General features: G+C 67.1%; 51 protein-coding genes and 1 pseudogene (1 of these 52 running past the window's edge). 21 read left to right on the forward strand and 31 right to left on the reverse strand.

All coding sequences use genetic code 11. From position 1 onward, the window contains the following. Positions 1-301: 301 nt before the first annotated feature. From ABZW18_RS20220 to thyX, 3 genes are all read right to left on the reverse strand, one after another. Positions 302-1,987 (reverse strand): ribonuclease J, encoded by a 1,686-nt coding sequence (locus ABZW18_RS20220; RefSeq protein ID WP_356189205.1) that lies wholly within the window; start codon positions 1,985-1,987, stop codon positions 302-304. A gap of 111 nt (positions 1,988-2,098) precedes the next feature. Continuing rightward, the gene (dapA, locus tag ABZW18_RS20225) at positions 2,099-2,998 is read right to left on the reverse strand and encodes a 4-hydroxy-tetrahydrodipicolinate synthase (RefSeq protein ID WP_356189207.1); all 900 of its coding nucleotides are present in this window, start codon (positions 2,996-2,998) and stop codon (positions 2,099-2,101) included. Positions 2,999-3,174: 176 nt separating this feature from the next. Then, positions 3,175-3,915, reverse strand: coding sequence for an FAD-dependent thymidylate synthase (thyX, locus tag ABZW18_RS20230; protein ID WP_356189209.1), 741 nt, complete (start codon positions 3,913-3,915; stop codon positions 3,175-3,177). Positions 3,916-4,091: 176 nt separating this feature from the next. Between thyX and ABZW18_RS20235 the strand changes: the two genes are divergently transcribed. Together ABZW18_RS20235 and ABZW18_RS20240 are read left to right on the forward strand one after the other, a co-directional pair. Beyond that, the gene (locus tag ABZW18_RS20235; protein WP_356189211.1) at positions 4,092-4,331 is read left to right on the forward strand and encodes a hypothetical protein; all 240 of its coding nucleotides are present in this window, start codon (positions 4,092-4,094) and stop codon (positions 4,329-4,331) included. Positions 4,332-4,443: 112 nt separating this feature from the next. After that, entirely contained in the window at positions 4,444-5,001 is a 558-nt protein-coding gene (locus ABZW18_RS20240; RefSeq protein ID WP_356189213.1) for a PH domain-containing protein, read from the forward strand. A gap of 4 nt (positions 5,002-5,005) precedes the next feature. On the opposite strand, the gene ABZW18_RS20245 is transcribed toward ABZW18_RS20240, so the two are convergent. From ABZW18_RS20245 to eccD, 6 genes are all read right to left on the reverse strand, one after another. After that, positions 5,006-5,470 (reverse strand): hypothetical protein, encoded by a 465-nt coding sequence (locus ABZW18_RS20245; protein ID WP_356189215.1) that lies wholly within the window; start codon positions 5,468-5,470, stop codon positions 5,006-5,008. A gap of 2 nt (positions 5,471-5,472) precedes the next feature. Beyond that, the gene (dapB, locus tag ABZW18_RS20250) at positions 5,473-6,237 is read right to left on the reverse strand and encodes a 4-hydroxy-tetrahydrodipicolinate reductase (protein WP_356189217.1); all 765 of its coding nucleotides are present in this window, start codon (positions 6,235-6,237) and stop codon (positions 5,473-5,475) included. A gap of 34 nt (positions 6,238-6,271) precedes the next feature. Beyond that, positions 6,272-7,648 (reverse strand): pitrilysin family protein, encoded by a 1,377-nt coding sequence (locus ABZW18_RS20255; RefSeq protein ID WP_356189298.1) that lies wholly within the window; start codon positions 7,646-7,648, stop codon positions 6,272-6,274. Positions 7,649-7,662: 14 nt separating this feature from the next. Next, positions 7,663-9,909 (reverse strand): polyribonucleotide nucleotidyltransferase, encoded by a 2,247-nt coding sequence (locus tag ABZW18_RS20260; protein WP_356189300.1) that lies wholly within the window; start codon positions 9,907-9,909, stop codon positions 7,663-7,665. Between the two features lie 381 nt (positions 9,910-10,290). Then, positions 10,291-10,578 (reverse strand): 30S ribosomal protein S15, encoded by a 288-nt coding sequence (gene rpsO / locus ABZW18_RS20265; protein WP_356189219.1) that lies wholly within the window; start codon positions 10,576-10,578, stop codon positions 10,291-10,293. Positions 10,579-10,768: 190 nt separating this feature from the next. After that, positions 10,769-12,241 (reverse strand): type VII secretion integral membrane protein EccD, encoded by a 1,473-nt coding sequence (gene eccD, locus ABZW18_RS20270; protein ID WP_356189221.1) that lies wholly within the window; start codon positions 12,239-12,241, stop codon positions 10,769-10,771. Positions 12,242-12,473: 232 nt separating this feature from the next. Between eccD and eccCa the strand changes: the two genes are divergently transcribed. Then, entirely contained in the window at positions 12,474-16,418 is a 3,945-nt protein-coding gene (gene eccCa / locus ABZW18_RS20275; protein ID WP_356189223.1) for a type VII secretion protein EccCa, read from the forward strand. A gap of 433 nt (positions 16,419-16,851) precedes the next feature. On the opposite strand, the gene ABZW18_RS20280 is transcribed toward eccCa, so the two are convergent. Next, positions 16,852-17,757, reverse strand: a complete 906-nt coding sequence (locus ABZW18_RS20280; RefSeq protein WP_356189225.1) for a WXG100 family type VII secretion target — start codon at positions 17,755-17,757, stop codon at positions 16,852-16,854. After that, entirely contained in the window at positions 17,754-18,065 is a 312-nt protein-coding gene (locus ABZW18_RS20285; RefSeq protein ID WP_356189227.1) for a hypothetical protein, read from the reverse strand. Before ABZW18_RS20285 ends, ABZW18_RS20280 begins: the two co-directional genes overlap by 4 nt. Positions 18,066-18,432: 367 nt before the next feature. On the opposite strand from ABZW18_RS20285, the gene ABZW18_RS20290 reads away from it, so the two are divergent. The 6 genes from ABZW18_RS20290 (at position 18,433) to ABZW18_RS20315 (ending at position 30,211) form a co-directional block, all read left to right on the forward strand. Next, positions 18,433-18,831 carry a hypothetical protein gene (locus ABZW18_RS20290; protein ID WP_356189229.1) on the forward strand — a complete coding sequence of 133 codons (399 nt, stop codon included), beginning with the start codon at positions 18,433-18,435 and terminating at the stop codon, positions 18,829-18,831. Between the two features lie 135 nt (positions 18,832-18,966). Continuing rightward, complete coding sequence (locus ABZW18_RS20295) at positions 18,967-19,446, forward strand: hypothetical protein (RefSeq protein WP_356189231.1); 480 nt, start codon at positions 18,967-18,969, stop codon at positions 19,444-19,446. Positions 19,447-19,566: 120 nt separating this feature from the next. Further along, the gene (locus ABZW18_RS20300) at positions 19,567-26,967 is read left to right on the forward strand and encodes a toxin glutamine deamidase domain-containing protein (protein ID WP_356189301.1); all 7,401 of its coding nucleotides are present in this window, start codon (positions 19,567-19,569) and stop codon (positions 26,965-26,967) included. A 2-nt stretch (positions 26,968-26,969) separates the two neighbouring features. After that, complete coding sequence (locus tag ABZW18_RS20305) at positions 26,970-27,254, forward strand: DUF6406 domain-containing protein (protein ID WP_356189233.1); 285 nt, start codon at positions 26,970-26,972, stop codon at positions 27,252-27,254. A gap of 245 nt (positions 27,255-27,499) precedes the next feature. Beyond that, on the forward strand, positions 27,500-29,497 hold the full coding sequence (locus ABZW18_RS20310; protein WP_356189235.1) for an SUKH-4 family immunity protein: 1,998 nt from the start codon (positions 27,500-27,502) through the stop codon (positions 29,495-29,497). Between the two features lie 369 nt (positions 29,498-29,866). Further along, a complete protein-coding gene (locus ABZW18_RS20315; protein WP_356189237.1) occupies positions 29,867-30,211 on the forward strand; it encodes a hypothetical protein in 345 nt (114 codons plus the stop codon). A 28-nt stretch (positions 30,212-30,239) separates the two neighbouring features. Here the strand turns inward: ABZW18_RS20315 and ABZW18_RS20320 are convergent, their stop codons facing one another. Continuing rightward, positions 30,240-30,806 (reverse strand): hypothetical protein, encoded by a 567-nt coding sequence (locus tag ABZW18_RS20320; protein ID WP_356189239.1) that lies wholly within the window; start codon positions 30,804-30,806, stop codon positions 30,240-30,242. Positions 30,807-30,942: 136 nt separating this feature from the next. Here ABZW18_RS20320 and ABZW18_RS20325 point away from each other — a divergent pair, with 136 nt between their 5' ends. After that, the gene (locus ABZW18_RS20325) at positions 30,943-31,332 is read left to right on the forward strand and encodes a hypothetical protein (protein WP_356189241.1); all 390 of its coding nucleotides are present in this window, start codon (positions 30,943-30,945) and stop codon (positions 31,330-31,332) included. Positions 31,333-31,920: 588 nt separating this feature from the next. Then, entirely contained in the window at positions 31,921-32,235 is a 315-nt protein-coding gene (locus ABZW18_RS20330) for a hypothetical protein (RefSeq protein ID WP_356189243.1), read from the forward strand. Between the two features lie 324 nt (positions 32,236-32,559). Here the strand turns inward: ABZW18_RS20330 and ABZW18_RS20335 are convergent, their stop codons facing one another. Together ABZW18_RS20335 and ABZW18_RS20340 are read right to left on the reverse strand one after the other, a co-directional pair. Continuing rightward, complete coding sequence (locus ABZW18_RS20335; protein ID WP_356189245.1) at positions 32,560-32,919, reverse strand: hypothetical protein; 360 nt, start codon at positions 32,917-32,919, stop codon at positions 32,560-32,562. A 143-nt stretch (positions 32,920-33,062) separates the two neighbouring features. Continuing rightward, positions 33,063-33,557, reverse strand: a complete 495-nt coding sequence (locus ABZW18_RS20340) for a hypothetical protein (RefSeq protein WP_356189247.1) — start codon at positions 33,555-33,557, stop codon at positions 33,063-33,065. On the opposite strand from ABZW18_RS20340, the gene ABZW18_RS20345 reads away from it, so the two are divergent. The 3 genes from ABZW18_RS20345 to ABZW18_RS20355 all read left to right on the forward strand — a co-directional run bounded on the left by ABZW18_RS20345 (position 33,537) and on the right by ABZW18_RS20355 (position 35,159). Beyond that, positions 33,537-33,851 (forward strand): type VII secretion target, encoded by a 315-nt coding sequence (locus ABZW18_RS20345; RefSeq protein WP_356189249.1) that lies wholly within the window; start codon positions 33,537-33,539, stop codon positions 33,849-33,851. The genes ABZW18_RS20340 and ABZW18_RS20345 overlap by 21 nt on opposite strands. Positions 33,852-33,878: 27 nt before the next feature. Next, positions 33,879-34,631, forward strand: coding sequence for a hypothetical protein (locus ABZW18_RS20350; protein WP_356189251.1), 753 nt, complete (start codon positions 33,879-33,881; stop codon positions 34,629-34,631). Between the two features lie 129 nt (positions 34,632-34,760). Continuing rightward, positions 34,761-35,159: a hypothetical protein gene (locus ABZW18_RS20355; RefSeq protein ID WP_356189252.1), complete on the forward strand. Its 399-nt coding sequence runs from the start codon at positions 34,761-34,763 to the stop codon at positions 35,157-35,159. 144 nt (positions 35,160-35,303) lie between these two features. Here the strand turns inward: ABZW18_RS20355 and ABZW18_RS20360 are convergent, their stop codons facing one another. The 9 genes from ABZW18_RS20360 to ABZW18_RS20400 form a co-directional block, all read right to left on the reverse strand. Further along, positions 35,304-35,669: a hypothetical protein gene (locus tag ABZW18_RS20360; protein WP_356189254.1), complete on the reverse strand. Its 366-nt coding sequence runs from the start codon at positions 35,667-35,669 to the stop codon at positions 35,304-35,306. 120 nt (positions 35,670-35,789) lie between these two features. Beyond that, the gene (locus ABZW18_RS20365; protein WP_356189256.1) at positions 35,790-37,334 is read right to left on the reverse strand and encodes a hypothetical protein; all 1,545 of its coding nucleotides are present in this window, start codon (positions 37,332-37,334) and stop codon (positions 35,790-35,792) included. A gap of 317 nt (positions 37,335-37,651) precedes the next feature. After that, positions 37,652-38,122: a hypothetical protein gene (locus ABZW18_RS20370; protein WP_356189258.1), complete on the reverse strand. Its 471-nt coding sequence runs from the start codon at positions 38,120-38,122 to the stop codon at positions 37,652-37,654. Between the two features lie 565 nt (positions 38,123-38,687). After that, positions 38,688-40,013: a S8 family serine peptidase gene (locus ABZW18_RS20375; protein WP_356189260.1), complete on the reverse strand. Its 1,326-nt coding sequence runs from the start codon at positions 40,011-40,013 to the stop codon at positions 38,688-38,690. 91 nt (positions 40,014-40,104) lie between these two features. Next, on the reverse strand, positions 40,105-41,535 hold the full coding sequence (locus ABZW18_RS20380) for a hypothetical protein (protein ID WP_356189262.1): 1,431 nt from the start codon (positions 41,533-41,535) through the stop codon (positions 40,105-40,107). 63 nt (positions 41,536-41,598) lie between these two features. Beyond that, positions 41,599-41,934 carry a hypothetical protein gene (locus tag ABZW18_RS20385; RefSeq protein WP_356189264.1) on the reverse strand — a complete coding sequence of 112 codons (336 nt, stop codon included), beginning with the start codon at positions 41,932-41,934 and terminating at the stop codon, positions 41,599-41,601. A 495-nt stretch (positions 41,935-42,429) separates the two neighbouring features. Next, positions 42,430-42,720, reverse strand: a complete 291-nt coding sequence (locus ABZW18_RS20390; RefSeq protein ID WP_356189265.1) for a WXG100 family type VII secretion target — start codon at positions 42,718-42,720, stop codon at positions 42,430-42,432. A 74-nt stretch (positions 42,721-42,794) separates the two neighbouring features. After that, entirely contained in the window at positions 42,795-43,109 is a 315-nt protein-coding gene (locus ABZW18_RS20395) for a WXG100 family type VII secretion target (RefSeq protein WP_356189267.1), read from the reverse strand. Between the two features lie 245 nt (positions 43,110-43,354). Next, positions 43,355-44,653, reverse strand: coding sequence for an RDD family protein (locus ABZW18_RS20400; RefSeq protein ID WP_356189269.1), 1,299 nt, complete (start codon positions 44,651-44,653; stop codon positions 43,355-43,357). 446 nt (positions 44,654-45,099) lie between these two features. Here ABZW18_RS20400 and ABZW18_RS20405 point away from each other — a divergent pair, with 446 nt between their 5' ends. Together ABZW18_RS20405 and ABZW18_RS20410 are read left to right on the forward strand one after the other, a co-directional pair. Then, complete coding sequence (locus ABZW18_RS20405; protein WP_356189271.1) at positions 45,100-45,585, forward strand: hypothetical protein; 486 nt, start codon at positions 45,100-45,102, stop codon at positions 45,583-45,585. 399 nt (positions 45,586-45,984) lie between these two features. Next, positions 45,985-47,175 (forward strand): hypothetical protein, encoded by a 1,191-nt coding sequence (locus ABZW18_RS20410; RefSeq protein WP_356189273.1) that lies wholly within the window; start codon positions 45,985-45,987, stop codon positions 47,173-47,175. A 229-nt stretch (positions 47,176-47,404) separates the two neighbouring features. Here ABZW18_RS20410 and ABZW18_RS20415 read toward each other — a convergent pair whose 3' ends face one another. Further along, positions 47,405-47,605, reverse strand: coding sequence for a DUF397 domain-containing protein (locus tag ABZW18_RS20415; protein ID WP_356189274.1), 201 nt, complete (start codon positions 47,603-47,605; stop codon positions 47,405-47,407). Beyond that, positions 47,602-48,435, reverse strand: coding sequence for a helix-turn-helix transcriptional regulator (locus ABZW18_RS20420; protein WP_356189276.1), 834 nt, complete (start codon positions 48,433-48,435; stop codon positions 47,602-47,604). Before ABZW18_RS20420 ends, ABZW18_RS20415 begins: the two co-directional genes overlap by 4 nt. Positions 48,436-48,557: 122 nt before the next feature. Between ABZW18_RS20420 and ABZW18_RS20425 the strand changes: the two genes are divergently transcribed. The 5 genes and pseudogenes from ABZW18_RS20425 (at position 48,558) to ABZW18_RS20445 (ending at position 51,786) form a co-directional block, all read left to right on the forward strand. Then, positions 48,558-49,001, forward strand: a complete 444-nt coding sequence (locus tag ABZW18_RS20425) for a hypothetical protein (RefSeq protein WP_356189277.1) — start codon at positions 48,558-48,560, stop codon at positions 48,999-49,001. A gap of 143 nt (positions 49,002-49,144) precedes the next feature. Continuing rightward, a pseudogene (locus ABZW18_RS20430) lies at positions 49,145-49,434 on the forward strand (IS1380 family transposase); the annotation flags it as partial. Between the two features lie 354 nt (positions 49,435-49,788). Beyond that, positions 49,789-50,190, forward strand: coding sequence for a hypothetical protein (locus ABZW18_RS20435; protein ID WP_356189279.1), 402 nt, complete (start codon positions 49,789-49,791; stop codon positions 50,188-50,190). Positions 50,191-50,289: 99 nt separating this feature from the next. Continuing rightward, positions 50,290-51,414: a hypothetical protein gene (locus ABZW18_RS20440; protein ID WP_356189281.1), complete on the forward strand. Its 1,125-nt coding sequence runs from the start codon at positions 50,290-50,292 to the stop codon at positions 51,412-51,414. Positions 51,415-51,474: 60 nt separating this feature from the next. Continuing rightward, positions 51,475-51,786, forward strand: coding sequence for a hypothetical protein (locus ABZW18_RS20445; RefSeq protein ID WP_356189283.1), 312 nt, complete (start codon positions 51,475-51,477; stop codon positions 51,784-51,786). A gap of 616 nt (positions 51,787-52,402) precedes the next feature. Here the strand turns inward: ABZW18_RS20445 and ABZW18_RS20450 are convergent. From ABZW18_RS20450 to ABZW18_RS20475, 6 genes are all read right to left on the reverse strand, one after another. Beyond that, positions 52,403-53,728 carry a S8 family serine peptidase gene (locus ABZW18_RS20450; RefSeq protein WP_356189285.1) on the reverse strand — a complete coding sequence of 442 codons (1,326 nt, stop codon included), beginning with the start codon at positions 53,726-53,728 and terminating at the stop codon, positions 52,403-52,405. A 91-nt stretch (positions 53,729-53,819) separates the two neighbouring features. Further along, a complete protein-coding gene (locus ABZW18_RS20455; protein WP_356189286.1) occupies positions 53,820-55,280 on the reverse strand; it encodes a hypothetical protein in 1,461 nt (486 codons plus the stop codon). 52 nt (positions 55,281-55,332) lie between these two features. Next, positions 55,333-55,659, reverse strand: coding sequence for a hypothetical protein (locus ABZW18_RS20460; protein WP_356189288.1), 327 nt, complete (start codon positions 55,657-55,659; stop codon positions 55,333-55,335). Beyond that, positions 55,652-57,016 carry a type VII secretion-associated serine protease mycosin gene (gene mycP, locus ABZW18_RS20465; protein ID WP_356189289.1) on the reverse strand — a complete coding sequence of 455 codons (1,365 nt, stop codon included), beginning with the start codon at positions 57,014-57,016 and terminating at the stop codon, positions 55,652-55,654. Before mycP ends, ABZW18_RS20460 begins: the two co-directional genes overlap by 8 nt. Positions 57,017-57,095: 79 nt before the next feature. Beyond that, on the reverse strand, positions 57,096-57,386 hold the full coding sequence (locus tag ABZW18_RS20470) for a WXG100 family type VII secretion target (protein WP_356189265.1): 291 nt from the start codon (positions 57,384-57,386) through the stop codon (positions 57,096-57,098). A 74-nt stretch (positions 57,387-57,460) separates the two neighbouring features. Continuing rightward, positions 57,461-57,671 carry the 3' portion of a WXG100 family type VII secretion target gene (locus ABZW18_RS20475; RefSeq protein WP_356189267.1) on the reverse strand. The gene runs 104 nt beyond the window's last position, so 211 of the gene's 315 nt are visible here — the last part of the coding sequence; its start codon lies off the right edge, out of view; the stop codon is at positions 57,461-57,463.

The raw sequence follows: 57,671 nt of genomic DNA on the forward strand, positions 1-57,671 counted from the left end.
GCTTCCTTCGGCCCCGTCTCCGGGCCCTCCGGGCGCTTCCCTTCGGTGTTTCCAACCCTACCAGACCTTTTCTTCACACCGTTTCCGGTCCGAATTCGTTTCTGGTGGCCGTTGGAAGGCCTTTTGCCTTTCGGCTTCCCCGACTTTATCAGATTTCTCTGGGTCGGATTTCCCGTGCTGTCCGAGTCCCTCGCACACAGCGGTGCCCGGTCCTCGTTCAGGCGGAGCCGTTAACTTACTGGACGGCCGCGCCCGGAAGCAAATCGGCTCCGGCGCGGCCGTCCGTCAGGTTGACGTGGCGTCAGACCTCTACGACCACAGGCAGGATCATCGGCCGGCGGCGGTAGTTGTCGGACACCCACTTGCCCACCGCGCGGCGGATCAGCTGCTGCAGCTGGTGGGACTCGGCGACGCCGTCCTGGGCCGCCTTCGCGAACGATTCCTCGATCTTGGGAATCACCGCGGAGAACGCGGCGTCGTCGATGCCGGAACCCCGCGCCTGGACGTGCGGGCCGCCGACGATCTTCCCCGTCGTGCTGTCCACGACCACGAAGACATTGACGATCCCCTCGTCGCCCAGGATCCGCCGGTCCTTCAGCGAGGCCTCGGTGATATCGCCGACCGACAGCCCGTCGACGTACACATATCCGGCCTGGACCTTGCCGACGATCTTGGCCACGCCGTCGACGAGGTCGACCACAACGCCGTCCTCGGCGATCACGATCCGGTCCTTGGGGACTCCGGTCAGGGCGCCAAGCTCCGCGTTGGCCCGTAGATGGCGCCACTCGCCGTGCACCGGCATCAGGTTGCGCGGCTTGCAGAGGTTGTAGAAGTACAACAGCTCGCCGGCCGAGGCATGGCCCGAGACGTGCACCTTGGCGTTGCCCTTGTGGACGACGTTCGCGCCCCACCTCGTCAGGCCGTTGATCACGCGGTAGACCGCATTCTCATTGCCCGGGATGAGGGACGACGCCAGGATGACGGTGTCGCCGGGAACGATACGGATCTGGTGGTCGCGGTTGGCCATCCGGGACAACGCGGCCATCGGCTCGCCCTGTGAGCCCGTGCAGACGAGCACGACCTGCTCGTCCGGGAGATCGTCCAGCGTTTTGACGTCCACCACGAGACCCGGCGGGACCCGCAGATAGCCGAGGTCGCGGGCGATGCCCATGTTGCGGACCATCGAGCGGCCGACGAAGGCGACGCGGCGGCCGTACTCGTGGGCTGCGTCGAGGATCTGCTGGATGCGGTGCACGTGGCTGGCGAAGCTGGCCACGATGATCCGCCGCTCCGCCCTCGCGAAGACCCCGAGCAGCGCCTTCGAGATATCGCGCTCGTGCGGTACGAAGCCGGGAACCTCGGCGTTCGTGGAGTCGGTGAGCAGGAGGTCGATGCCCTCCTCGCCGAACCGCACGAACGAGGCCAGGTCGGTCAGGCGGCCGTCGAGCGGCAGCTGGTCCATCTTGAAGTCACCGGTGTGCACCACCATGCCGGCCGGGGTGCGGATGGCGACGGCAAGGGCGTCCGGGATGGAGTGGTTGACCGCCACGAACTCGCACTCGAAGGGGCCGATGCGCTCGCGCATGCCCTCCTTGACCTCGAGGGTGTACGGCCGGATGCGGTGCTCCTGGAGCTTCGCCTCGATCAGCGCGAGGGTCAGCTTGGAACCGATCAGCGGGATGTCCTGCTTCTCGCGGAGCAGATACGGGACGGCGCCGATGTGGTCCTCGTGGCCGTGCGTGAGCACGATGCCGTCGATGTCGTCGAGGCGGTCACGGAGGGTCGTGAAGTCCGGCAGGATCAGGTCAATTCCGGGCTGCTCCTCCTCGGGGAAGAGCACTCCGCAGTCGACGATCAGCAGACGGCCGCCATATTCGAAGACGGTCATGTTGCGACCGATTTCGCCCAGTCCGCCGAGCGGGGTGACGCGCAGCCCGCCCTTGGGCAGCGTCGGCGGTGGGCCGAGTTCAGGATGCGGATGACTCAAAAGACTCTCCTCACCACGCACGCCACCTGCCCGGTTCTGGGGACACGTGGCGCGCGTGACATTCGTGCACTTGCAGTTGTCTCGTATATGTAGTTGTGAAGTCGGTGGTTACTACAGCTGTACCCCGCCCGCCGCGAGATCCCGCTTGAGCTGCTCCGTCTCCTCCGGGGTGAGCTCCACCAGGGGCAGCCGCAGCGGGCCGCCGGGCAGGCCCCGGAGGGAGAGCGCCGCCTTGCACGTGATGACGCCCTGGGTGCGGAACATGCCGGTGAAGACCGGCAGCAGTCGCTGGTGGATCTCGGTCGCCTTGGTGACGTCGCCGGTGAGATGGGCGTCCAGCAGGGCGCGTAGATCAGGCGTGACGACATGGCCGACGACGGAGACGAATCCGATGGCACCGACGGAGAGCAGCGGAAGGTTCAGCATGTCGTCGCCGGAGTACCAGGCGAGGCCGCTCCGGGCGATGGCCCAGCTGGCACGCCCCAGGTCGCCCTTGGCGTCCTTGTTGGCCACGATCCGCGGGTGGTCGGCGAGCCGGACGATCGTCTCGGTGTTGATCGGGACGCCGCTTCGGCCAGGGATGTCGTAGAGCATGACCGGCAGGTCCGTGGCATCGGCGATCGCGCTGAAGTGCCGGTACAGGCCTTCCTGCGGTGGCTTGCTGTAGTACGGGGTGACGGCGAGCAGACCGTGCGCGCCTGCCTGCTGCGCGGCGCGGGCCAGCTCGACGCTGTGCCGGGTGTCATTGGTTCCGGCTCCGGCCACGACATGGGCGCGATCGCCCACGGCCTCCACCACGGCCCGTACGAGCCGGGCTTTCTCCGCATCGCTGGTCGTCGGGGACTCACCCGTGGTGCCGTTGACGACGATGCCGTCGTTGCCGGCGTCCACCAGGTGGGCGGCGAGTCGCTGCGCGCCGTCGATGTCGAGTTCGCCGTTGTCTGAGAACGGCGTGACCATGGCGGTCAGGACCCGCCCGAACGGGGTCTGCGGTGTGGAGGTCGGAGCCATGGGTCCCACGCTACTCGTAGCTTCCTGCGACGTGCTCCCTCGGGGCACCAGGATGCGGATCCCGGCACTGCCTGCTCGGGGGTTCAAGCAGTGCCGGGTCCGTACATTCAGCCTAGATGCACTTCACGAAACGTCGCAATACGGACACTTCTCGCGATCGGCCGGACATCCGTACCTCAGGGGGCGACGCGTCCGTTGGCATTGAACGCGGCATGCGTGAGCGGCATGAGCTCCGCCCAGTGGCCCTCCATCAGCTCGCCCACCATCTCGATCTCCCGCTGCGGGAAAGACGGAACGGCCGCCTGTTCGTGCTGGGTGCGCAGGCCGAGGAAGTGCATCAGCGAGCGGGCGTTGCAGGTCGCGTACATCGAGGAGAAAAGACCGACGGGCAGGACCGAACGGGCAACTTCGCGTGCCACGCCCGCCGCCAGCATCTCCTGGTACGCCTCGTAGGACTGCCGGTAGGAGTCCTCCATGACCCGGCCGGTCAGCTCGTGCTGCCCCTGGGTGCCTTCCACGAACTCGTACTTGCCGGGCCGGCCCTGCTGCACGAGCTTGCGGGCCTCTCCGGGGACGTAGAAGACGGGCTGCAGCTCGCGGTAGCGGCCGGACTCCTCGTTGTACGACCAGCCGACGCGGTGCCGCATGAACTCGCGGAAGACGAAGATCGGGGCGCTGATGAAGAAGGTCATCGAGTTGTGCTCGAACGGGCTGCCGTGCCGGTCGCGCATCAGGAAGTTGATCAAGCCCTTCGAGCGCTCCGGGTCCTTCTTGAGCTCCTCGAGGGACAGCTCTCCGGCCGTCGAGACCCTGGCTGCCCACAGCACGTCGGAGTCCGCGGCGCTGTGCTTCACCAGCTCGACGGTCACATCGCTGCGGAAGCCGGGCTTGGCGCTCTCGGCGGGGGTGTCGGTCACCGGCGTGGGTCCTTCCATCTGCATCGCTCGGGCGGCGCCCAGCTTACGACCCGCCACTGACAGCCCCGGCCGGCAGGCGATCCCGCCAAGAAAGTCGTCGGGAACGGGCACCCGAAGGGCAATTCACACGTCTCACCGGGAGAAGCCCGTTCGAAAGTAAGGAAGAGCGTTCTCCCATGTTCCGCCGGCGAGAGTCCGTACCGTTCGCCTTCGTCGCCGAGGCCGACCGCTTCCGCAGCAATGTCGCACCACCGCCCTGCCGACGAGCCGGACGCTCCGAGATAGCCGGGCGAACGCTGATAGGCCTCACTGTGGTGGCCGGGCTGGTCGGCTCCCTCGTCTTCGGTCTGCCCGCACTCGAGACCGGGTCGGGAACCGGCAAGGCACCCCGGTCGGAGGCGGCGCACGGCCACTGACGCGGCCGGCCGCCTTGCCCCGACTGGCGACCCTGGGGTGGTCGGCAGTCGGGTGCATCGATAGCCTCACCGGGCACAGCCCATCGAGTGTGCATACGAGTGAGGACCAGTCGTGCCCCTGACCTTCCTGACGGCCGACCGTGCCTTCGACGGTCGCGACGATCTCGCCGACGGTGCCGCGCTGCCGTACGAGGACCTGAACCGCTGGCGCCGCCCCTACCGCCCCGGCCCCTGGCGGGTCGGAGCCGCAGCGCTGGTGCTGCTGCTCGCCTCGTACCTGCTGTTCGCGGCGGTGATCGTCGCCTTCGCCGGCGCGCTGCCGGGGGCGGGCGTGTGCGTGGGGGCCGCCGCGGTGGTGATCGTGTGCGCGCTCCGGCTGCTCCGGGTGGGCGTCTGGGTGAGCGCGCAGGGGCTGCGGCGGACCGGGTTCTTCGGCACCACCACGCTGCCCTGGGCACGTGTGGCCGCCGTACGGACCGTGCAGCAGCCCGTGAAGTGGCTGGGGACCCCGCGGACCGTCCAGGGCCAGGCCCTGCTGGTCATACCCGTCGACGGTGAGCCGCTGCGCCCGCTGATCACCGACCACAACGCCGACTTCCTCGCCCGCGTGGAAGCGTTCGACATGGCGGCGGACGCCGTCGAGGGCTGGGCGGCCGAGTACGGCTGCTGACGGCCTACCCGAGAGCCGCGGTCCTGCTGCCGTCGGAATCGTGCAGCGAGATGGCCCGCTGCATGGCCTTCCGGGCACGCGGGGTGTCCCGCGCATCGTGATACGCGACCGCGAGCCGGAACCATGACCGCCAGTCCTGCGGCGACTCCTCGGTCTCGGCCCGCCGCTTGGCGAACACCGCGTCGGCGGAGGCCCGGTCGATACGGCCGCCCGGCGTCCGGACGAGCTCGTCGACCGGCAGACCGCCCTCGGCCTCCAGCTCCGCGGCGAGCCGGTTGGCACGCCTCGCGAACCTCGTCGTCTGCCACAGGAACCAGGCGCCGATCACCGGCAGCACCAGCACGGACACCCCGAAGACGACGGTCACCGGCGAGCCGTGCCGGATGAGCAGGACGCCACGGCTGCCGACCAGGACGAAGTAGCCGACCAGAACCGCGGCGAGAGCGAAGTACGTGATCCTTGCGCGCACGGCTACCGCTGCTCCCCGCCCAGCTCCAGGAAGTGCTCCAGCCCGAAGGTCAGGCCCGGGGTGGAGACCACACGCCGTACCCCCAGCAGGATGCCGGGCATGAAGCAGCTGTGGTGCAGCGAGTCGTGCCTGATGGTCAAGGTCTCACCGGCGTCGCCGAAGAGGACCTCCTGGTGCGCCAGCAGACCGCGCAGCCGTACGGCGTGCACGGGCACTCCGTCCACGTCGGCGCCCCTGGCCCCCTCCAGCTCCGTGGTCGTCGCGTCGGGCTGCGGCGCGCAGCCGGCCTCGCGGCGGGCCTCGGCGATCAGCTGGGCGGTGCGGGTCGCGGTGCCCGACGGGGCGTCCGCCTTGTTCGGGTGATGCAGCTCGACCACCTCGACGGACTCGAAGAAGCGGGCGGCAGCCTGGGCGAACTGCATGGTCAGCACGGCGCCGATGGAGAAGTTGGGCGCGATGAGCACGCCTGTCCCCGGGGAGGCTTCGAGCCGTTCGCGGAGCCGGCGGAGCCGGTCCTCGGTCCATCCGGTGGTGCCGACAACCCCGTGGATACCGTGCCGGACGCAGAAGTCCAGGTTGCCCATCACCGAGCCGGGATCGGTCAGTTCGACCGCGACCTGGGCGCCCGCCTCGACGAGCGTCTCCAGTTTGTCGCCCCGGCTCAGCTCGGCCACCAGCTCCATGTCGTCCGCGGCCGCCACGGCCCGTACGGCCTCGGAGCCGATACGGCCGTTCGCCCCGATCACGGCCACCCGCAGCTTGTCCATGGTCCTCACCCTTCGTTGGTCCCGACGCTTCGGCTCATGAGACGGCTTCGTCCAGGCGGGCCGTCTGCTTGTCCTTCAGCGGACCGATCACGGACAGCGAGGGACGGTGTCCCAGTACATCGCGGGCCACGGCCTGGACGTCGTCCGGGGTGACGGCCGCGATCCGCCGCAGCATCTCGTCGACCGACAGCTGCTCGCCCCAGCACAGCTCGCTCTTGCCGATGCGGTTCATCAGCGCACCGGTGTCCTCCAGACCCAGGACGGTGGATCCGGAGAGCTGGCCGACCGCCCGGTGCAGCTCTCCGTCGTCGAGTCCGTGCTCGGCGATCTGGTCCAGCTCGTCACGGCAGATCTTGAGCACGTCGTGGACCTGGCTGGGGCGGCAGCCCGCGTAGACGCCGAACAGGCCGCAGTCGGCGAAGCCCGAGGTGTAGGAGTACACGGAGTAGGCGAGGCCGCGCTTCTCGCGGATCTCCTGGAAGAGGCGGGAGCTCATGCCGCCGCCCAGCGCCGTGTTGAGCACGCCCATCGCCCACCGGCGGTCGTCGGTGCGGGCGAGGCCTGGCATGCCGAGGATGACATGCGCCTGCTCGGTCTTGCGGCCCAGGACGTCGACGCGGCCGGCGGTGCGGAGCGTACGGGCGCCGGTACGCGGTCCGACGGGGAGTGCTTCCTCCTCGCCGAGTGCGCCGGCCCGTTCGAAGGCCGCGCGGACCTGGCGTACGACCTTGTTGTGGTCCACATTGCCCGCGGCGGCAACGATCAGGTGGGTGGGGTCGTAGTGCTTCTTGTAGAAGCGGGCGATCCGGTCCCGGGTCAGGCCGTTCACCGTGTCGACGGTGCCGAGAACGGGGCGGCCGAGCGGGCTGTCGCCGAACATGGTGCGCGCGAAGAGATCGTGCACGACATCACCGGGGTCATCCTCGGTCATCGCGATTTCCTCGAGGATGACGCCGCGCTCGGCGTCCACGTCCACGGCCTCGATCAGCGAGCCGGTGAGCATGTCGCACACCACGTCTATGGCGAGCGGCAGGTCCGTGTCCAGCACACGCGCGTAATAGCACGTGTACTCCTTGGCCGTGAAGGCGTTCATCTCGCCGCCGACCGCGTCGATCGCGGAGGAGATGTCGAGAGCGGTGCGCTTCTGGGTGCCCTTGAAGAGCAGGTGCTCCAGATAGTGGGTGGCGCCGCCCAGCGACGGGGTCTCGTCGCGGGAGCCGACGTGCGCCCAGATGCCGAAGGTGGCGGAGCGTACGGAGGGCAGCGTCTCGGTGACGACGCGCAGACCGCCGGGGAGGGTGGTTTTGCGGACCGTGCCGATGCCGTTCTCGCCCTTGAGAAGGGTTTGGGTACGGGCGACGGCCCGCCCCTCCGAGGAGGGGCGGGCCGTCGGGCGGTGCGATGCGCCCAGGGGGAACGAGGGTGTCACTTGGCAGCGTCGTCCTTCGACTCCGCCGGGGCGCCCGCGGCGGAGCCGCTGTCGGACTCCGTCTCACCCTCGATGACCGGGTGCAGCGAGAGCTTGCCGCGCTGGTCGATCTCCGCGATCTCGACCTGGACCTTGGAGCCCACCGCGACCACGTCCTCCACGTTCTCCACGCGCTTGCCACCGGCGAGCTTGCGGATCTGGGAGATGTGCAGCAGACCGTCCTTGCCCGGCATCAGCGAGACGAAGGCACCGAAGGTGGTGGTCTTCACCACCGTGCCCAGGTAGCGCTCGCCGACCTCGGGCATCGTCGGGTTGGCGATGCTGTTGATCGTGGCGCGCGCGGCCTCGGCGGCCGGGCCGTCGGAGGCACCGATGTAGATGGTGCCGTCGTCCTCGACCGAGATGTCGGCGCCGGTGTCCTCCTGGATCTGGTTGATCATCTTGCCCTTGGGGCCGATGATCTCGCCGATCTTGTCCACCGGGATCTTGACGCTGATGACCCGCGGGGCGTTCGGGGACATCTCGTCCGGGACGTCGATGGCCTCGTTCATCACGTCGAGGATGTGCAGCCGGGCGTCACGGGCTTGCTTGAGGGCCGCGGCGAGCACGGACGCGGGGATGCCGTCCAGCTTGGTGTCGAGTTGCAGGGCGGTGACGAACTGCTTCGTACCGGCGACCTTGAAGTCCATGTCGCCGAACGCGTCCTCGGCGCCGAGGATGTCGGTCAGCGCGACATAGTGCGTCTCGCCCTCGACCTCCTGCGAGATCAGGCCCATGGCGATACCGGCGACGGCGGCCTTGAGCGGCACACCGGCGTTCAGCAGCGACATGGTGGAGGCGCAGACCGAGCCCATGGAGGTCGACCCGTTGGAGCCGAGCGCCTCGGAGACCTGGCGGATGGCGTACGGGAAGTCCTCGCGGGACGGCAGCACGGGCAGGATCGCCCGCTCGGCCAGCGCGCCGTGGCCGATCTCGCGCCGCTTCGGGGAGCCGACGCGGCCGGTCTCGCCGACGGAGTACGGCGGGAAGTTGTAGTTGTGCATGTAGCGACGGCGCGTCTCGGGGGAGAGCGTGTCGAGCTGCTGCTCCATGCGCAGCATGTTCAGCGTGGTGACACCCAGGATCTGGGTCTCGCCGCGCTCGAACAGGGCCGAGCCGTGCACCCGCGGGATCGCCTCGACCTCGGCGGCGAGGGTGCGGATGTCGGTGATGCCGCGGCCGTCGATGCGGACCTTGTCCTTGATGACGCGCTCGCGGACCAGCTTCTTGGTCAGCGTGCGGTACGCGGCGGAGATCTCCTTCTCGCGTCCCTCGAACTGCGGCAGCAGCTTCTCGGCGGCGATGCCCTTCACCCGGTCCAGCTCGGCCTCACGGGCCTGCTTGCCGGGGATGGTCAGCGCCTGGGCGAGCTCGTCGCGGACGGCCTGGTCGAGCGCCTCGAGGACGTCGTCCTGGTGGTCCAGGAAGATCGGGAACTCACCGGTGGGCTTGGCGGCCTTGGCGGCGAGGTCCGACTGTGCCTTGCACAGCGCCTTGATGAAGGGCTTGGAGGCCTCGAGGCCGGCAGCCACGATCTCCTCGGTCGGCGCCTCGGCGCCGCCCTCGACGAGCGCGATCGTCTTGGTCGTGGCCTCGGCCTCGACCATCATGATCGCGACGTCGCCGTCCTCGAGGGTGCGGCCGGCCACGACCATGTCGAAGACGGCGTCCTCGAGCTCGGTGTGGGTCGGGAACGCCACCCACTGGCCACGGATCAGCGCGACGCGGACGCCGCCGATCGGGCCGGAGAAGGGCAGGCCGGCCAGCTGCGTGGAGGCGGAGGCGGCGTTGATGGCGACCACGTCGTAGAGGTGGTCGGGGTTGAGGGCCATGATCGTCGCGACGACCTGGATCTCGTTGCGCAGGCCCTTCTTGAAGGACGGACGCAGCGGGCGGTCGATCAGGCGACAGGTGAGGACCGCGTCCTCGGAGGGGCGGCCCTCGCGGCGGAAGAACGAGCCGGGGATGCGCCCGGCCGCGTACATCCGCTCCTCGACGTCGACCGTCAGCGGGAAGAAGTCGAGCTGGTCCTTGGGGTTCTTGGAAGCGCTGGTGGCCGACAGCACCATGGTGTCGTCGTCCAGGTAGGCCACGGCGGAGCCGGCGGCCTGACGGGCCAGCCGGCCCGTCTCGAAGCGGATGGTGCGGGTGCCGAAGGAACCGTTGTCAATGACGGCCTCGGCGTAGTGGGTCTCGTTCTCCACCAGGAAAATCTCCTCGTCTGCGTCCCTCACCCGTGTGGTGGGGGACGATGGCGGGTGGAGCGCCCGGGTCCGCCCTTCGGTCGCCGGGCCGGTCTTCGATCGAAGCCTCCGGAATCGCCTGTTGCTGCTGTTCCGGCGGCCACTACCGAGGACCGGCGCCTGCGGCGTCGATACGCGGGCGGTGAGGGCGCTCCCCCTCATGGTTCGCTGTGCTGTTCTTCTTCTATGGCGTTCTGCGACCAGACTACAAAGCTTCGGCCGTCGTCACGACGGCTGGAAGAACTCTTGCGTCCGGTTCGTGATGCCGTACGTGACGGGGATACCTGCACATACGGCGAAGGGAGCGGCCCCTGGTGTGGGAACCGCTCCCTTCACGGCGTCTTACTTGGCGCCCGCGGCGCCGCGGCGGATGCCGAGGCGCTCGACCAGCGCTCGGAAGCGCGTGATGTCCCTCTTCGCCAGGTACTGCAGCAGGCGGCGGCGCTGGCCGACCAGCAGCAGCAGACCACGGCGGGAGTGGTGGTCGTGTTTGTGGGTCTTGAGGTGCTCGGTCAGGTCCGAGATGCGGCGGGAAAGCATCGCGACCTGGACCTCGGGGGAACCGGTGTCACCTTCCTTGGTGGCGAACTCGGCCATGATCTGCTTCTTCGTTGCGGCGTCGAGCGACACGCGGTACTCCTCTGATTCGTTTCAGCCGCCGAGTGCCCCTGGTCTGTCACACAGGAGAGCTTCCATGACTCGGGAGGCGGGGCTCGCCGGGGGCGCCGCCTCCGGGTGATCCGGGGGCGCGTACACAAGCGGCCGTCACCGAGAGTACCAGTCCGTCGCCAGTACTCCTGCCCCGGTCGTCGGGACCCGGCTAGCTGGTCAGACCCCGCGCCGAGGCGTACACGTCCAGCACTGCCAGGCACAGCGGCACCAGGGACAGCAGAACGATGCCGTCGAAGATGTCGAGCAGGCGGCCCCAGAAGGGGGACAGCCCCTTGCGCGGGACGATCAGGCCCACGGCGACCAGGAGCGCGGCGCCCGTGGCGATGCTGCCGGTGAACCAGACGGTACGGACGTTGAGCGGCCCGCCGTCGCCGTCCCGGTACAGCGCCTGGAGCGCCTCGACCGGCGGGTCGAGCGCGATGCCCAGGATCAGCAGCAGGATGGTGAGGATGCCCGCGACCAGCAGGCAGGCCACCTGGGAGGTGTAGTCGAAGAGCCGGGCGCGCAGCATCATCGTGATACCGGCGGCCAGCGCCAGCAGCTGTGCCCAGACATTGTCGGAGAAGCCGAGGACGACACCGGCGGCGCCGACGACGAGCGCCGCGCAGCCGGCGACCAGGCCCAGGAGCAGCTCGTGGCCGCGGCGGGCCTGGGTGCCGATCCGTACGAAGTCGACCGACTCCTCTTCCGGCGCCCGGTTGCGGCCGTCGTAGTCGCGGCCCTGGGCGATCTGGTCGGGCGACCGGTATCCGATGGGAAGCCTGGCGAACCGTGCGGACAGGCCCGGCAGCCAGGCGACCACGGCAATGCCGACGACGGCGGTGACGGCGGCGACCTCGCGCGGCGGGGCGTCGGTGAGGACTGCCGCGAACGTGGCGAAGGTGCCGATGGCCGAGAGGAAGGCGGCGGCGACGAACGGTGAGTCACCACGCGGCAGCATCACCACCAGCAGCACGGAGGCGATGAGCACCACGACGCAGCCGACGAGGAACTGCAGCCGGCCGGGGCCCTCCCCCTTGTCCAGGCCGAAGACCCCGGAACCGGCGAGCAGCAGATGGGGCAGTGCGGCGAGCCCGAGCGCGATCGAGGCGCCGCGGTCGTCGTAGACGCGGGCGCGAACGCCGGCCAGTGCGACGAGGGCGATGCCCGTCACGCCGGCGATGATGCCCGGCAGCCGGTGCATGTCGCGGTCAACCGGATTCGAGAACCACAGCGCGAACGCCATCATCACCAGCAGCAGCACGCCGGAGGTCAGGCCCACGGCGTTCATCATCTCGTCGCTCCAGCGACGGCGGTCGCGGCTCACGGCGGAGGCGATCGCATCGGACACGTCGTCGTAGACCGCGGAGGGCAGCGACTCGGCGAACGGGCGCAGCAGGAGCAGGTCACCGTCCAGGATGCGCTGCTCGGCGAGTGAACGGCCGGCGTCCAGCACGCTGCCGTCCCGCCGTACCAAGTGGTAGCCGGTGGGAGAGCCTTCTGCCTGCGACTGACCCGATAGCTGCAGGATCTCCGGATAGATGTCGACGAGTGCGACGTCCTCCGGCAGCGCCACGTCGATCCGTGCGTCCGGCGCGGCGACTGTGACCCGGCAGAAGCCGGTGCCTGCGGTCGTGCTCACCTGGCGGTTCCCCTCGTCCGTGGTGGGTGATGTTGCGCACCGGCGTGACTGCCGGGGGCGGCGGTGCGTCAGCGTACCGCCCGATCGGTTCAATGCCCCCACCCACCCCTGCGGTTGACGGCAGTCAGTAGGATCACCGGCCTGTGCCAATGGCGAGAATGCTTTGGCCGGGGGGACCGTTCAAGAACGGGGGCGGTCCGAACTGCGATCTGCGTGAAGGACTGGTGCCTCGGTGAGCGTGGTCATCGTCAAGCGCCCGCCTCGGGCTCTGCCACCCGAAGTTCCCAGCGAGGAGGTGACACTCGAGCCTCCCCCGGAGTTGCCGCGTGAGGGCGACCAGAACCTGATGATGAACCTGCTGCCCATGCTGGGCATGTTCTCGTCGGCTGCGTTCTTCTTCATGCCGGGCATCCAGCCGTTCATGAAGATCATGGGCGGCATGATGTGCATCTCGGCCGTGGTCATGGCGGTCGTGCAAGTGGTGAAGGCTCGTCAGGGGCCTGCCGGGGAATTGGTGCAGGAGCGCCAGGACTACCTCAAGTACCTCTCGCAAAAGCGCAGGGAGGTCCGGCGCACCGCCCGGAAGCAGCGCGACGCCCAGTTGTTCACGCACCCGAGTCCGGACCAGCTGTGGTCGATCGTGGCCGAGGGCCGGCGGGTGTGGGAGCGGCGCGCCACCGACGGCGACTTCGCGCAGATCCGGCTGGGACTGGGCCCGCAGCAGCTGGCGACTCCGCTCAAGGCTCCGGAGACCGCGCCGGTGGACGAACTGGAGCCGCTCACCGCGCATGCGATGAAGCAGTTCCTGGTCTCGCACGGGAGTCTGGACGGTCTGCCGCTCGCGGTGTCGCTGCGCGCCTTCTACCACCTCACGGTGTCGGGTGAACCCGACACCGTGTACGGAACCACGCGCGCGATGGTGGCGCAGCTGTGCACGCTCCACTCCCCCGAGGACCTGGTCGTGGCGGTTGTCGCCGCGCCGGGCGCGCTGGCGGAGTGGGAGTGGGCGAAGTGGCTGCCGCACACGCAGGACTCCTCCCTGGACGGCGCCGGAACGCGCCGGCTGATTGTCGGGGACCTCGGCGAGATCGAGGAGCTCCTCGCGTCGGAGCTGGAGGGCCGTACCAGGTTCAACACCACGGCGCCGCCGGTGGCGGACACACCGCACGTGGTGATCGTGCTGGACGGCGGCAACATCCCGGTGGACTCCGTGATCGCCGGTGCGGAGGGTCTGCAGGGTGTGACCATCATCGAGGTGGTGCCCGGCGACCTGGACGACATGCGCAGCTCGCTGGCCGTACAGGTGCGGCCCGACAAGCTGGCGCTCGAGTCGGCGAGCGGAGCCGTCTACACCGGCACGCCCGACGTCCTCTCGGTCTCCGAGGCGGAGTCTCTGGCACGCCAGCTCGCCCCGATGCGGGCCGGGACGGCGGATGGTGACGAACCGCTGCTGGCGAACCTGGACTTCACCGATCTGATGAACATCGGCGACGCCGGTGCGGTCGACGTCTCCCGCACCTGGCGGCCGCGAACGCTGCACGAGCGGTTGCGCGTACCGATCGGCATCGGCCAGGACGGCCAGCCGATCATGCTGGACATCAAGGAGGCCTCGCAGGAGGGCATGGGCCCGCACGGCCTGTGTGTCGGTGCGACCGGCTCGGGCAAGTCCGAGCTGCTGCGCACCCTGGTGCTCGGCCTTGCGGTCACCCACTCCTCCCAGACGCTCAACTTCGTCCTCGCGGACTTCAAGGGCGGCGCCACGTTCACGGGTATGTCGGAGATGCCGCATGTGGCGGCGGTCATCACCAACCTGGCGGACGACCTCACCATGGTCGACCGCATGCGGGACTCGATCACCGGTGAACTGCAGCGCAGGCAGGAACTGCTCCGCTCGGCGGGCAACTACGCGAACATCACGGACTACGAGAAGGCGCGCGCCGCGGGCGCTCCGCTGGAGCCGCTGCCGTCGCTCGTCATGGTGCTCGACGAGTTCAGCGAACTGCTGACCGCCAAGCCCGACTTCATCGACATGTTCATCCAGATCGGCCGTATCGGCCGTTCGCTGGGTGTGCACATGCTGCTCGCCTCGCAGCGCCTGGAGGAAGGCAAGCTGCGCGGCCTGGACACCTTCCTGTCCTACCGGATCGGTCTGCGCACCTTCTCGGCGGCCGAGTCGCGGGCGGCGATCGGTGTGCCGGACGCGTACCACCTGCCGAACGTCCCGGGCGCGGGCATCCTCAAGTACGACACCGAGACGATGATCCAGTTCAAGGCCGCGTATGTCTCCGGCCCGTACCGTGCGAGCGGCGGCGGAGGCGGTGGCGGCGGCAGCCGTACGGACCGCCTGCCCGTACCCTTCACCGCGGCTTCCGTCGTCCGGCACATCATCGAGGAGCCGGAGACCGAGCCGGCCGTCCCGCAGCAGGACGACGCCCTGGCCGATACGGTCCTGGACGTCATCGTGCAGCGGATGCAGGGCCAGGGCCCGCCCGCGCACCAGGTGTGGCTGCCCCCTCTGGAGGAGTCGCCCTCGATCGACCGGCTGCTCCCCGCTCTCTCGGTCACTCCGGAACGCGGTGCGCACGCGGCGGAGTACACGGCCACCGGCAAACTCATCGTGCCGGTCGCGATCGTGGACAAGCCGTTCGAGCAGCGGCGTGACGTGATGTACCTGGACTTCTCCGGCTCCGCCGGTCACGGCCTGATCGTCGGTGGCCCGCAGTCCGGAAAGTCCACCCTGATTCGGAGTGCGATCGCCGCGTTCGCACTCACCCACACCCCGTACGAGGTGCAGTTCTACTGCCTGGACTTCGGCGGCGGCGGCATGCTGGCGTTCGACGGTCTGCCGCACGTCGGCGGGGCGGCCTCACGGCTCGATGCCGAGAAGGTGCGCCGTACGGTCTCCGAGGTCGTCGGCATCCTCAACGAGCGTGAGGAGTTCTTCCGCGCGAACAACATCGACTCCATGAACACCTACCGGCAGCGCCGGGCGGCCGGGCAGTACCCGGACCAGGCGTGGGGCGATGTCTTCCTGGTGATCGACGGCTGGGGCACCTTCAAGACCGACTACGAGCAGCTCGACGGGGTCATCCTCGACATCGCCGGGCGCGGACTCGGCTTCGGTGTCCACCTGGTGATCGGCGCCTCTCGGTACACCGAGGTCAGGCCCGCCCTGCGCGACCAGCTGCTGAACCGTGTCGAGCTGCGCCTCGGCGACCCGATGGAGTCGGAGTTCGACCGCAAGCGGGCCGAGAACGTGCCGATGGGCCAGCCCGGCCGCGGTCTGTCCCCGGACAAGCTCAACTATCTGGCCGCCCTGCCGCGGCTGGACGGGTCCAGCGACCCGGACACGCTCGGCGAGGGCATGGCCCACCTGGTGGCCACGGTCTCCGAGCACTGGACGGGGCCGGTGGCGCCGAAGGTGCGCATGCTGCCGACTCTGCTGCGGGTCAACGAGATCCCGAAGGGCGGCGACTTCCCGGAGCGCGGCGTCGCGTTCGGTGTGGACGAGACCACGCTGTCGCCGGCGTTCATCGACTTCGAGACCGACCCGCTGTTCGTCATCTACGGCGAGAGCGAGTCCGGTAAGTCGTCGGTGCTGCGTCTGCTCGCCAAGCAGATCGCCGAGCGCTACCCGGCCGAGAAGGCTCTGCTGGTCGTGGCGGACTACCGGCGCGCACTGCTCGGTGAGATCCCCGAGAGCCACATGTACAAGTACTGCGCCGCCGCGCCGCAGTTGCAGGAGGTCCTCACCGGACTGGCGGGTTCGCTGGGCCGCCGTATGCCGGGCCCGGACGTCACTCCGGAGCAGCTGCGCAACCGCAGCTGGTACGACCTGCCGGACGCGTTCGTGATCGTGGACGACTACGACCTGGTGGCGACGAGCAGCGGGAACCCGCTGCAACCGCTGCTGGAGTACCTGCCGTTCGCGCGTGACCTGGGTCTGCGGCTGATTCTGGCGCGCAGCTCGTCGGGGGCCTCGCGGTCGTCCTTCGAGCCGGTCATGCAGCGCACCAAGGAGCTGGGGGCGCAGGGCCTGATCCTGTCCGGCGACCCGAGCGAGGGCGCGTTGATGGGGAACCACAAGGCGATGCGGCTGACGCCGGGACGGGGTCAGTTCGTGACGCGCAAGCGTGGCGCGCAGCTGGTGCAGACGGGCTGGCTGCCGACGAACTGACGGAGTGGGCCGGGGCTCGTGTTGTGGGCCCCGGCCGGTTCGTCGCGGGGCTCGTGTTGTGGGTCCCAGTTCGGGTCGTCGGGGGTCCGGTTTCGGTCGTCGGGACCCCGGTTCGGGTCGTGGCGGTTCCCGCGTCGGGTCGTGGCGGTTCCGGGCCCGCAGTTCGCGCGGTTCCGCCCGCGGTTCGCGCGGTTCCGCCCGCGGTTCGCGCGGTTCCGCCCGCGGCGCAGAACGACGACGGCGGCGGTGCTCCCTGGAGGGGGCGCCGCCGCCGTCCTTTCATGTCCGGCACCCACTGTGGCTTACGGCCACCGCGATTGTGGCTCGCGGGCGGGTGGCGGGCGGGTGCCGGCCTGCCGTCGGCGTGCCGTAGTGACGGCCGCAAGTCCTGTGGTGCTGGTGCTGAGGGCAGGTTGCGTGAGCGACCGGCTCGCTAGCCGAAGGCGCCGTGCCGTTGGGTGTTCGGCGTCCTCCGCTGCTCCGGCTCCCCGCCATCCCCCGGGGCAGGCTTCCCGTCCGGCGGCGTGGTCTGCGGCGCCGCGGCGGTCTGCTGTGCCCCGGTCCTCTGCTGCGCCGTTGCGGGCCGCGGTGCCGTTGCGGGGTGCTGCGCCGCCCCCGCCTGTTGCCCGGAGGCGGGCCCCTGCTCCGGCGCTGTCGTACGGTCCGTCCGCCCGTCGCGCCCGGGTGCGGTGCTGCCCGCGCCCGGGGAGGCCGGTTCGCGCGGCGGCTGCCCGTCCGCCCCCTTGGCGGGGCTCCGCGCACCACGCGCGATGCCGAGCCCGCCGCGGGGCTTCTCCTTCGCGGGGGCGCTCGTCTCGGGCGGGCCGAACGGGTCGGCCGTACGCGGTGCCGCACTCGGGTTCTGCGGCGCGCTGCGGGCGAGGGACGTCCTGCCGCGCTGCGCGCCCGCGCCGTTGCGCCCCTTGCCGAAGGTGGAGCCCAGCGCGGCACCGATGTGGGACAGGGCGGTCAGCGCGTACACGAGGTTGTAGGCGTTCGCTCCGGAGTCGCGGTCGGGGGACGTCTGCGTCCGAGCCGTATCGGCGGACTCCTCCTGGTGGCGGCCCGAGTCATCGGGGCGCGACTGCAGTTCCATGCGGTCGGCGGCGCTGTCCAGCCCGGCCGCGGCCAGCTCGAAGACGGGCAGCGCGTCGTCGACGCTCTTCTTCAGCCGGGTCCAGTCCTCGCTGAAGGCCTCCGCCGCCGGTCCCTTCCAGTGCCCGGCACGAGCCCCGCCCACCCCGTGGTCGAGGCCGCGGACGACCTCGTCGAGGTGCCGTCCCATCTCCCGCCAGCCGGCGGACGCGTCGCGCAGCGCCTGCGCCTTCTGCTCGCTCACTGCACGCCCCGCATCAGCTCGTTGATCTCCTGCTCGGCCACCTCGGTGTTGAGGGCCCCGGCCTTCAATCCGTTCCCGATCTCGTCCAGACGTTCCTGGAGCCGGCCGATCACCTGCCCCGCCACCTCTGAGAGTTCCCTGAGTTCGGCGTCCGGCCCCTCCGGCGACTCGAGGACGTCGAGCAGCGCCTCCGCGTCCGTACGGCGTTTGAAAGCGGACAAATGACGCCCCAGGTCGTAAGCGTGCAGCTCGAAAGTCGTACCGAGTTTCCGCAGTTCATCGGCATCGACATGGACTTCGTCGGACATCTCTATCTCCCCGGGGTGAAGGGCGCAGCAACGCGGCCGAACCAGGTCTAGCACACGCGTTCACGAGGCCGTTGAGCCGTCCGGGCGGGCCCGGAGGGCTGGCACCGACCTGGGAACGACTTCCTCCGCCTACACGCTCGGGGGACCGTACGCGGTTGCCACCGAAGGGGCGCCCGATGGTGAGCCGAAGGGCGGGCCGGCGGACGGGGCGACGATGGGCCGGTGGGTCTCTGCGGGTTGTCCATCGTGCAAGCGACGGTCTGTCACGCGGCTGTGACGGGTGACTGGTTGACGGTGCGTTCGATCGAATCGCTAGACTCTGGAACGGCTGTGGCAATAGTGAGTGCGGAGTTCGAACGGGGTGCTGATGAGCCGCGAGCAGGAGATCGACGACTCCGAACTGATGGATGTCGCCCATGACTCGGAGCAGGCCCACAGACTGCACAAGGCCCTCCGGACGCTGGCCGACAACCCGTCGGTGGACGGGCCGCTCAAGGACATGGCGAAGAACGTTCTCTCCGGCCGGATCGGGATGCGCGACGCCCTGCAGACGGAGTCGTACATGGACGCGATGGGTGCCCGGATGACGGAGATCCGGCGAGCGGCCGAGGCGCAGACCCCCGAGGAGCGCGAAGCGCAGCGGGGCCAGGTCGAACGCTGGCGCGAGGCGCAGCGCGAGGAGGAGGAGCGGGAGCGCGCGGAGCGCGACGGCCCCACGCAGTTGCCGGGCCGACGGCCGCGCGGCGGCCCGAGCCACCGGCCCTAGAGCGGCCCGAGCCCCGGCCTGCGGCGGACGGAGAGCTCGCCCTGTCAGCGCTCGCCGGCGCGAGCGCATCGAGCGCATCAACGTGAACTCGGCTGTGCGTATCCGTGGGCAACCACCAGAGAAACGGGGGATGTTGTGGGACTGGATGGACTGCAGAGCGATGTCCAAACCCTCAAGACCGAGGGCGCGAGCCTGGCGAAGGTCGGCAAGGACTTCGAGAAAGCGGTGACGACGTTGATCGACGGTCTGCATCACCTGGGCGGGGGTCCGCCGAGCAAACCGCCTCAGCCCGGCAGCCAGCCCGCCGCCCCCTCGACGGCACAGCAGTTCGTGACCGGTCTGACGACGCTGGACAGCAAGTCGGGTGCCCCGCCGTGGGGTGATGACGACATGGGGGAGAAGTTCGGTGTCGTCTACGAGGGCCTGCGTGACGGCATGTACGAGTCGATGGGTCATATCGCCGCCAAGCTGCAGGAGATGGGCAACGCGTTGAAGGACATGGCCAAGAACCACGAGGCCAATGAGGACTTCAACCATTCGCTGATGCAGCAGCACATCGATAACTCCCAAGGCTTGAACAAGGCCATCACGAACTTGAAGTCGCCTCACCACTGACACCTGTGGGGGCGGACTTGGCCCTGCGGGAGGCCGGACCGGCCCCTGCGGGAGGCCGGACCGGCCCTGTGGAGGCCGGAGATCGCACGTGTATAGCTACGGGGGAATACGACCGTGTTGATGCTGCCCGACTCGCTCGAGTGGGTTCTGGAGATGCTCGGCTTCCAGTGGCCGACAGCCGACGAGGACAAGCTGATCGACTCCGCCCAGGTGTGGCGGCAGTTCGCGAGCGACGTCGAGGGACTCCAGGTACGGGGCACGGCGGCCGCGGGCAACGTCCTGTCGGAGAACTACGGCGACTCCATCGAGGGCTTCAGCACCGCCTGGCAGAAATTCTCCGGCACCGGCTCCGGCTATCTCGACGAAGCCCGCAACGCGGCAGAGATGATCGCCTCCACTCTGGAGACCGCGGCGTACCTCGTCATAGGCATGAAGATGGCGGTCATCGCGCAACTCGCGCTGCTGGCCTTCGAAATCATCGCCGCCCAAGCCGCGGCCCCCTTTACCCTCGGCCTCTCAGAAGTCGGCGCCCTGGCCGCTACCGCCGCCACCCGTATCATCTGTCGCAAGATCATCAAGGAGGTCGCTCAGCAGCTGCTGCAAGCGGCTCTGGAGGCGGCCAAGGAACCGTTCGTCTCGGCCTTGCAGGCGATCATCTCCGACGTCATCTCGCAGACCGTCAACCAGAACTTCGGTGCCCAGAGCGGCTACGACGCGGGTCGCACCGCAAAGGCCGGCAAAGACGCCGGCGTGGACGCCTTCAAGCAGACCGGCCAGACCCTCGGTGAGTCCCTGCGCGACGGCTCCGCGGGCAAAGCCGGCCGCCATGCCCGTAGCGGACTGGAGTCCGCTGCCGGTCGGAACGGGGGCGACGGTGACGATGGTGGCGGGGACGGTGGCGACAGCAGTACGTCGGCGAACGGCTCGTCGGGCTCCTCATCGGACTCGGGTTCTTCCTCGGGGTCGTCGTCGGGGTCGTCGTCGGGTTCTTCCTCCGGTTCTGCCTCGGGTTCCTCGTCGAACTCCTCCTCGGGAACGTCCGGTGCGACGTCGAACGGCTCCGGCACGTCATCCGGCTCGTCGTCCGCGGACAGCAACTCGTCCGGATCGGACGGGGCCGGCCCCGGTCGCACGGCCCCGGACACAGGAACATCCTCCGACTCGCCATCGTCCGATGCGCAGAGCACATCCAACAGCTCATCGGACAGCGGGACGCCATCGACCGCGTCCCGCGGCGCGGTGGACCCGTTCAGGGATGGCTATCAGGCATACGCGGACAGCCTGAACAGCGGGCAGAACGGCGCCGCCGGCCCCGATACGTCATCGGCTTCGGACAGCGGGACGCCGGAAAGCGCGCCGGACGGGAACCGCCCCGCCGGCGGTGAGCCGACGACGTCGGCGGACAACGGCGCACCTCGGGGCGAGAACGTCCAGGCCAACACCACGACGACGGCCGACACCGGGGGCACGCCGCGGGACGAGAACGCGCCGAATGCTGGGGACAACGCCCGCTCCGACCCCTCCGAGCCCTCGTCGACGTCCGCCGACAGGTCCTCCACGCCGGACCCTCGTAGCGCATCGGCCACCCCCGACGCCACGCGGCCGGACAGCGCTGAGACCCCGGAGAACTCCCGTCCTGCCACGAGCGACCCCGGGCCCACTACGTCGCCGTCGCCTGATACATCTCCGCAGTCGAGCCCGACGCCCAGCGGTGAGCCGAGAACCCCGACGTCCAGTCAAGGGCCGACGCCCGACAGCGGCAACCAGGCGAATACCCAGACCTCCCCCACCCCTGCCACGTCGAATGACAACGGGCAGGCCCAAAACGACAACGGTGGCCAGAGCTCCTCGCGCCCGAGCGCCCCGCACGCGTCGATGCCGAACAGCGGTGGATCCGACCGTGCGCCCTCCAACCCGTATCAGCAGCCGGGCCCGACGCAGTCTCCCGACCCGGACGACGAGGGCATGGCCCTGCAGGGCTCGGCCACGGCCACGGCTCCGAGCCCCACCGTCCCGCCGCAGACCGATCCCACCCCGAGCACCCCGCAGACGAACACACCGCAGAACACCCCGGGCCCCATGCCGGGTGCGACTGCCACACCGCAACCGGCACAGCAGACGCCGGGAAGTACGTCGACGTCACCGCGGCCCACCACCCCTGACCAGAACGTTCCGCGCCAGACGCCACCGCGACAGGACCCGCGCACCAGTCCCCCACGGGGCGACTCCCGCCAGGCCACGCCCCGCGACGGAACTCCGCGCATCGTCGACAGCTCGCGCCGGGAAGAGACGTCCCGCCCGTACAACCCCCGCCTGGACGGCCCGCGCCGGGAGGACACCACACCGCCACACGACCCAGGCCTCGACGGCCCCAGCCGGGACGAAGGATCGCGCCGGGACGACCCCCGTGCGGCGACCCCGGATGTCGCTCCGCAGCGCCCGGACAGCCGGCAGCAGCAGGACGGCCGGCACACCGATCAGCCCGGCCACCAGAGCCAGAGCCCAACCGCACAGCCCCGGAGCGACCGAGCTCAACCGCACCCCGGCAACCAGCCGCAGCCGGACGCCCGGCAGCCCAGCCCTGAGCAGCAGCCGACCCCGCCCACCCAGGGCGATCCAACACCCGAGCAACACGATCCTTCGCAGCCTGAACCGGACACCGCGGAGAACAACAAGCCGAACGCCGACAGTCTCGATGCCATCCGCAATGACCTGAACACCCACCCGGGTGGGCTGCTGCCGCCCCACCCGTACGACCAGCAACAGCTCGAGAACGCCTTTCCGCGCAATCCCGACGGCACCCCGCAGCGATTCGCCAACCCCTTCGAGCCCTGGGGCCAGCTCCAAAACGACGGCGGCCTGCAGATGCCCGGCCGGTCCAACAACTGCGCCGACTGCGCCAGGTCGTTCCTCGAAAGCTGGTACGGCGATCCACAGGTGTCCGCACCGCGCACTCCCGACACCAATCCGGACGGTGCCCCGGACACGACGTCAGCGGAGAACAACTCGGCAGAGAATCAGGCGCGTTGGGCCGGTGCTCCGTTCACGTACGCCGGTACTGACATCCCCAACGCCTACAACAGGGTCGCTTACGACCTCTATCACTCCGGACACGGCTCTGCCGCCCTCATCGCGGTGTCATGGCCCGGCGGCGGGGGCCACGCCTTCAACGCCGTCAACTACCACGGATACATCGTCTGGGTGGACGCCCAGTCCGGGGTAGTAAGCCAAACTCCTCCGTATCCGCAGGCCGAGGGCCTTTGGTACATCCCCTTGGACGCCGACCGCGAACCGCTGTACCCCCCGCAGCAGCCGGCCGACGGCGCGCAGCAGAACGACGGCACCCAGACAGAGGCCCCGACGACCTCTGACGACGCTACAACCGCGGGTTCCCCGAGCCCCGACAACAGCAGCACGACCACGAACACTCCGCAGGCCCCCGAGCCTTCAACCACGACAGGCCAAGCGGACACCCACACCGACAACCGCGCCGCACCACAGACACTCACCCCCGACACCACCGAGCACCAACCGACACCGACCCCGAACACCGCACCGCCCGAGTTGTCCTCAACACCCGAGTCGGGCCCAAGGCACAACGACCCGACCAACACCGAGCCCCCGGCCGAGTCCCCCCGTCCGGAAACGAGCACCACCCCGGACACCGACACGACTCCCGAGACGGACACGCCTTCAGAGACGGACACGCCTTCGGAGACGGACACGACCCCGGACTCGGAGACAACTCGCGACAACGAGCAATCCCCGGACAGGGAGACTGACACCACTCCCGACGCCGACACCGACATGGCCTCTGACCGGGATGGACAACACGCGACGGAGCCGGGCGAGCCGACGTACCCCTCCTCGGACACCCGCCCGTACGACCAGGACCCCGGCGGTGTCCGGCGCCCCGACCCCCGCGATCAGCAAGCTCTGGAAAACAGCGTCCCGCGCAACCCCGACGGCACCCCGCAGCGCCACCCGGACCCCCATGAGGGCAACTGGGTCCGCGATGTCAACGGCCAGGACCCCAACGAGCCCGGCCGCAACAACAACTGCGCTGACGGCGCCCTCTCCTTCGCCGACACGTACTCGGGCCACCCCACCGCGGCGGCTCCCCGCACGCCCGACCTCAACCCGGACGGCACGCCCTCCGACCGAGGCGAAACCGGCGGCCGCGACCGAATAGAGATCGCTCTCGGCGCCCGGTTCACCGACCAGGGCGATGGCCCCGAAGCCTTCAACCGCCTGGAGACCACACTCCTCAACAGCGGCCACGGCTCCCAGGCCGTGATCATCACCCAGGACGCCAACGGCCGCTCCCACGCCTGGAACGCCGTCAACCACAACGGTCAGGTCACCTACGTCGACCCCCAGACGGGCCAGCGCAGCAACACGCCGATCCACAACGGCAACAACGGCGTCTTCGCCATCCCCGTCGACGCAAACCGCCGCCCATTGCCGACCAATTCCGGTCGGGAGGGTTCTCGAAACAACGCTGTCGACGCATCGCGCCAGGTCTCGAATGAACCGGGACAAGGAGACCGTCGATCCAGCGAACGTCCGGCCGGATCAAGCAACACACCCCGGCGAGGCGAGCCCGAAACATTCCACGGTGTCCACATGGACGATTCGCAAAGCGCTTTGCGCGAATCGAACCATGTCTACCAAATCGACCTCGACACCGTTCATAACTTCCTCGATGGTCGAGTGGATGACGGCAGCTTGGGGGATTTCCTAAGAGACGTCGCGCAACAGAGCAGCAGCAAGGAGACCAAGGAACGACCGCTGGGAGAGAAGGTTCGCCTCACTCACAGCACTCTTGTCGACAGGCTGCCAGGCTTCGGAGACCTTCCGCGCGGAGAACGTGCAGCAGTCGTCGCAGCGGTCGCCCGGATCAGTCTCAGCTTCCATCGTGAAATCTCTGCCGGCGTGAGTCCTGAGAGATCTGATTCCTATAACGGGGGCGCTCCTGCGGCAGGGCAGCGGGAAGTGTCCCGTGCGACTCACTTCAGCGCGGGACATGCGGCAGGAGGCGGCAGTGTCGGGACGCCGAGCCGCGATGCCAGAACCGGTCTCGTCGGACACCGGGCCCAACAGGCCGCCGAAGAGGGTGGTCACGGTGACGATCCGGACCAAGTGCGAAGGGCCGTGGCCGACGCCAACAGGAATTTCCTGCAGAACCGCAGGGAATTCGGGCGCGGAGAATTCCGACCGGACCTTTCGCAACGTAACTTTGCCGTCCTGGAAGTGGTCGACCCAGACACAGGTGAAATCAGTTACATCGCAGATTCGTCGGTCCCTGGACGGAATTCCTTCAAATGGCGGGGCGAACACTCCGAGCCGTTTCTTGGCGAAAACAACCGGGCGACCAGCGAAGGCAGCGGGAAGAATTACAGGCCAATCGGGCTGTACACGGAGCGTGAGCCATGCGGTGATGCCAGTGGCGGCGTCGGCTCGAACTGCTCCCGCTACATTTCATCTGACCTTGAACGACCGCTCGGCGTTCCCCGAGGCCAGGGTGAGACGCCCGCCGACGGCCAGGGAAATAGCGTAGAGGTCTCCTACGCCGTCGGGTATCGCCACGGCGCCCTGGTTGACGAGGACCAAATACGCGCTGAGCTCGGTGAGGAGGGAGTCGAACAGGCGAGGGCTGAAGCGGAAAGGCGAATGAATGCCGATTTCCAGCGGAACGTGAACAAGATTCTCGACGTCTGGGACCGTTTGGTGACGTCCGGTCAGCTTAGTCCGCCTTCTCCGCAACCAGGGCCTGCTTCAGGGGATGCGGACAACCCGAATTCGTCCCCACCCGACCCGGCCCGTACGCCTCCGCCCACACCGGCGGGCGCGCCCACCCCCGCACGCACACCTCCGCCGGATCCGGCCGGTACGAGACCGCCCGAGCAGGCAGGAGCCGTCTCCAGGCCGCACAACCGCAACGCTCCGTCACCAACCGTCCTGGCGCCCGAGGGGCATCCGGCACGCTCCGACGCACCGGACGCGACCACACCGCTGGACGCCGACACGACCCGGGACAGAGCCGCAACACCAACTGCGGGCACCACTCCGGACGCCGACATCGCACGGGATACGGACTTCCACGCGCCCCATGCCACGGACCGAACAGAGTCGGTTGAGCCGACGCTCCTGTCCTCGGACACCCGCTCCCACGGCCAGAACCTGGGTGCCGTTCCACGTCCCGACCCAAGCGATCAGCAGACCCGGGGCAGTTCAACCCTCCCCAACATTCCCGCCACCGAAGGCCGGCCCAGCAGCGGCAACTCCACCAACCGATCCGGACAACCCACCAACCCCCGAGGGGAAGTAGCCGCTGCCCCCGCCGCCACCAGCCGCCCCGCGGCGGAAGCTCCTACTGGGGCTCAGCGCGACAGCGGCCGTCCACCGGAACCCACCACCCCGGCCGACGGTCCCGCACAGCGCCTCGCCGACCAACGCACCCCCAACGACGCCCGCAATTCCCCTTCAAACAGCGACGATGGAATCGCGCAGTCGCCCGCAACAGGCAACAACTCGGAAGAATCCAATCGTTTCAAGAGGCTCTGGCAGGCTGTCACCCATTCCGCGCCCGACCAGCCCATGGAAGTGACCGACAACGTCGACCGTCCGGACTTCATGGACCCGGCCAAGCATCCTGACCGTCTGCCCGACCGATACGGCACGCCGCTCCAGCTCCCGGACGGCACTCGCATGCCGCTCTTCGACGGCCCTCCCACACGCGAACAGACCCAACAGGGAGCCCTCGGCGACTGCGGCATCATCGCCGCCCTGGGTGCGATCGCCAGTAGATGTCCGGAAGCGATCCAGGACTGCATACGAGAAACCGAGGACGGGAACTATGAAGTCCGCTTCCATGAGACGACGTCCGAAGGCAACCATGGATACTACGTGCCAACCGGCCGGATCGTTACTCTGACGGTCACACCCGAATTGCCCGTATACGACCTGCTTCCCAATTCAGCGGCTTTCGCCAACACCGCCACCACCGGCGTCGCCTGGGCAGCGATCATGGAAAAGGCGATTGCCGGACTCGATCAATTGTGGACTCCGGAACAGCGCGCGTCATGGAATCTCACCCACGGAAGAAGAAAGGAAGGAGACAATATACCTGAGGGCTATGTTCGGTTGGGGCAAGGATCCAAATCATCGGATCGAGCGAGGCTGCTCAGTGAAATCACGGGACGCACCTCGACTTCCTTCGACTTTCCTACGGGATATGATCACCAAGGGCGCACCGCCGACCGTCAGCTGCTCGATCATCTCCGGGAGAGGCTCAGCGAAGGAAGCCCGGTGGTGATCGGCACCCGGAGCCGCGGAGTGGTTGAGTCCGAGATGGAGAAAGATCTATTGAGCTCGCATGCATACGAAATCGTCTCCATCGACAGCCGTGGACGGATCCAACTCCGAAACCCTCATAACACGAATCATCCCGAACCGCTGACCCTCAAAGAATTCAAGGAATACTGTATGCCCACGTATGCAACTTTGGAGGAGCGGTGAGCGTGAACACGGTACACCTCTGGCACGGCATTCAAGCGAGCTCCGACTCCGGCAGATTCTCTGTCATTTACGTGAGTGCGCGACCGGGCCAAGAAGTGAAGGTACGTCTTTGCGTCGTCTCGGACGAAGAGCATCGCTACACGCTCAACATTGGCGACACCTTCCCTGTACGCGACGAGATCTGGCAGCTCTCTCGTGTCGAAGACCTGCCCAGCGACGACTGGACTGTTGTCCTCGACAAGGTCTCTCCCTCTCCCGAAAGTGCTCCTTCTCCGGCGTCGTCATGATGGGAGGGCGAACGAGAGGTCTTCCGGCTGTAGTCGAGTCTTGGAAATGGTGAGGGTCAATGCCCGAAGTTCCTGCCGGTCCGAGGGAGGTGGCCCGACTGTGGCTGGAGGAGGATCGCTCCTTCGGCGGGACGCTGTGGGTAGTGGGCCCTGCCGATAGCGGGAAGAGCCGTCTCATCGACGAGATCGGGCACGCAGTCCCGGGCGCGCTGGTCATCGACTGCGCTGGGCTGACTGCTGAGCAGGTGGCGGCAGAGGCGTTGCAAGGGCTCGGTGCCCCGGAGGAGTTGCCCGCCGAGGCGGTCCTGTTGCTCAAGAACGTCCAGCGTGCCGGCCCCCTGTTGACCTCTTCCGAACCCGACCGCATCGGACGTGGGTTGGCGGTTCATTTGAGCCTTGTTGTCAAGGTGCCCACGATCATCGAGTGCGACCGCCCACGAACGGCTGGTCTCTCCCCTCGCGTGATCGCCCTTGACGAAGCCGAAAGGAGACCGCGGGCAGCGATCCCGGAAGACGCGGAGATGCTCGTGGCGTTGGCGGCCGCCCAGACACGGCGTGTTCCCCTCGCCGTATGGGATGTTCTGGCAGCGGCTATGGACAGTTCTCACGACGGGACGGGCAGTGCAGACGCCGTCGCGACGTTCGAGGAACACCTTCGTGTCACCCGCGACGACAACGGCGCACTCATCAACGTGAGCTTCCGCGACGATGCCCTGCGCCGGAGCCTCAACGTGGAATCCGCGACGGGCCGCCGCTCATTCTCCCGAGCCCATGCTCGGATCACGGAAGAGCTGTTGCGGAGGGTGTCCGGACTGTCCGTGGGTTCCTCATGGGCCTCCGCCGGAGACGCGGGGGCCTACGCAAGTGAGGCACTGCCGGTCCATGCAGCGCTGGGCGGGGTGCTGCCGCAGCTGCTGGACAACGCCGACTTCCTCGTCAGCGTCTCCCCGTACGCGTTGCGACAAGGGCTCGCGCTGGCCTACCCCGATGGCGTCCCACAAGGGACCTTCGTATCCGCCCTCCATTACATGGAGTCTGAAGGCGTCATCACCGACGACCAGGGTGAGTGGGCAGCATGGCTTCACCACGCAGCTGTCACGCTCGGCAGGACCAGGCTGGCCGAAGAGATCGTCGCCAATGGCGTGAACATGCCCTGGCGCACCCTGTGGTCCCGATGGAGGCCGCCGGGCCAGTTCGGCACCGTGCTCGGTCAGCCAGGGCCGGTTGATGAGATCACCGCTGTCACCTCCGACGCTCGCCCAGCACTGGTGACGCGCCGTGACGTGTACGACGAACTGGTCGACGACGAGTTGGACTGCGAAGGCATCTATGAAGAGTTCCTCTTCACCCTCGATGACGGGAGTGCCCTGTACGGCCCCCAACGGGTGGAAATCCCGTCCGGAGCACTTGAGAACCAACAGGTCCCTGGGCACTCCTACGAGGTGCTTTCAACGGATGTTTCCCAGGCGGCGGCTCCGCGGATGCCCAATAGTGTTTGGGCGGGAACCGCTCCGGCCGAGGGTCTCCTCGCGTTGGGCGGGCGCGGCGGCGTGTTCGTCATCGAAGTCCTGGACGACAGGCTGCCGCCGGATCCGACAGCCGCGTGGGGTGAGTCACCGTTGGCCGGGCCCCATACACGTGCTGCCACTTGGGCATTGCCGACCTCTGTTCCCCTATCAGGACAGCCTGACCGTGGCTGGCTGGAGGAGTCGTTCGGGCCGGGTATCTGTCGGCCTGTCCCGGACCAGGCACTCCCCCAGGGCCTCGCCCACGACCTGACGCGCCGCTTGCTGAGCGAGACCGGGCTCCCCTGCCTGGGTGGGTTCTTCGGACTGGAATTGGTCGTCGCCGATCGGCAAGGTTTCGAGAGGCGCGATTGCCCGCCCGAAATCTCCGACACAGTGGATGGTCCGTGCTTCCTGGTCGGTTCCTGGATGGGTGCGGAGCTCCTGGTGGCCGGGCACAGCGGTCACGTGATCGTGGGACCGGCACAGCGTCGGCCGTCTCAGATCGCAGCCTCCCACCTGGGACGCTTCCTCACTTGTGTCCGGCTCTATCACGAGTACCGAGTGACGACCTTCAGCTGCCCTGCGGAGACCGACGATGTCCGCCGCAGCCTGCTCGCCTGGTGGAGCACAATCGATCCCTCGATCGAAGGCGTACCGCACTACAAGACCCTTGCTGAGGGGAGCCGCTTCAGGCTCGGCGAGGAAGTGTTGCGACAGTTTCCACCACCCAGCTAGTTCCGTACGGGACGAGCGGACAGCGCAACTGTGGTACTCGAGCTGCGGAATGCACCGATTGCTGCCGTCGGTAACGGAGAGGCTCATGGCCGAGGCAAGCCCGCCAAAAGGCGGACGACAGGTGCCGGCCAACGCTGAAGAAGCGCTGGGAACCGCCCGGAAAACTACGGCCACGCCCCGCCTCCCTGGATCCGGGATCCGAACGGCCGGGGATTCGCGTCGTAGCTTCTTCGTGGGGCGGCTCCTCCCACGACAGAGAGAAGACCCGGACTCCGTCCTCGGTGGCATGGACCATCACAACGACCGCTGCGGCCCGCTCGTTGAATACGGGCTACCGCGACGACACACGACGAGAGACTCGAGCTCTGCATGACTTCAGAAAGCTCACCCACCCATCCTCAGGCCGTACCGACCGCCGTGCCGACCAGCGCCGAGGAAGCCCTCGGGATGGTGCGGAGTAAATATGGGCAACCCCTTACCCACGATGGCACCCCCGCCCCCATGCACGTCCACGAATTCGACATCGGCTACCTGGTGTACGCCACCTTCCCACCGCCCGCCCCCGACGCCGCTGGCCGACCCCGGCCCGCGCAGCCCGGCGGAAGCCATATCGTCGTGGCCAAGGACACCGGCGACACTTTCACCGTCCCCAACTACCCGGTCGAGGCTGCCATCGCCGTCTACCGAAAGCAGCACCGGCCCAACGCACAGTGAGTACGAGACCTCACTCAGGCAGCTGCGCTCAGCGCCTCGGGCGCCGGCTCGGGTCCGGGCGTCCGAGGTGCCCTTGCTCCCGCTGCGCCTCCCCCAACCACAGGTGCGGTGGCGACCACTGCTGAACTGCCGCCGTGAGCACGTCACGGCTGCCGGGCGCCACCGGCAGCCGGTAGCGCAGCCGGGGCAGGCCCGGGCCGATCGGCTCCTCGTCGCGGACCAGGGCCCACAGCACCGGGTCGCGGTCATCGATGGGGCCGCTCGGGCACAGTTCGACGGAGTACTGCTTCGTCCGTCCCATCTGGCTCCAATGGAGGCCGACTCCGGCCAGCGCGGCCCAGGGCACCACCTGCTGCGCCCTGCCGTTGTGCAGCCACACTCCTGTTCCGTCGAAGGCCACCGTCACGCGCCTGCCGTGCCAGATCGGGATACCGAAGATCACCCCGAGTGCGCCGAGTACAAGCATGAACAAGCACCCGATCACACCGCCCACGGAGAGTTCTCCCCGTGTTGTTCCGGTGGCGAGCATGACCAGTCCCACCAGACCGGCCAGGCCCACCAGGATCAGGAACAGGCAGATGGGGAGACCCGTCATCGCGCTCCGGCGTCCCGTGCGCACAACGACGGCGTTGGGGGCGGGGGTTGAGGCATGTGGTGTAGGCGTGGACATGGTGCGGGAGTGTACGCAAGCCCCGGCGGGGCTCTCCCCCGTGCCCCGTAGGATCTGGGCCATGACGGGAACAGCATCAGGAACGGGATCCGGAACGGGATCGCGCTCGGAATACGGCGGGGACGAAGCCGACCGCGCCGAGCGGCTGCGCGCCGGTTTCCAGAGTCAAGGGGCACCGGGCGTCACCGCGGATGCCGAGCGCCAGCTCCGGCAGAAACGCCTCATCTACACCGTGATCGGCACGCTGTTCGCCGTGCTCGGCCTCGTCCTGATCGTCGTCCGCCTCATGCGCGGCGACGGTGCGGGCGCCTGGCTCGGGTTCTATGGCGCGGGCGCGGTTGTCGCGGCCCTCGGTGCCCTACTCGCGCGGCGCGCTTCGCCCCGATGGGCGTTCGCGGTCATCGTCATCGGCGGCGCTGTGATGGGACTCGGCGACCAGGTGGGGCACTGAGACCCCTCGGGCTACGCTGACGGAGCGCAGCCCGCCCAGCGCTGCTCGCGGTGATGAAGTGGGCAGAGCTGACGGCACAGTTCACCAAGACCGTCATGGCTCTCACCGCGGCCCTCACCTCGGCTCGGCGCTCATGGGCGCGACATTCAACGCCGTCAAGGACTTCCCCGAGGTCGGCGGCGGATACGACCACAAGGCGGTGGGACGTGGAGCGATACGACCACCAGGTGGGCGGCTTACGACCGCGGGCTGACCGACCTGCGGTGGTCGGTCACGGGGCTCTCGGTCGCCGAGCACGGAGCGGCTTCGCCTGTGTCAGTGCCATGGGGCATGATGCCAGGATGAATGATCCACGGGGTGTCATGTGCCGCGGCACCGGCAACTTCCTTACCAGCGACGGCAGTACGGTGCGCACCTTGCCGCCCGTCCGGGGGCTGCGGCCTGCTGTCCGGCATGCGCCGGCCGCCGACTCAGCCCGGATACCACCTCTGCTCATTGCACGCGAAGACCTCACCGTCTGACACGGCGAATCATCGGCGAAATGGCGGTGACGTACGGCCGCCTCGAGGCCAGTTTCAGGAGGACCCAATGACACAGCCTGGTCAGCCCGAGTCCGAACGCCCAGTGCCCACGAGCACGGAGGAAGCACTGGCGATCGCACGCACCTGCTTCCAGCCCAGGTGTCCGGATGGCAGCCTCGCACCCCTGAATGTGCAGGAGTTCGACCTCGGATATCTCGTGTACGCGACTTTCCCGCCGCGTCCGGATCCCACTGTGCCGCCGGAGCAAGGTGGCAGCCATCTCGTGATCTCCAAGGCGACAGGCGAACTCGGTTACGTCCCCAACCTTCCCCCGGAGGTGGCGATACCCCTCTACCGCAAGCACTACGGCCCTCGCGCATAGAGGTAGATGAAGCGGGCGGCTCAGGACGGATGACGGGGAGATCATGAGCTGCCAGACCAGGCACAGGCCTCCGAACCGCACCCCACGTCGATGGGCTGACACCTCGCTGTGTGCGCTCGCCGCGTGTGGCGGATGGAACGGCCGGGCCTGGACCGACCCCGTGTGCCTGCCACGCTGTGCCGTACGACGCGACCACATCGCCGGACACACCTTCGAGGCGGGGCGTTCCTCCCCTGTCTCCTCCCCCGTCTCCTCACCGAGCCCGACCGGGCATGCTCACGGACCGGGCGCGCGGCCGTCCGTGCCGCGGAGCTCTTCCGGCTCTCAGAGCCGGAGGGCCTCCGCGAGGCCGAGGCCGATCATGGCGACGACCAGCACCATGAAGCCGAGCCGTGTCCGGCCGCGGCGGCTCAGTTCGGCCATGGCGGCGCACACCACGATCGCCCCGGCGAACAGGGCGATGGTCGAGGCAGGTGCGTCCCTGGCGATCGCCTTCACGAGCCCGGAGATCGCGCCGGCCAGGAAGACCAGGCCCACCAGCACGTAGGCACGGCGGGTGGTCTGCGGATCGGTGCTGTTTCTCTGTTCACGCAACATGGCACGCCGCTCACGAGGAGTCGATGTCTCCCACTGGAGGGCGAAATTCTGCTTGCGCTCGAAGTCGTCGTTGCCAGGTGCGGTCATGGGGCGACAGCGTAACGACCCGACCGGGGATCCTTGGGGTCAGGTCAGTCGGCGGGTACGGGTACGAGTACGCGTACAGGCACGGGTACCGATACGCGTACGGGTACCGGTACATGTACGGGCATGAAGCGCGCGCCAGGCGGTCAGGCCCGTACCGTCAGCGCCAGTACGGCGGCCCAGGCCAGTTCCACGGCGAGCGCGCCGAGCAGCCACGGCCAGCTGCGGTTGCGCCGGGCCCGCACGGCGAGAATGCCGGTCGCAACCGTGAGCGGCACACCGATACCCGCCACCACAAGGGCCGCGACGCTGTAGCGCGACGGATCGGCGAAGGTGCCGATCACCAGCATGACGAGGCAGGCTCCACCGATCATGACCGCAAGGAGTACGGCCAGCCCGAGAGCCTGGCGCCAGATGCGGTCCCAGAGTTCGGTATCGGGGGTCCTGCCAGTCGGACCGTTGGCGCGCGAGCTGTTGGCGCGCGAGCCTCGAAGATCAAATCGGACGTCGTCATTCCTGTTGTTCGACACGCCCTGTAAGGTACCCACCGCCTCGGTGGTGCGAAAGCGGGCACCGGGCCTGAAGCAGCGAAAGCACGATGTGCAACTCTCGGGGGTTTCATGGATTTCGACGTCGAGCACAAGGATCTTGATGCCTTCGCGGAGCAGATCAGGCGGGCCGCGGAGGATCTTGAGCAGGCCAAGCGCTACTGCGCGGAGCACAGCAACATCGCCGTCTCCAATGAGGGACTCATCAGCATGTGCCTGACCACGCACACGGCGACGGTCCAGCAGGTGACGAACGCACTGAAGAAGACCCAGGAGATCGTACGGAGTTCGGGCCGCGAGATGGCCGCCTCGGCGAAGTACTACCGCGAGACCGACGAGGCGAATGCGGCCAAGGTCGACGCGACGTACCCCGCGACCAAGCGGTAGCAGCCGCCGACAACGAGAGATTCGACGATGTCCGGATTCGCAGACACCGCAGAGCCGACGACGTTCCTCAAGCCTCCGAACCCCCCGGAGGAATTCTCGCAGGGCCTCCTGCTGGACACGTTCAACGATGCCAGCGACCTGATGAGCCCGACGTACTGGATCACCGAAGGCTACAACTTGATCTTCGGTTTCAATCCTCTCGACGAGGTGATCCAGTGGTTCGCCGGCGACTGGGAATCCTTCGCCAAGTGCGCGGAGCTCTGGCAGAACATAGGCAAGGCCTGTGATGGAGTCGCCGGGAACCTCAAGGCAGGGAACACCTCGCTCGACTCCACCTGGCATGGCAGAGCCGCCGATTCCGCCTACGTCTACTTCGACGAGTTGGCGACGAAGCTCAGCGGGCAGAAGGACACGTTCGACTCCCTAGCAGACGTGTACGAACACCTCGCCCATGCCGCGTACTCGACGGCCGAGGCCATCAAGGGCTTCCTCGGAGGCATCATCGACGGGCTGCTGATCGTGGCCCTGGAACTGGCCGCCGGAACCCTGCTGTCGTGGACAGGTGTCGGAGCGGCCGTCGGCTACGGACTGGCCGCCCTGGAAATCGCCAACATCCTCAAGCTGTGGGGACAGGCCACATCCGCCTTCGGCAACGCACAGGCGATCGTCAACGGCGGTGTGGGCGTCATCGAAGCGCTGGGGGCCACGATCTACAGCTCGTTCAGCAACTTCCCGATCCCCGGCGGCTCGTACGACCACCCGAACCAAGCCATCATCTGATGCCGCGCTGCTGACGCGGTCCACTCCCCCGGCCCGGTCTGCGACGACGGCGTACGACTGCGACGTCCGCAATGTACGGCGACTGCGACGGCCGCGGACACCTGCGACGACACACGGAAAGAACGCCCCATGAGCGACGAGCGACAGATCGGCGACGCCGACCTCACGAACATCACCGGCGGCGACGAGGTCCGTGCCCGCGCACTGCGCAAGACCCTGCAGAAGCTGGCCGGCAGCGAGCAGGCAGGTGGGGCTCTGCAGGAAATGGCGCGCGAGGTCCTGTCAGGACGGGTCGGGCTGCGCGAGGCGATGCGCGTCAACTCCTACGCGGAAGCGCTCGGTGAGCGCGTGGCCCAAGCCCGCCAGGCGTACGAGGAGCTGCCGCCGGAGGAACTCGAGCGGCAGCAGGAGGAGGCGCGGCGCTTCCTGGAGGCGCAGCGTGAGGAGATCGAGGAGGAGCGCCGCGAGGAGCGGGGCGGTTCCTCGGGTCGTCCGCCGCGGCACAGCGGTGGCGACTGGAGGCCGTAACGGGAGTCGCTGGAGCTTCTTCCGGTCCTGCCTGAGTTCCTTGCCGACATGCCGACATGCCGACGTACCGACATGCCGGTGCCGACGTACCGACGTACCGACGCCCATGCGGCCCTACGAGGTCGGGACGGCACGGCCGCGCGCCTAGTGGGCCCGCAGCAGCTGATCGGCGAGGGCGACGGCAGCGAGACCGGCCGCCAGCAGCCACATACCGAGCCGGGTGCGGCCACGTCGGCTCAGCTCGATGACCACGCCGCAGAGCATGAGGGCAGCGCCGTAGACACCGATGGTCAGAACGGACGGCTGCTCGCTGAGCCGCACCACGAGGACGACCGCCGTCACGGCCATGAGGAACCCGGCCACCCATATGCGAATACGGCGCGCCTGGCGAGGAGTCATGGGCTGCTTCCCCTGCTCCTCGCTCAGGTCGCTCCGCTCCTCCGGTGCCGTGGTCTGCCATCGCTCGTCGAGCTGCTCACGGTCGAGTTCTTCATGATCGGTTGAGGTCATGAGAAGAAGCCTAGACGGCGGCCGATGAAAGACACCCGCGATTCGGACAGCCCTTCCGCCGCCCGCAGGGCAAGTTCGCCTCCGGCCCGCCCCTGAACGTGGCCCTCAGACTTGTCTTGCTCATCCGAACGCCTCCGGCACGTCCTCGCTCCCACTCCGCACCACGGGCGGAGGCTTGATGGCCCTGATGTACTGCCCGTAGAGGGCCAGGGTGAAGGCGGCGCTGAACACTGCGATCATCCAGCGCTGTCCGTTGCTCTCGAGCTCCCAGTCACCGTCCTGGACCATGAGAAGCCCGAAGAACAGGCAGACGAAAACCAACGAGAGGACACCACGGGTCATCCGAGCCGGCCAGCCCGCTCGGGGGTCGAGGTGCCGGACCCGACGGCCGGAATCGGCAACGTCTGACGCGCTGCGGGCGCCGGCGGCTGCGGCGTCGAGGGCGGTGACAGGAAGCCTGCCGTGCAGGCACCAACCGCTGTCTCCTACCAGCACCGCCACGGCGAACAGATCCGTACTGCCCCGCAGGTCCCGGTACAGCCAGCCAGCTTCGTCGCCGAGCGCTTCGGCGAGTTCCTTCCCGGCAGCGGAGTCGACGATGAACGGGACCGGCCCGGCCTCCGAGTCCAGCGTGAGGCAGTGGTGGGTTCCTGATGCCGGGCGCGCTGCGCGTGCTGGGCGTGCCATGTGCGCCGGCTGTGCCTCGTCCGCTCCCCGGTCCAGGGTCCACGTCGAGCCACCACGGACCGTCGCCCGGAGAGCGAGACCGTCGGCCTCGATCCGGCGAGGGCGACGGCCAGGGCGCGATTCGTACGAGAGCACCGTGAGTACGCCGGCCGTCATGAGCATCCAGCAGCCGAAGACGATCCATCGTTCCAGCGGCGTGAACGCCTCTCCGGTGAGCTCAGCACGCAGTTTTTGCTCTTCTCCGGCCAGAATGCCGCGTAGCACGGACTCAGTTGAGTAGAGCACCGCTATTCGTTCGCCCGCACGCGGGCGCGAGCCGCCGGTGATGTCGACGTCCGCTTCCTCGGTTCCGTATTCCGTCGGTACGGCGACATGGATCCGCGAGGCGTAGAAGCCAGCGTCGGCGTCCTGGAACTCCGACGAGCGGATCCGCTCGATCGGAACAGTCCTGACGACCGCGGTGCCGTCCGAGTCGATCTCCTGCACCTCCGGTGACACTTGCCGCCCTCCCACGGCCAGGGCGAACCAGCCGACAGCGACCGTCACCAGACACACGCAGAACACAGCCCGCCGCCAACGGGCGAACCGTCCACCCGGCATTCTCTGCGGCAGCGGCGGAATGATCCCGGCCTGAACGCTGCCGTCGCGCCCAGCGCGGTGGGCCGCGTATGCGTACGTATCGCTGAGCCACACCTTGCCGGCGGCCAGCGTGCAGAACATGACCAGGACGGCAAGCAACGCCAAAATCCCAAGGCAGCGCATGACGAACGAATACCGCTGGTCGAGGTCCGTCAGAAACAACCAACCGGCCATGAAGGCAAGGACCGTCACCGACCCGAAGACGCCGACCACCTGTCCGACACCGACGGACAGCCACAGCGCCCAGCGCCGTAGTGGCCGCAGCCGCGGTGGTTCAGGCTGGGCGCCTGACGCGACCTTGCCGACCGGTGGTGGGACGGCATTCCTGTGCTGCTCCACTGTTTCCCTTTCAGAATTGCGTACGTTGAGCGACCGTACGCAGGCGTGCCGAGCCGACTGCTGAGGCAATTGCCGACCGGTTGCCGAGGCGGTCGGCAACGAACTCCCCGGCTCACGAGCCGGAGCCTCGGCGTCCACGATCAACCCCCAAGACCTCGCACCTGCCTTGGGCTCGAGGTGCGCCCCGAGCCCAAGGCACAGCAATCGGGGCCCTGCGTCAGGCAACCGAATTCCTATAAACCGGCTACCGTCTACCGTCTGCCGCGCGGGCAGGTCCGCCGGGGCCGAGCCAACTCGTGGACGGGCAGTCGGCTCCCTCAGGGAACCGGTTCGTCGTGCCGGAGCCGACGCGGGAAGAACTCGATGAACGAGATCGAACCCGGCGCCGAGAAATGCACCCCGGCCCATGAGCCGTCCACGAACCCGATCTCGTGGTTGTCGGGTGCGACGTCGCGACGGTCACGCAGCCATGCAACCTGTCGGATGTCCACGCTCCAGCCGGGCTCCACCTCGCCCAGATCGCCGTTCCGGCGGCCGCGCTGGACATACGTGATCCATAGCCGCCGATCAGTCAGCTGAATGACGTGAACTACACCTGTCGTCTTCGCACGGGGGTGCAACGCCGCGGCGAACTGTCCGGCCAGGCTCTTCCATCCACCCTTGAGCGGTTTGCCTCGCTTGCGTTCCCGTTCGAACAGCAAGTCGAGGCCAAGGCTCGAAACAACGCCCTCAAGAACGAAGAGTCGCCCGATCAGCGACTTTGCCCCTTCCCACCGGTCACCGGGCATCCGTAGTCCCCGAAGGACACGCGGCCGACGCCACCTGCGCGGCTTCGGCAAGCGCTGCCCGGGCCACACCAACTGGCTCTCCAGCAGCCGCTCACCGGCAGGCAGTACCTGTGCTGCCCTCGTCTTCGCCTCTTTGAACGGCACACCACGGAACCGAATTGCAGCTCGCAGTCTCATCCGAATGCCTCCAGCACGGACCGTCCGCCCGTAGGCGCCGATTCCGCCAGCCGCTCATCGTAGCTTCGGGTCGGGCCGGTTCGCGTACGCGAGCGGACCGCCTCGAGGCAGGTGGCGAGTGATGGGCGCGTCAGCCGATGAGGAATCTACGTCACGCCGCCCTACCGATGGGCACGTGGGCGGTGCCGCTGTAGGCCGACTGTGCGCCTGGCCGTATGGGCGGGTGCTCTCACAACAATTCTCAATCGGCAACCGGCTCCCCCTTCACTCCGGACCGCAGGACAGCGGGCCATGGCCGGCCGACAGCCATCACGAGGTGAGCGCTGCCGAGCAGGCTCAAAGCGATTGCCGTACAGCCGAAGTGCTCAATCGCAAGGTAGCGCCACCTTCACTGCTGCTGGTTCGACCACGACCCGGGGGGAGCCTGGTTGGGCTGCGGGGGCGCTCCGTAGGGGCCGGGGGAGCCCGGTGCTCCGTAACCGCTGGGGGCTCCGTACCCGCCAGAACCTCCGTACCCGCCAGGACCTCCGGGCGGAGGACCGTTGCGACCCTTCCTACGCTTCACGACCACGATCACCACGACAGCAGCAACGACCAGGAGGGCGAGAACGCCCAAGGCGATGGGCGCGAGGCTGATGTCGCTCTCAGATTCCTCGGACCCGGTGCTTCCGGAGTTGGGACCCGAGTTCTCAGGTGCCGCATCGCCCGACTCCGACGACGAGGCCGCAGGCGACTTGAGGGGGCCATTTTTCGAGCCGGCGGGGATGTCGCGCTCGAGCGCTGCCAGCGGCTGGATGAAGCCGTAGCCGTACTTCTCGTCCGGAAGGGATCGTTCCTTGGCGGAAGCCGGAAGCCCCGCGGTCTTCACGAGTCGGTTGGCGATCTGCCCTGCGGTCAGGTCAGGGAATTTCGCTTGCAGGAGAGCTGCTGTGGCGGAGACGTAGGCACTGGCGTCCGAGGTGCCTGAGCCCTTCCCGTAGGGAAAGGACTTCGTACGGCCTCCCGTCGAGACGATTCCGGTAGCGGGCGCAGTCAGCATGAGAGACGGCCCGTAATTTGAACCCTCCCACAGCTCGCCAGAACTCTTCACCCCACCAACAGCAACCACACCCGGATATTGCGAAGGGTAGTTCTCAACCTCAGGGCCCGCTCCTTCGTTCCCGGAGCTAGCCACTACTAGGACGTCATGCTTCAAGGCATATGAAATCGCCTCGGCATCACCGGAGGAATCGCTGCCCCCTTGAGAGATGTTAATTACCGACGCACCCTGATCCACGGCATAGCGAATCGAGGGACCAAATCCCTTACCCTTGAGACCGCTGTCGCGGATGGGTAGAATCTTGGCCTCTGGGGCCAGCCCCATCACGCCTTCCGCGGCCCCGGCGCCATGACCGTGTCCAGCGATGATCCCGGCCATATGGGTTCCGTGAGTGTCCCCGCCCTCCGGATCAGCAGACCCTCCATCGATGAAGTCCTTACCGCTGAGGACATTCCCCTTCAAGTCCTGGTGCTGAGCGTCGACCCCGTCGTCAATGACAGCAACGGTCACGCCCTTCCCCTTGGAGATGCGCCAGATGTCTTCAGCCTTGAATGCCTTCAGCGCCCACTGGTCTTCTCTCACCTGATCTGCCGAAGCGACCGGCGCGGTTCCGAAGAGCAGTGCTCCCGCCACTGCCGCGCTACCCACCGCACGCAGCGTCCGCGTGAAGCTCATGCTGTAACACCTCTCCATACCAGAACAGGGCCCGCAGCCCGAAGACCGCGGGCCCCATCTCGTTTCCGCCGACCGGTCGCCCGACAGCTAGTTACTCAATGACACGAGGAGCCACGTTACGCCCCGAAGCCCAGGTCTCCTCATCTTCCACCAGGTAGTCAGGACGCTTGCCGCGGGCCTTTTCATCGTTCTCGTTGGCTCCGCGAGCACCGGGCGCACCTGCCATGCCCACGCCCCGGCCCGCACCAGGGGCCCCCGCCTGCGCACCGCCACGGCTCCGGTGCAAACCGGAACCACCCTGCGGTCCGGCGCCGGGCTTGTTCTTCCCAGCGCCGATGACACCGCCTGGCTGACGCGCCAGACTGCCACGGCCTCCTGCGCCCTTGGCGCTGCCGGCGCCGGCGGCACCAGCCCCGCCGCCCATTCCCGGCGCACCGGTACGCCCGCCACGCGTGCCCGCACCCGCACCGGCACCACCGCGAGTGACACCGCCTGCGACTCCTCCACCCGGAATACCGGGCGTGCCAATGGTTCCAGGCCCCGCTCCGGGGTTACCAGCGCCCGCGTTCAAGCCACCGCCGAGCCCCCCTCCTCCGCCGGGACCAAGACCTCCGCCAGCACCCCCTGAAACGCCGTTGAGCCCGGTCCCAATCTGAGAACCCGGCTTCGGCGCGCTGTGCACGCCACCGGTGATGCCCGCCGTGCGAGGCGAGTTGAGGCCGCTGGAGGATGCGTAGCCGGAGCCCTTTCCAGCGGAATTCGTGGACCCCGCATTTACGGACTTAGGACTCGACGGGCCCCCAGGGAGAACTGCCGGGACGGGTGCCGTACCGCCCGGCTCACCCGGGTAGTCCTCCTCCGTCTCCTGCTTTGACCGGCGCTGCCACGTCCCCATCGCCTTGTACTGGGAAGAGTAAGCCGCGCCCAACTGCTCCATCTTGACGGCCATCTCCAGCTGGCGCTCCTTGCCCTTGGAGAGGTCGTCGCGATTGCCGTCCAGCGCCTCCTCCGTGGTCTTGTTGCCATCGGCGAGGTCACGCTTCAGCCCCGAGTCGTCCCGGTCCCAGTCAGTAGCGCTGTCCCAGGCGCTCGACGCCGTACCGGGCTTCTCCATGGCCTCGACTTCGGGCTTGATCCTCTCCAGTGCGCTCGCAGCGTTCCCCATCGCCACTGAGGTGTACCGGGCGTACTCAGCACCGTCGGAGATCTTCTTGGAGATCTTCTTGGCCTGGGCCTGGAAGCTCTCCGCAGCGTCCCCTTCCCAGTCCTTCAGTACCTCGTCGACCGCGGCGGTGAAGATCTTCTTGATCCCGCCGCCGCCCCCGCTCCCCTCGGCCGCGCTACCGCCCACCAGCTGGTTGTAGACCTCGGCCCATCCCCGGGCGACGTCGTGCACATCGCTGGGATTCGATGCGGAGACCATCGCCTTCATGGTGTCCATGTCCATCTCGGCGAAGTTCGTTTCGTGCTCGGCGTTGAAGCACATGGTCGCCGGGTAGTACTTGTATTCGTAGCCGCTCATGTCAGAAGTCCCCCTTCTCGCTGCGCCCAGTTACCGGTATCTCGTTTGTCCCCCACCACATCGTCACGCGCCACCCGACATGTTGGTGATGACCTCGGCGTCCCGGTCCTGATAACTGCCGTGCGCCTTCTTGGTCTTCGTCCCGAACTCGTCCATGACTTCATTGAGGTGAGCGATGATCTGCTCAATATGAATTTTCATGTCCTGGTGAGCACCGGTCAGTTTGCGTGCCTCGATGAAAGAACCGCCAGGCGCGTCGGCGCCAAGCGCACTGGGAGACAAGAACGTCTTGTACTTGGTGTCTGCGTTCGCATTACCCAAGTCCTTCAGTACGCCATTGAGCTTCGTGATCACGTTCTCGAGTGCGCTCAGGTCAACCCTGTACTGCTCCGTAGCCATTCATGGCCTCCCCGTGTGTGGTGGATGGGTTCATTCGGTGCCAGTCGCGAATGGAGACACCCGCACCGGCCAAGAGGTAGATCATGAGCAGTCCTCCGGCCGCACCCCGGACACCGCTGCAGGAGCACGGTTCGTGCGGATCTCGCCACGGACGTGACCGGACGACTGGACGCCTGCACCGACAGCCGCGACGTGGTCCGCGTCCGGAACGGGCCTGACGCCCGGTAGGCCTACCCGCATGTCATCGTTGCTCCGCATGTTGGCCTTGTCGACGAGCCCCCAACCGAGGCTATCGTCGCTGTCCCGCCTCACCCCGTCCACTGTCACTGTTGGCTCCATGTGCCGGATGACTGCTGCGCACCGATGTACACGGGTCGGATAGAGGGCTCGGATAGAGGGCAATGAGGGCGAGTGCACCGGTTGCAGCGCGCCCGCCCTCTCTCACTGTGCGGGCCGCTCGGCCCGCACAGTCGCTCAACCGTCGGCCGCGCGGCCTCAGTTCCAGATGTTGGCGTTCTTGCTCTCGGTCGACTGGTAGTTCTGAGCAGCCTGGTCCAGCGCCTTGGCGATGGACTCCAGGGTCGCGTGCAGCGAGGCGGCGCGCTTGTCCCACTCCGCCTGCTTCTGCCGGTAACCCTCCTGCGCGGAACCTTCCCAGCTCTGCGCAACCTTCTTGACGCCACTCTCCAGGTCGTCGAGCTGCTGCTTGATGTTGCTTGCCGTCGAGCGCACGTCAGTGGCGCCCTGCGTGATCGTCGCAAAATTGACGAGGATCGGGCCGGACATGGTGTCTCCTCGGGGAGTAGATGAGAACGAGTCGATTCAGTGGGCACCAGGCGCCGCCGCGCAGCGCCGCGCCATCATCCGAACGGGGAAGCACCCGAGTTCGACACGATCTGCTGCTGCTCCTCTTCCGAGGCCACATAGTTCTTCGTGGTCGCGTCGATCGCTTCCTTGATATCCATCAGGATCTGGTTGAGCTTGTTGGCGTCCTCGTTCACCTGCGTCTGCATGGTGTTGTACGCGTTCGCCGCCGCGCCCTTCCACCCACCGGTGAGCGTGTCGATCACCGTCTGCAGACGCTTGATCTCGCCCTGGATCGAGCTGTTGACCGAGGAGATACGGCCGCTGAACGCGACCATCTCCTCCTCGGTGGTAGTGAACTGTCCAGCCATAGGTCAACGTCCCCCATGAGACTCTCGGAGCTCATTCCGCGCCGAGTCACAGAGATCACCGCGCGGCCGACACCACTTGATGCCTGTTATCACTCTAGCCACCCCCACTGACAGAGCCCAATGGGGGATGTTGATCGTCATCTATTCAACTACAACGCCCAACTACCATCATCCGCAACCCTTTTGAGAGCAAGATGCCGTCCCGTGACGGCCTGGTCGGTTCGTACTGCCGCCCCCATTCGTCATCAAGCGCCTCGAAGATCCCGCAACGCCACGAGTCGGACTCCGCAAAGATCCTCGTTGTCCTCATCTGCGGCCCAAATGGACAAGACGCCCTGGATTACGAACCATGCGTAGCCCGCCAACCAGCGCTGGGTCAGCCGTAGGACGCGGGGCCGGCCGGCGTCCTCCTCGCGTACGACCCGCATGAAGAACACCAGCTTCCCCACGCTCGCCCCGACGAGCCGTGTGAGTACTACGTGGTTGAGGAGCGACAGACCCAGCGCGCAGCCGATGGCGACCAGAATCGGGGACTCCGTGGTCTGGCTCAACCGTGACCCGGCCCAGACGGCACCGACCACGAGCGCGAGGAACCCGTCGATGAGGATCGCGAAGTTGCGCCGGATGTCGCCTGCCGATTCCGGTACACGGATCGGCTGCGTGGACGGCGGTTGGAACCGCGGATCCGACATGGGCTGGGCATACGGATGCGGCTGGTTGTACGGCTGCGGCTCGACGTACGGGTGCGGCTGACCGTACGCCGGCGACGGCTGCTGGGCGTACGGATTGGACGCGCCGTAGGACGGCTGATGGACCGGCTGCTGAGCCGGCTGCCGATAAGACGGCTCCGGCGATCGGGAAGCGGCCGCCGTTGCATGCGCTGTCGTGGACGAATGCGCTGTCGTGGACGGAATCGGATCGGTGTGACGGAGCGTGTGCGGGAAGAGGTTCGCAAACCGGCTCCACCCGTCGCCCTGGAGGAACACGGTCGCCCAGGACCCGTCCAGGAATCCGATCTCGTGCGTACCGCCCCTGACATCACTCCGGTCCCTTATCCAGACCACCTGGCGCAGGTCCAGAGCCCAACCAGGCTCCGCGTGCCGGCCCAGCCGCCTTCCGAGCCGTGCCTTCTGCACGTAAGCGACCTGCAAACGGCGATCGGTCAGCACGAGGAAGCGGACCGCACCTGTTCCCGTCAGGGGAAACAGTCCGCACACCAGTTGGCCCGCAGCACTGTCCCAGCCCCCGAAGAACGGCTGGCCCACCCAGCGGTCCCGCTGCTCTCCCTTTCCGTAGGCCGCGTCGACGGGGTTCCACCGGAGCGTAATGATCCGCATCAGGACGTAGACCACTCCGACCAACCGGTCGCCCGCCATCCGCCGGCCCTTGAACACGACTGCCCGCCGCTTCCTCGGCGGCTCCGGCATGCTCACCGCGGCCGTCACCCGGTGGAGACCCACCAGATGCTCACCCGGCGGCACCATATGCGCCGCCCTCTCCTGCGCCTCCTGCTGCCGCCGATCCCCGTGTGTCCTGCTGCTCATCCGAAGACTTCCTCCACCCGCATCTCTTCACTGACCTCCGGCTCGCGCCAACGAATCGTCCACCGCCGCCGTCCACGCCATTGGCGTCACACACTTCGAGTGACAGCGCTTGTCCACGGATTCGGTGGCAATTGGTGGCAATTGGTGATCGACAAGCTCGCGGATGTCCCCGGGAAATGATCGCACCGCGGTGTGCGCATACGGCGGCGCGGGCCTGGAGGAGCTTGTACGACTGCTGCGCCGCGAGGGGCGCGCCCATGTGGCCCGTCGCCTCGGCGGACACCCCGCGCATGACATGCCCCGTCCCGGCCCTCCGTACCTCGGGCGCACCCGTGCATTCGCCGTCGGCAGGCCCACCCGCCCCCGCGCGGCGAACCCGGCCCCTTTGGGCTGACGCCCCAGGCACCGCTGCCAGGCTGACCCCACCGGAGACTTAGGGTGTTCGGGTGAGCGGAGAGACAGCGCGTAAGCCGAGCGAGAAGCGACGAGGAGAATCGAAGCCGGCGTGGGGATGGCGGATTGTGGGGCTGCTGTTGGGTCTTGCGATCACCCTCGTCGGTGCCGGAGCGGTCATCGTCAATAGCGTTCAAGGGGTGCAGGCCACTGGCCTCGTCGGCACACGCGGCACGTTCACGGTGGACTACTGCTACGAAACCAGCAGCGGCAAGTGGCCCGACTACAAGTGCCGTGGCACCTTCGCCCCTCGCGCAGCGGAGAGCGCCGACCGGCGTGGCCCGCTCGAGAATGCGGAGAACTACCCGGCCGGAGAGAAGCTCGACGTGGTCGAGGGCTCTGTGGGCGCTGAGGGGTACTTCCGGGAGACCGGTGTGGGGGCGACCCTGGGCTCCGTCATGTGGCTGTGCTTCGGACTGGTCTTCCTGCTGTGGGGTGTCCTCACCTCCCGTAAATGGGCAAAGAGCTTCAAGAAGTAGCGCGCAGGCGCGCCACCTCATCTTTCACCACGGGCAACCCGGTGCTACCTGGCAAGAAGTAAGAACACCACCGCCATGGCGGCAAGCCGAGTACCCAGCGGGTCGAAGGATCCGACCGTGCCGACAGGCAGGAACGCTTGATCGGTCGCGGGGTACTTGGTCGCCGGTCGATTCCCGGTTGCCGCACGGCCGGCTTCACTGTCGCCGCTCGTACGTCGTACGGAACGTCGCCCAAGACCCGTGCAGAGGCCATCCGGCATCACTGACGCACAATCGGCGGGGCCGGCGCGGGTCCGGGGCTGGGGCGGAGCCCGATACCCGGGTGCATGGCTGTCAGACCCCATCGTTACTGTACGGGCGTCAATGATGCGCTGACGCAAGCCAGTTCGAGAGGGCCCGATGACCTATCCGCCGCCGCAGGGCCCGAACCCGTACGCACAAGGCCCCGGCCAGTACGGCCCGCCCCCGGCCTCCCCGCCGTCCGGCGGCCCGGCGGGCTACCCGGCCCCGCCGCAGCAAGTCGGCGGCTACGGTCACCCGGCTCCGCCTCAGCAGCCATGGGGTCCCACGCCACCCCAGAGCCCCGGCCCCCAGAGCCCCGGCCCCCAGGGCCCCTATGGCGGTCCTCAAGGCCCGTACGGACAACCCGGCCAACCCGGCCCGTACGGACAACCCGGCCCACCCGGCCCGTACGGCCCACCCGGCCCACCCGGCCCACCGCCCCAGCAGGATCCGTACGGCGGAAAGAAGGCCTACTACACGATCAGGAACCTACTCCTCATCGCTCTCGCCATCGGCGCTCTCTGGGGGCTCAGGGTGGGGTGGGAATGGCTCTTCCAGTCCGATGCCAAGGCGGTGGAGGTCGGCGACTGCGTGAAGAAGACCGGCTCGGGGACCGATGTGGACGTCGACGCGGTGGACTGCTCCTCCACAGACGCCCAGTATCGAGTCGCCCAGGTGCACAACAACTCGGACATGTCCGTCTGCGACCCGGCCAAGTACAGCGCCTATCAGCAGACCTCGAGTGGCGGCCGCCGCAGGAGCCGGTCCAGTGTCGTCCTGTGCCTGGAAGGCGTGAAGAAGGGCACCGGCGACAGCGCGAAGGACCGAGCAGCTGTCGCGCCCACCGCATACAAGCTGGTCAAGCCGGATGCCCTGCTGGGCGGTGAATACACCTTCAACTCCGCCAAGCCGTCCGAAGCCGGCAAGCGCTCGAAACCGGAGATCGCCTCCGACGGGAAGACCGTCGGCGCCTACTACGACGGTTCGGGAGAGGAAGAGCTGTACATCTTCGGCATCTACGGCACGATCAAGGACCCGAAGCGGACCGTCGACACGGTGAGCAGGGACTTCGGGTCGGGAGTCGACGCTCCGCCCACCGAGCAGACGCCGAGCGGTTTCGACGGTGACGCCATGAAGTGCGGCAGCTCAAAGCCGGATGCGACCTCGGGCGCTTACTGCGTCTTGGGCGACGGCGGCACGATCATCCTGGTGACCTGGAAGGACAGGGCCGGCTCCACGCCCCCATCTCCCGCCGAGTTCGCCGAGACCGCCAACAAGGTACGCAATGAGATCCGCGTGAAGAAGTGACCTGTGGACCGACCGGGGCCCCGACCGTGCTCGCGGAGAATACTCCGCACATGCGGGAAGAATGCTCGCGGGAGCCGGGCCCCGGTCGCTCAGCTGAAGGACGCCGAAGCTGACGGATGCCAAAGCTGACGGACGCCAAAGCTGAAGCACGGGCAACTCCGTCACACCAACCGTCGTACGCAAGGGGCCGCCCGACCGCGCCCAGCTGTCCGAACGGACGCCGGTCCGGTCAGTTCTCCTGCCACGCGCCGACAATCGACGCGAAGGCCAGAAAGGCGGACCACTCCGCCGCGGCGAAAGTGAGCGACGGACCGGAAGGATCCTTGGAGTCCCTTACGTGGACGGCGGTACCGGGCCGGATCGCGACCTCGACGCAGTCCCCGCCGCCCGAGTCGCTGTAGCTCGACTTGAACCACTGCAAGGTGTTCATCTCTCTCCTGCCAACCGCTCGATGAGGTCCAGGGATTCGTCCGGGCCAAGGGCCTGCGCGCGGATCATCGCATACCGCGTCGCCAGCGCGCTCACCTCTTCCCGGTCACTGATGAGCAGACTCTTGCGCTGTGATTCGAGATACACCAGATGATGGTGTTCTGGGGTTTCGATGAGCTTCATGGGGCCGTCGAGGCCGGCGTGTTCGCCGCGAGCGCCCCGGTTCAGCGGGATCACCTGGACCGTCACATTGCGCCGTGCGGCACACTCCGCGAGATGCGCGAGCTGAGCGCGCATCACCTCATGCGTCCCGATCTGCCGACGTAGCGCGGACTCTTCGAGGACCAGCTCGATCAGAGGAACCGGCTTGCGGTCGAACAGCGCCTTGCGATCCATTCGAGCGTCGGCCAGCTGCCCCACCTCCTCCTCGTTCCGCGGCGGGAAGCCGCAGCGGAGCACCGCGCGGGCGTACTCCTCGGTCTGGAACAGGCCGTCGATCACCAGCGTCTGGTAGGAGGAAACATTCAGCGCCGCTGCCTCCAGCAGCACGTAGTCCTTGAAGTACGGCGGATAACGGTCGAGTACGAGGTACTTGCCCGCCATCTGCAGCAGCCCGGCCCCACCGCCCAGTACGTCCTCCAGCCCGGCGAGCATCTTCTCGCCGGGCAGCTGCTTGCAGTTCTCCAGCGCGCTGATCGCCGCACCGGTGTAGTTGATGCGCTTGCCGACCTCCTCCTGCGTCAGCCCGGCCTGTTCGCGCAACGTCCTCACCATCTCGGCGAAGTACTGCGCCGTCGCCGAAGCCGTCCCTCTGCGCTCCGCCCGTGCCATCCCGGCCACCCCTTGAAACCCGATTCAAATCGTCTCAACTCACGTACGAGCAGGGCTGAACGCTTCCGCGGATCGGCACTCAACCACTGTCGACGCTAGAGATCGAGGCCGAAAGTGGTCTCATGAACACGGAAAGTTACGACGTACGGGCGGCGCGCCACCTGCCCTGGGTTCCGGAGTCAGGAATCCAACTCCGCAAGGCAGGCGTGCACTTCGACGCCATCCGCGTCGCTGACCGGCTGGGCCGCGAACTGGCCGACCAGCTCGCCCAGCTGACCGCGGGCAGCCCTGGCCCCGTCATCCAGCAGGCGAATGGAGAGCGCTTCGTCTACTTCCTGGTGCCGGTAGGCAGCACCGGACACCGTCGCTGGCCGACCGACGCACAACAGCTCACCGGCAGAAAACGGTTGCAGCGCGACTCCTACGTGGGCGTACCCGCGCTGGAGGGCGCGACCTGGCCACTCTCCTGGCGCTACCCGCCGGGGGTGGACGACCACCTCGTCCACCCTCTGCTCCTGCACCTGACCTTGTGCGTATTGGTCGGATGGCCGCCGGAGTCCCCATGAGTCGCCGGTTGATCGGCTGACGCCCAAGTTGAATCATATTCCCGAGAGCCTTCGGGACTTGCTTGAGCCGTATGCGCGGATGACGCGCACGTACAGTTCTGCGGGGGCGGGGACGCAGCAATGCGTCCCCGCTACCCGACACCCAGCTGCTGGCCGATCTCGCCGATGTCACCGGCCTGACCGGCGCGTTCACACACGCGCCGCGTCGGCTGCGACTGCGTGGTACCGCGCACGACCCCGGCCGGATCGCGGTCGATCTGGCGGTGACGCTCGCCGACAGCGGCGAGGCGATGGCGGACCTGGCCCTGCTGCGGGACCAGGCGGAGGTGTTCGGCCCGGTCGCCTCAACTTCTGCCGCCTGGCGCCTGCTGGACGGCATCGACCCGCCGCACTCGCCCGCCTGCGCTCGGCGAGAGCCACCGCCCGGGAAGTTCGCCTGGCGGGCAAGGCCATCTCCAGGGCGTCCAGGGGAAGTTCGGTGCCGCATGTGTGAAGCGACCTGCCAGCCGACGATCAGCCGGGAGCACACGTCCAGGACGAACGCCATACGCCCAGCTTTCGGTGGGCAGTGCTGGCTGGTCTCCTAGGAGGGAGCCCGGTCGGTTCGTCGACCCCGTGGGGCCGTTCGGCGGTCTGAAGTATTGCGTTTTGTCCAACTGGCCAGTGTGAGGCATACGCTGAACTGGCACAACTGGCTTTCCCTCGGAGGCCGTTGCGTGGCGGCCCAAGTTCTCCTATCTCGGGTACCGTTGGCATACGGAAAATCGCACTCGCCGAAGGAATAGCTATGCCCAGCGAACCAGAGAAGCAGGTTGATGACTCCGAGTTCATGGACGTCGCCAAGGACCCAGCGGAGGCACGTGCGCTGCGCAAGGCCCTCCAGCAGATTGCCGGTGGGGGGGCGGGAGATACGCTCAAGGAGATGGCTCAAGATACCCTCTCCGGTCGTATCGGTCTGCGCCAGGCCACAGAAACCTCTGGTTACACCGATGCCCTGATCGAGAAGGCTCAGCCCTTTCGGGAGCAATGGGATGCGATGTCTGAAGCTGAGCGCCAGGCCCGTGCTGTCGAAGGTGAGCGGGCCCTCGACGAGCACCGACGTGAAATAGAGGAAGAGCGCCGCGCAGCGCAGCGTCAGAACTCGAAGTCCGGTGGCGCTCACAGCGGGAAAAACTGGTCGCTGTACTAAGTAGCCCCGTGTCGTGCGGCATTCGAGCCTAAGCGTCACTGCAGCCCCCGTCGGCGGCAGCTTCAATCTATTACAAGACCCAAGGGGGATGGGGAGAACGTGAGTTTTGCTGTAGATGTTGCGGATCTGGATGGGTACGCAAAGCTGATATCTCGCGCGAACGAGGACATCCAGGCAGGCATTGACTTCATGCAGAAAAACGCCACTATCGAAGACTCGATTGGAGATCTCTGGCAGAGCGTCTTCGTGCCTCACGGCCAGCATGTGGACGATGCGAAGAAATGCCTTAATGGATTCAAGCGCATCCTCGATACTTCTTCGCACGAGCTCTCCAAGTCTGCCAAATATTATCAGCAGACCGATGAGGACCAGGCCCGAAAGCTCGACGCTACCTACCCGCAGAGCAAGGCTGATCGAAAGGGTGATCTCAGCGAGGCGAAGGGGACTTCGGCAAATTTTGCGGACATGGAAGACGCCGGCTCGCATTTGAAGGCCCCCGGTGGCGGGGACGGGTACGTAGCCGACTGGGTGGGGGAGTTCTCGGAGCATCCGCTCGAGAAGGCCGCCGGAACGGCTCTCGATTTTGCCAGCCCTTCCGCCACAGTTCTCGAATTCATCAAGGTGATGACCGGGTGGGATCCGCTTGGAGACTTCGTTAGCTGGATGACGGGAGACTGGGAGTCATTTCTGAACTGTGCGGATGTCTGGGGATCTTTGGCCGATCTCTGCGGAGCGATTTCCCGGAATATCAAGGCAGGTAACATCGAGCTGGACGCGACCTGGCAGGGCAATTCGGCAGATGCTGCGTACGCCTATTTCGATGAAGTCGGCAGCAAGCTTCTCACTCTCGAGGAAACTTTCAACTCGCTCAAGGATAACTACTTGAGCATTTCCGGCGAAGTTTACGCTTTCGCGGAGTTCTACAAAGGCAACTTGGTGGATGTCATTGATCTGGGCGTCAAGGCATTGCTGAACTTCATTGCCGGCCAAGTGGCGTCGGGCACGGTCTTCGGCGCCCCTGCGGCTGCAGGATTTTTTGCCATGTCTGCACTGCAAATCGTGAGGGTGATGGAGCGGTGGGGAGAAGCGGCGGCAAGGTTTGGTTTGGCAATGAAATATACCAATGCTGCGGCAGGAGTTATTAACGGTGTACTAGCGGGAACGTGTAATAGTGTTAATAGCTTCCCGGTGCCCGGCTCGGCTTACGACAGCCGGGTCGCATAGGCGCACCGTGCAGACCGGGTTGATCTCTGCCCGACAGCTGTCGGGCAATGGAGGAATAGCATGACTATGCCAGAGCTTCCCGATATGGGAGATCCGATTCCGCGAGAGGGGCCTACGCAAAGCAAGTACACCTTCCACAGGAATGCGTTGATCTTCTTCGGCGTGGTGTCCCCGTGGATCTTCATCTACGTTTCGACGAGGAATCTGGGGCTTCTCTGGCTCTCGGTGCTGAATCTGATCGGTATGTACACGGGGTTCTATGTCATCATTCGCGCCTGGCGGCGGAACCAGACTCGTCGCGTGTATGTAGCGCTGGTGGGTTCGATGGCGTGCTTGATCGTCTGCACATCACTGTTCAGTATGCTGAACTGAACTGGAGCTTGGAGCCCTGGGCCTCGCGCCACTGCACTGCCCCTCCCTCCGGTCCAGACGTTCGCAGACCAGCAGTCAGGTCAGGGAACTTGGCACGCAGGAGAGCAGCAGCGGCGGAACGCAGTGGCCTCGGAGGTGCCACTTCCGGTTCCGTATTTGCCAGTCGCACTTGTGATCCTTACGTTTTCACCAGGCGCCGTAAGGAGTAGATGCGGGCCGTGGTTTGACTGCTCCTGCTCCCACCACTGCTGTGTTGCCCGCCAGGCGCAGCGTTCGCGTGAAGCTCCTGCCACAACACCTCTCCATACAGATTTTGGGGCCCGCCGAAGACTGCGGGCCCCAGGTCGTATCAGCCGACCCTCGCCAGCGACAGCTACCTACTCGATGACACGAGGAGCGGCATTACACTCCGGCGTCCACATCTCCTCATCTTCCGTCAGGTAGTAAGGACTCTGGCCTCGGCTCTTCTCCTCGTTCGTGTTACTCCGCAAGCACCGGGTGCGCCCGCCACCGGGCCCTCGCCAGTCCCACCGCGAGCCACCAGTCAATCCGCCGCCACCCAGTCCACCTCCCGCACTGAGTCCGCCTACTGCCACCGAATCTCTGACTCAAGTCACTAGTACTGGCCCGGGGGTTGAGTGGGAGGTGCACTCGGGTATGCGCCGGGCGGCCCAGCCTGCTGCGGATACGCACCGGGCTGCTGCGGGTACCCACCAGGCTGCTGGGGCGGGAAGCCAGGGGCGCTCGGACCGAAGCCTCCGGGGACGCCTGGGGGCGGTCCATTGCGCCGGTTCTTGCGCACGATGACCACGATGAGGAGGGCGATGAGTACCAGGACTCCAGCGGCGATGCCAACGATGGCGGCAGTGGCCAAGCCCTTTTCTTCCTCAGCCTGGTTGCTCCCACTCGCATCGGTGCCGTCCGCCCCATTTGAACCAGCGGCCACGTCCTTGGGCATCTCCAGCGGACCGTTCCTCGGGCCGGCGGGGATGTCCTTGGTGAGGGCGGAGTAGGGGCGGATGATGCCGTAGCCGTAGTCGGCGTCGGGGAGCTTGAGGTGCTTCTTCGAGTCCGGCAGGACAGCAGTCTTCACCAGACGATTGATGATCTGGCCTGCGGTGAGGTCCGGGAACTTCGCACGCAGGACGGCCGCAGCACCGGAGACGTAAGCCGTGGAATCCGAGGTGCCGCTCGTCAGTTGGTAAGGGGTGGTTGCAGCAGCGGACCTGATGTACTCGCCTGGAGCCGTCAAGGTGAGTTTCGGATTGGAGTTGGAGTCCTCCCAATCCTCAAGATCCTTGCCCACTGCCCCAACGCTGACGAAGCCTGGGGCATCGGCCGGAGTGCCTAGCCTGTTCGAGTTTTCGTTGCCCGCGCCCGCTACGAGGACGACATCCTTCTTGAGGGCATAGGAGATCGCCGCCTTGTCGTCAGCGGACAGCGCAAATGTGTTAAAGGAGACATTGATTACCGTCGCGCCTGCGTCAACGGCGTAGGTCAGGGCCTCGGCGAGGGCACCGCGAACGAGCTCCTCCCCACCGTCTTCCTTCATCATGTCGACTGGGAGGATCTTGGCATCGGGAGCCAGTCCTTTCACACCATCCGCGCCACTGGCACCATGACCATGGCCTGCGATGATCGATGCCATTCCCGTGCCGTGGTCGTCCACCGACTCCTGGTCGGCTCGACCGCCAAGCAGCTTCTTCCCCGGCAGCACGTTCCCTTCGAGATCAGGGTGGGTCCCGTCTACGCCGTTATCGAGAACGGCAACCTTCACGCCTTTGCCCGTGGATTCCTTCCACACGGCATCGGCATCGAAGGCTTCCAAAGGCCATTGGTCATCTCTGATCTTGTCTGCCGAAGCGACCGGCGCGGTTCCGAAGAGCAGTGCTCCCGCCACCACCGCGCCGCCCACCGCACGCAGCGTCCGCGTAAAGCTCATGCTGTAACACCTCTCCATACCAGAACAGGGCCCGCAGCCCGAAGACCGCGGGCCCCATCTCGTTTCCGCCGACTACGCGTTCGGCAGCTACCTACTCGATGACAGGAGGAGCCACGTTACGCTGCGGCGTCCACGTCTCCTCGTCCTCCAGGAGGTAGTCGGGACGCTGACCGCCGCGGCCCTCATCCCCGCCTCCGGCACCGCGCGCCCCGGGTGCGCCCATCATCCCTGCACCTCTGCCGCCTCCTGGGGTGCCGGCCTGTGTACCACCCCTACTGCGGTGCAGGCCGGAGCCACCTTGCGCGCCTCCACCGGTCGCGCCCCTTGCCGCTCCGGCAACTCCGCCAGCCTGCCGGGCCAGGCTCCCACCGCGGCCGGTGCCACCGGCGCGCCCAGCCCCGGCGCCTGCACCGGCGCCCGCGCCGCCGGCCATACCCGGCATGCCGGCCCGGCTGCCGCGCGACCCGGTGCCCGCACCCGCGCCCGCGCCGCCGCGGGGACCGCCACCGGCCATGGCACCACCCGGCATACCAGGCATGCCGGAAACAGCGGAACCGCTTCCTGCGCCGCCGGAAGCACCGCCGGATCCCACGCCACCGCCGAGACCGCCACTGGTGCCGAGACCACCGCCCGTACCCAGACCACCGGCGCCTCCATCCGTGAATCCGTCGAGGCCGGTCTTGACAGGCATGCTCGGACTCGTCGGCTTCGGCATATTGGCCCCGCCGGAGATGCCACCTTGGTCAGGCAAGCTGATTGGCTTCATCGAGGAAGAAGCACCTGAGCCGGTCCCACCGGAGGGCATTCTGGCGCCGGCTGTGGGGCGTTGAGAAACGCCTGTCGGCACGGGGTTGATTCCGCCCGGACCCTGCCCGCCCGTCGGATCCTCCGGCTTCTCGGGGATTTTGCCGTTGATGGGCTGTCCCGGTTCCGGAAGGCTGGCCGAAGACGCTTTGTACTGCGCCCCGAGCGTCTCCATGGCTATGGCGGCCCGGAGCCTGAGCTTTTGGTGGTCCGTCAGATCGTCCGGAGCGTCACCCTCGCCGCCGTAACCCTTGAGAACCCCTTCGGTGGACATTCCTTCTTTGAGGAGCTTGTCCAAATCCCCATCCGACATGGTGAAGCCATGGAGATCCTCGAAACCGTCCCCGAAATTCCACTCTTCTTCGAGGGGGGTGATCTCGTCAACTGCCTTCTGCAACTGGCTCGCTGCCGTGCCCATCACCTGTGCGACGTGCTTGGCATAGGGAGCGCCGTTGCTGAAATTCTCGCTGATCTTCCCAGCTTGCTCAGCGAAGCGGTCGGCTGACTTACCGTGCCAGGTCTTCAGCACCTTTGCCACTGCATCGTCGAACTTTTTCTTGATTCCACTGTTCGCGTCCGCACCGATGAGCAGGTCGTGGACGTCCTGCCAGTTCTGGGCAATGTCCCTCACCAGGCCGGGATTTGCTCCATCCAGCATCTGTTTGATGCCGCCCAGGTTCTGCTGATTGAAGGCCGTCTCGTGGGTGTACCAGGTACCACCACCGGCCGTAGCATCTTTACTCGTCATCTCATGGCCCCCATTTCCTGCCCCTCCGCCACCAGCCACCTCTTCGACGGCTTCACTTCAACGAGGTTTCCTTCGTGTTGACCTTCTCCGAGTCGTCGTAGGTTTCCTTGACCTTCTTCGACTTGCTGCCGAAGTCATCGATAAGATCCCTGATCAAATCGACGATGTGCGTCTCTATGTAGCTCTTCATTTTCGTATGAGCGTCGTGCAGCTCCTGCTGCTCCGAGAAGCCGCTCCCCAAAGCCTTCGGCGGCAGGTACGTGGCCTCGTACGTCTTGGTGCACGGCCCACCTGGGCCCCCCATTTCGCCGAGGACTGCGTTGAGTTCCTTGACGACCTGGTCCAGCGCATCGAGGTCAACCTTGTACTCTTCAGCCATTGATGGCCTCCCCGTTCGTGAATGCAGTTTTGCGGCGCCAGTCGCGGATGGCGATGCCCGAGCCGACGATGGTGCAGATCGCGAGCAGGCCGCCCGTGAAGACGTAGACGCCGTAGCGAGCCCGGCGTTCCTGTGGGGTCTCGCCGAGAGTGAGTGTCGCGGGCTGCGCGCCATTGCCACCGGCGGCCGCGGCAGAGTTCTCGTCCGGGGTGGGCTCGCCTGTCGGCTTGTCGTCGTTGCTCAGCGCCGCGACAGGGTCCACTACACCCCAGCCGATGTTGTCATCGCGGTCCGGCCTCACGCGGTCGGCCGTCTGCTCCAAGTGCCAGATGAGTTCTTCGTAGGACCAGTTCGGGTGCTTGGCTTTGAGCAACGCTGCGACACCGGCTGCGTAGGGAGCGGCGAAGCTGGTGCCCTGGTCCACGCAGTGGCCGCCGCCCGGAACAGTGGAGACCATGTCGACCCCGGGCGCGGCGATATCGACGAAATCGCCGGCCTGGGAGAAGGGGGCTCGTTCGTTGTTGCGGTCGGAGGCGGCCACACCCAGGACCCCATCGAACGCGGCCGGGAAGGTCGACTTTTTCTCGCCGTTCGCTCCGTTGTTCCCCGCCGATGCGATGACCAGGATGCCCGCTCCCTTGGCTCGCTCCACGGCCTTCTCGAGGGAGCTGCCGGGCGGGAGGTTCGCTGTGGCGCCCTGCGAGATGTTGATGATGTCAACATCCTGCGCGACGGCGTAGTCGATCGCCTTCACGAGGACGGGGACCTCGCCCCCGCCTTCGGCATCATTCGATCGGACCGGGAGAATCTTTGCTTTGGGTGCGATCCCGAAGAAGCCAGTGCCAGGCACCGGACGTGCGGCGATGATGCCGGCGACCTTGCTGCCATGCCCGACGGGGTCCGTGGTGCCGTCGCCCTTATCGACGAAGTCCTTACCCTTGCCGACCGCACTCCTGAGCTGACTGTTCGCGTTGTCGACGCCGCTGTCTATGACCGCGACCGTGACGCCTTCTCCCTGGGTATCGGCCCACATCTGGTTGGTCAGCAGGCGCTGCAGGGACCAAGGTGTCCCCTTGATCGGGTCGGACGGGAAGTTGCACTGGCCGTTGTTCAGCTGCACTCCGTCGTCGCCGTCGTCCGCGGTGGCCGGCAGCGCGGTGGCGCAGGCCAGACCGAACGCGCACAGCGCCGATGCCAGGGCTCGTGCGCCGGTGCGGCGGCGTCCGGATCGGTGTCCCACGACGCGGAATCCCACGGGTTCTCTCTGCTCTCCCTCGGCACACAGCGCACCTGCTGTCAGCAGGTGCGCAGGTACATGGGTCGGATATTGAAATAATTGAAATAAGGGCGAGCGCACCGATTACAGCGCGCCCGCCCTCTCTCACTGTGCGGGCCGCTCGGCCCGCTCAGTCGCTCAACCGTCGGCCGCGCGGGCCTCAGTTCCAGATGTTGGCGTTCTTGCTCTCGGTCGACTGGTAGTTCTGGGCAGCCTGGTCCAGCGCCTTGGCGATGGACTCCAGAGTCGCGTGCAGCGAAGCGGCGCGCTTGTCCCACTCCGCCTGCTTCTGCCGGTAACCCTCCTGCGCGGAACCTTCCCAGCTCTGCGCAACCTTCTTGACGCCACTCTCCAGGTCGTCGAGCTGCTGCTTGATGTTGCTTGCCGTCGAGCGCACGTCAGTGGCGCCCTGCGTGATCGTCGCAAAATTGACGAGGATCGGGCCGGACATGGTGTCTCCTCGGGGAGTAGATGAGAACGAGTCGATTCAGTGGGCACCAGGCGCCGCCGCGCAGCGCCGCGCCATCATCCGAACGGGGAAGCACCCGAGTTCGACACGATCTGCTGCTGCTCCTCTTCCGAGGCCACATAGTTCTTCGTGGTCGCGTCGATCGCTTCCTTGATATCCATCAGGATCTGGTTGAGCTTGTTGGCGTCCTCGTTCACCTGCGTCTGCATGGTGTTGTACGCGTTCGCCGCCGCGCCCTTCCACCCACCGGTGAGCGTGTCGATCACC

This window comes from Streptomyces sp. NPDC004647 (assembly GCF_040609575.1).
Lineage (GTDB): Bacteria > Actinomycetota > Actinomycetes > Streptomycetales > Streptomycetaceae > Streptomyces.

Excerpts from the sequence above, each read along its gene's own strand:
- ABZW18_RS20400 (WP_356189269.1), bottom strand. The coding sequence starts at position 44,653 with ATGAGCAGCAGGACACACGGGGATCGGCGGCAGCAGGAGGCGCAGGAG.
- ABZW18_RS20290 (WP_356189229.1), top strand. The coding sequence starts at position 18,433 with ATGAGCCGCGAGCAGGAGATCGACGACTCCGAACTGATGGATGTCGCC.
- ABZW18_RS20425 (WP_356189277.1), top strand. The coding sequence starts at position 48,558 with ATGAACACGGAAAGTTACGACGTACGGGCGGCGCGCCACCTGCCCTGG.
- ABZW18_RS20395 (WP_356189267.1), bottom strand. The coding sequence starts at position 43,109 with ATGGCTGGACAGTTCACTACCACCGAGGAGGAGATGGTCGCGTTCAGC.
- ABZW18_RS20390 (WP_356189265.1), bottom strand. The coding sequence starts at position 42,720 with ATGTCCGGCCCGATCCTCGTCAATTTTGCGACGATCACGCAGGGCGCC.
- ABZW18_RS20235 (WP_356189211.1), top strand. The coding sequence starts at position 4,092 with ATGTTCCGCCGGCGAGAGTCCGTACCGTTCGCCTTCGTCGCCGAGGCC.
- ABZW18_RS20385 (WP_356189264.1), bottom strand. The coding sequence starts at position 41,934 with ATGGCTACGGAGCAGTACAGGGTTGACCTGAGCGCACTCGAGAACGTG.
- ABZW18_RS20300 (WP_356189301.1), top strand. The coding sequence starts at position 19,567 with ATGCTGCCCGACTCGCTCGAGTGGGTTCTGGAGATGCTCGGCTTCCAG.
- ABZW18_RS20470 (WP_356189265.1), bottom strand. The coding sequence starts at position 57,386 with ATGTCCGGCCCGATCCTCGTCAATTTTGCGACGATCACGCAGGGCGCC.
- ABZW18_RS20445 (WP_356189283.1), top strand. The coding sequence starts at position 51,475 with ATGACTATGCCAGAGCTTCCCGATATGGGAGATCCGATTCCGCGAGAG.
- ABZW18_RS20355 (WP_356189252.1), top strand. The coding sequence starts at position 34,761 with ATGAGCGACGAGCGACAGATCGGCGACGCCGACCTCACGAACATCACC.
- ABZW18_RS20450 (WP_356189285.1), bottom strand. The coding sequence starts at position 53,728 with ATGAGCTTTACGCGGACGCTGCGTGCGGTGGGCGGCGCGGTGGTGGCG.
- ABZW18_RS20320 (WP_356189239.1), bottom strand. The coding sequence starts at position 30,806 with ATGACGGGTCTCCCCATCTGCCTGTTCCTGATCCTGGTGGGCCTGGCC.
- ABZW18_RS20360 (WP_356189254.1), bottom strand. The coding sequence starts at position 35,669 with ATGACCTCAACCGATCATGAAGAACTCGACCGTGAGCAGCTCGACGAG.
- ABZW18_RS20375 (WP_356189260.1), bottom strand. The coding sequence starts at position 40,013 with ATGAGCTTCACGCGGACGCTGCGTGCGGTGGGTAGCGCGGCAGTGGCG.
- ABZW18_RS20315 (WP_356189237.1), top strand. The coding sequence starts at position 29,867 with ATGACTTCAGAAAGCTCACCCACCCATCCTCAGGCCGTACCGACCGCC.
- ABZW18_RS20410 (WP_356189273.1), top strand. The coding sequence starts at position 45,985 with ATGACCTATCCGCCGCCGCAGGGCCCGAACCCGTACGCACAAGGCCCC.
- ABZW18_RS20285 (WP_356189227.1), bottom strand. The coding sequence starts at position 18,065 with ATGTCCGACGAAGTCCATGTCGATGCCGATGAACTGCGGAAACTCGGT.
- ABZW18_RS20435 (WP_356189279.1), top strand. The coding sequence starts at position 49,789 with ATGCCCAGCGAACCAGAGAAGCAGGTTGATGACTCCGAGTTCATGGAC.
- ABZW18_RS20345 (WP_356189249.1), top strand. The coding sequence starts at position 33,537 with ATGGATTTCGACGTCGAGCACAAGGATCTTGATGCCTTCGCGGAGCAG.
- ABZW18_RS20330 (WP_356189243.1), top strand. The coding sequence starts at position 31,921 with ATGACACAGCCTGGTCAGCCCGAGTCCGAACGCCCAGTGCCCACGAGC.
- ABZW18_RS20415 (WP_356189274.1), bottom strand. The coding sequence starts at position 47,605 with ATGAACACCTTGCAGTGGTTCAAGTCGAGCTACAGCGACTCGGGCGGC.
- ABZW18_RS20325 (WP_356189241.1), top strand. The coding sequence starts at position 30,943 with ATGACGGGAACAGCATCAGGAACGGGATCCGGAACGGGATCGCGCTCG.
- ABZW18_RS20350 (WP_356189251.1), top strand. The coding sequence starts at position 33,879 with ATGTCCGGATTCGCAGACACCGCAGAGCCGACGACGTTCCTCAAGCCT.
- ABZW18_RS20370 (WP_356189258.1), bottom strand. The coding sequence starts at position 38,122 with ATGCCCGGTGACCGGTGGGAAGGGGCAAAGTCGCTGATCGGGCGACTC.
- dapB (WP_356189217.1), bottom strand. The coding sequence starts at position 6,237 with ATGGACAAGCTGCGGGTGGCCGTGATCGGGGCGAACGGCCGTATCGGC.
- ABZW18_RS20420 (WP_356189276.1), bottom strand. The coding sequence starts at position 48,435 with ATGGCACGGGCGGAGCGCAGAGGGACGGCTTCGGCGACGGCGCAGTAC.
- dapA (WP_356189207.1), bottom strand. The coding sequence starts at position 2,998 with ATGGCTCCGACCTCCACACCGCAGACCCCGTTCGGGCGGGTCCTGACC.
- ABZW18_RS20455 (WP_356189286.1), bottom strand. The coding sequence starts at position 55,280 with ATGACGAGTAAAGATGCTACGGCCGGTGGTGGTACCTGGTACACCCAC.
- ABZW18_RS20380 (WP_356189262.1), bottom strand. The coding sequence starts at position 41,535 with ATGAGCGGCTACGAATACAAGTACTACCCGGCGACCATGTGCTTCAAC.
- ABZW18_RS20335 (WP_356189245.1), bottom strand. The coding sequence starts at position 32,919 with ATGACCGCACCTGGCAACGACGACTTCGAGCGCAAGCAGAATTTCGCC.
- ABZW18_RS20460 (WP_356189288.1), bottom strand. The coding sequence starts at position 55,659 with ATGGCTGAAGAGTACAAGGTTGACCTCGATGCGCTGGACCAGGTCGTC.